Source organism: Paenibacillus sp. FSL H7-0331 (genome assembly GCF_001956045.1).
In genome coordinates, this window is record NZ_MRTH01000009.1 from 57,672 (window position 1) to 115,342 (window position 57,671).

General features: G+C 46.3%; 51 protein-coding genes and 2 other annotated features (2 of these 53 cut by a window edge). Of the genes, 46 read left to right on the forward strand and 5 right to left on the reverse strand.

Features of this window, described 5'->3' with window-relative positions; genetic code table 11:
- Nucleotides 1-204: a binding site (T-box leader), on the forward strand; it begins 100 nt to the left of the window's first position.
- Between the two features lie 111 nt (nucleotides 205-315).
- The 6 genes from BK127_RS15075 to BK127_RS15100 all read left to right on the forward strand — a co-directional run bounded on the left by BK127_RS15075 (nucleotide 316) and on the right by BK127_RS15100 (nucleotide 8,417).
- Nucleotides 316-2,973, forward strand: coding sequence for a valine--tRNA ligase (locus BK127_RS15075; protein WP_144026466.1), 2,658 nt, complete (start codon nucleotides 316-318; stop codon nucleotides 2,971-2,973).
- A 5-nt stretch (nucleotides 2,974-2,978) separates the two neighbouring features.
- A complete protein-coding gene (locus tag BK127_RS15080) occupies nucleotides 2,979-4,367 on the forward strand; it encodes a bifunctional folylpolyglutamate synthase/dihydrofolate synthase (protein WP_076231517.1) in 1,389 nt (462 codons plus the stop codon).
- Nucleotides 4,368-4,374: 7 nt separating this feature from the next.
- Nucleotides 4,375-5,760: a UDP-N-acetylmuramate--L-alanine ligase gene (gene murC / locus BK127_RS15085; RefSeq protein ID WP_076231520.1), complete on the forward strand. Its 1,386-nt coding sequence runs from the start codon at nucleotides 4,375-4,377 to the stop codon at nucleotides 5,758-5,760.
- Between the two features lie 165 nt (nucleotides 5,761-5,925).
- Nucleotides 5,926-6,150 (forward strand): DUF1450 domain-containing protein, encoded by a 225-nt coding sequence (locus tag BK127_RS15090; RefSeq protein ID WP_091163585.1) that lies wholly within the window; start codon nucleotides 5,926-5,928, stop codon nucleotides 6,148-6,150.
- Nucleotides 6,151-6,294: 144 nt separating this feature from the next.
- Nucleotides 6,295-6,801 carry a ferritin gene (locus BK127_RS15095; protein WP_076231525.1) on the forward strand — a complete coding sequence of 169 codons (507 nt, stop codon included), beginning with the start codon at nucleotides 6,295-6,297 and terminating at the stop codon, nucleotides 6,799-6,801.
- A 170-nt stretch (nucleotides 6,802-6,971) separates the two neighbouring features.
- A complete protein-coding gene (locus tag BK127_RS15100) occupies nucleotides 6,972-8,417 on the forward strand; it encodes an SPOR domain-containing protein (RefSeq protein ID WP_076231528.1) in 1,446 nt (481 codons plus the stop codon).
- A gap of 43 nt (nucleotides 8,418-8,460) precedes the next feature.
- Here BK127_RS15100 and BK127_RS15105 read toward each other — a convergent pair whose 3' ends face one another.
- The gene (locus BK127_RS15105; RefSeq protein ID WP_076231531.1) at nucleotides 8,461-9,783 is read right to left on the reverse strand and encodes an N-acetylmuramoyl-L-alanine amidase; all 1,323 of its coding nucleotides are present in this window, start codon (nucleotides 9,781-9,783) and stop codon (nucleotides 8,461-8,463) included.
- Nucleotides 9,784-10,047: 264 nt separating this feature from the next.
- Here BK127_RS15105 and BK127_RS15110 point away from each other — a divergent pair, with 264 nt between their 5' ends.
- The 15 genes from BK127_RS15110 (at nucleotide 10,048) to BK127_RS15180 (ending at nucleotide 26,599) form a co-directional block, all read left to right on the forward strand.
- Nucleotides 10,048-10,290: a DUF4321 domain-containing protein gene (locus BK127_RS15110; protein ID WP_076231533.1), complete on the forward strand. Its 243-nt coding sequence runs from the start codon at nucleotides 10,048-10,050 to the stop codon at nucleotides 10,288-10,290.
- A gap of 45 nt (nucleotides 10,291-10,335) precedes the next feature.
- Nucleotides 10,336-10,941 carry a Maf family protein gene (locus tag BK127_RS15115; RefSeq protein ID WP_076231535.1) on the forward strand — a complete coding sequence of 202 codons (606 nt, stop codon included), beginning with the start codon at nucleotides 10,336-10,338 and terminating at the stop codon, nucleotides 10,939-10,941.
- 56 nt (nucleotides 10,942-10,997) lie between these two features.
- Entirely contained in the window at nucleotides 10,998-11,687 is a 690-nt protein-coding gene (gene radC / locus BK127_RS15120; protein WP_076231538.1) for a RadC family protein, read from the forward strand.
- A gap of 33 nt (nucleotides 11,688-11,720) precedes the next feature.
- Complete coding sequence (locus BK127_RS15125) at nucleotides 11,721-12,755, forward strand: rod shape-determining protein (protein WP_076231540.1); 1,035 nt, start codon at nucleotides 11,721-11,723, stop codon at nucleotides 12,753-12,755.
- A 32-nt stretch (nucleotides 12,756-12,787) separates the two neighbouring features.
- Nucleotides 12,788-13,648, forward strand: a complete 861-nt coding sequence (mreC, locus tag BK127_RS15130; protein WP_076231543.1) for a rod shape-determining protein MreC — start codon at nucleotides 12,788-12,790, stop codon at nucleotides 13,646-13,648.
- A gap of 7 nt (nucleotides 13,649-13,655) precedes the next feature.
- Entirely contained in the window at nucleotides 13,656-14,180 is a 525-nt protein-coding gene (gene mreD, locus BK127_RS15135) for a rod shape-determining protein MreD (protein ID WP_076231545.1), read from the forward strand.
- A gap of 73 nt (nucleotides 14,181-14,253) precedes the next feature.
- Nucleotides 14,254-14,904: a septum site-determining protein MinC gene (locus BK127_RS15140; RefSeq protein WP_076231547.1), complete on the forward strand. Its 651-nt coding sequence runs from the start codon at nucleotides 14,254-14,256 to the stop codon at nucleotides 14,902-14,904.
- A 19-nt stretch (nucleotides 14,905-14,923) separates the two neighbouring features.
- Complete coding sequence (gene minD / locus BK127_RS15145; RefSeq protein WP_076231549.1) at nucleotides 14,924-15,718, forward strand: septum site-determining protein MinD; 795 nt, start codon at nucleotides 14,924-14,926, stop codon at nucleotides 15,716-15,718.
- 7 nt (nucleotides 15,719-15,725) lie between these two features.
- Entirely contained in the window at nucleotides 15,726-16,877 is a 1,152-nt protein-coding gene (locus BK127_RS15150; protein WP_076231551.1) for an FtsW/RodA/SpoVE family cell cycle protein, read from the forward strand.
- A 149-nt stretch (nucleotides 16,878-17,026) separates the two neighbouring features.
- On the forward strand, nucleotides 17,027-19,312 hold the full coding sequence (locus BK127_RS15155) for a helix-turn-helix domain-containing protein (RefSeq protein WP_179097492.1): 2,286 nt from the start codon (nucleotides 17,027-17,029) through the stop codon (nucleotides 19,310-19,312).
- Nucleotides 19,313-19,550: 238 nt separating this feature from the next.
- Nucleotides 19,551-20,408: an ABC transporter permease gene (locus tag BK127_RS15160; RefSeq protein ID WP_083689352.1), complete on the forward strand. Its 858-nt coding sequence runs from the start codon at nucleotides 19,551-19,553 to the stop codon at nucleotides 20,406-20,408.
- A 3-nt stretch (nucleotides 20,409-20,411) separates the two neighbouring features.
- Nucleotides 20,412-21,332 (forward strand): carbohydrate ABC transporter permease, encoded by a 921-nt coding sequence (locus tag BK127_RS15165; RefSeq protein WP_372237356.1) that lies wholly within the window; start codon nucleotides 20,412-20,414, stop codon nucleotides 21,330-21,332.
- A gap of 45 nt (nucleotides 21,333-21,377) precedes the next feature.
- On the forward strand, nucleotides 21,378-22,952 hold the full coding sequence (locus BK127_RS15170; RefSeq protein ID WP_076231557.1) for an extracellular solute-binding protein: 1,575 nt from the start codon (nucleotides 21,378-21,380) through the stop codon (nucleotides 22,950-22,952).
- 92 nt (nucleotides 22,953-23,044) lie between these two features.
- Nucleotides 23,045-24,508 (forward strand): sulfatase family protein, encoded by a 1,464-nt coding sequence (locus BK127_RS15175; protein ID WP_076231559.1) that lies wholly within the window; start codon nucleotides 23,045-23,047, stop codon nucleotides 24,506-24,508.
- A gap of 54 nt (nucleotides 24,509-24,562) precedes the next feature.
- The gene (locus tag BK127_RS15180) at nucleotides 24,563-26,599 is read left to right on the forward strand and encodes an alpha-amylase family protein (RefSeq protein WP_144026467.1); all 2,037 of its coding nucleotides are present in this window, start codon (nucleotides 24,563-24,565) and stop codon (nucleotides 26,597-26,599) included.
- 104 nt (nucleotides 26,600-26,703) lie between these two features.
- Here BK127_RS15180 and BK127_RS15185 read toward each other — a convergent pair whose 3' ends face one another.
- From BK127_RS15185 to BK127_RS15195, 3 genes are all read right to left on the reverse strand, one after another.
- A complete protein-coding gene (locus BK127_RS15185; protein ID WP_076231563.1) occupies nucleotides 26,704-27,543 on the reverse strand; it encodes a carbohydrate ABC transporter permease in 840 nt (279 codons plus the stop codon).
- On the reverse strand, nucleotides 27,540-28,457 hold the full coding sequence (locus BK127_RS15190) for a carbohydrate ABC transporter permease (RefSeq protein WP_076231565.1): 918 nt from the start codon (nucleotides 28,455-28,457) through the stop codon (nucleotides 27,540-27,542). Before BK127_RS15190 ends, BK127_RS15185 begins: the two co-directional genes overlap by 4 nt.
- 92 nt (nucleotides 28,458-28,549) lie before the next feature.
- Nucleotides 28,550-29,884, reverse strand: a complete 1,335-nt coding sequence (locus BK127_RS15195; protein ID WP_076231568.1) for an ABC transporter substrate-binding protein — start codon at nucleotides 29,882-29,884, stop codon at nucleotides 28,550-28,552.
- 261 nt (nucleotides 29,885-30,145) lie between these two features.
- Between BK127_RS15195 and BK127_RS15200 the strand changes: the two genes are divergently transcribed.
- The 13 genes from BK127_RS15200 (at nucleotide 30,146) to BK127_RS15260 (ending at nucleotide 43,798) form a co-directional block, all read left to right on the forward strand.
- The gene (locus tag BK127_RS15200; protein WP_076231569.1) at nucleotides 30,146-30,937 is read left to right on the forward strand and encodes a response regulator transcription factor; all 792 of its coding nucleotides are present in this window, start codon (nucleotides 30,146-30,148) and stop codon (nucleotides 30,935-30,937) included.
- A 55-nt stretch (nucleotides 30,938-30,992) separates the two neighbouring features.
- Nucleotides 30,993-32,777: a cache domain-containing sensor histidine kinase gene (locus tag BK127_RS15205; protein ID WP_076231572.1), complete on the forward strand. Its 1,785-nt coding sequence runs from the start codon at nucleotides 30,993-30,995 to the stop codon at nucleotides 32,775-32,777.
- A 140-nt stretch (nucleotides 32,778-32,917) separates the two neighbouring features.
- Nucleotides 32,918-33,688: a M23 family metallopeptidase gene (locus BK127_RS15210; protein ID WP_076231574.1), complete on the forward strand. Its 771-nt coding sequence runs from the start codon at nucleotides 32,918-32,920 to the stop codon at nucleotides 33,686-33,688.
- Nucleotides 33,681-34,568, forward strand: a complete 888-nt coding sequence (locus tag BK127_RS15215) for a site-2 protease family protein (RefSeq protein WP_305954299.1) — start codon at nucleotides 33,681-33,683, stop codon at nucleotides 34,566-34,568. The genes BK127_RS15210 and BK127_RS15215 overlap by 8 nt, the downstream gene beginning before the upstream one ends.
- A 22-nt stretch (nucleotides 34,569-34,590) precedes the next feature.
- Complete coding sequence (locus tag BK127_RS15220) at nucleotides 34,591-35,832, forward strand: Rne/Rng family ribonuclease (RefSeq protein WP_076231578.1); 1,242 nt, start codon at nucleotides 34,591-34,593, stop codon at nucleotides 35,830-35,832.
- Between the two features lie 73 nt (nucleotides 35,833-35,905).
- Nucleotides 35,906-35,992 (forward strand) — a sequence feature (ribosomal protein L21 leader region).
- A gap of 14 nt (nucleotides 35,993-36,006) precedes the next feature.
- The gene (gene rplU / locus BK127_RS15225) at nucleotides 36,007-36,318 is read left to right on the forward strand and encodes a 50S ribosomal protein L21 (protein WP_076231580.1); all 312 of its coding nucleotides are present in this window, start codon (nucleotides 36,007-36,009) and stop codon (nucleotides 36,316-36,318) included.
- 10 nt (nucleotides 36,319-36,328) lie between these two features.
- Nucleotides 36,329-36,661 (forward strand): ribosomal-processing cysteine protease Prp, encoded by a 333-nt coding sequence (locus BK127_RS15230; protein WP_076231583.1) that lies wholly within the window; start codon nucleotides 36,329-36,331, stop codon nucleotides 36,659-36,661.
- Nucleotides 36,662-36,675: 14 nt separating this feature from the next.
- Nucleotides 36,676-36,987, forward strand: a complete 312-nt coding sequence (gene rpmA / locus BK127_RS15235; RefSeq protein ID WP_076231585.1) for a 50S ribosomal protein L27 — start codon at nucleotides 36,676-36,678, stop codon at nucleotides 36,985-36,987.
- Nucleotides 36,988-37,068: 81 nt separating this feature from the next.
- Entirely contained in the window at nucleotides 37,069-37,713 is a 645-nt protein-coding gene (locus BK127_RS15240; RefSeq protein WP_076231587.1) for a Spo0B domain-containing protein, read from the forward strand.
- Between the two features lie 12 nt (nucleotides 37,714-37,725).
- Complete coding sequence (gene obgE / locus BK127_RS15245) at nucleotides 37,726-39,027, forward strand: GTPase ObgE (protein ID WP_076231590.1); 1,302 nt, start codon at nucleotides 37,726-37,728, stop codon at nucleotides 39,025-39,027.
- Between the two features lie 253 nt (nucleotides 39,028-39,280).
- Nucleotides 39,281-40,513 (forward strand): MFS transporter, encoded by a 1,233-nt coding sequence (locus tag BK127_RS15250; RefSeq protein WP_076231592.1) that lies wholly within the window; start codon nucleotides 39,281-39,283, stop codon nucleotides 40,511-40,513.
- Between the two features lie 30 nt (nucleotides 40,514-40,543).
- Complete coding sequence (gene nasC, locus BK127_RS15255; RefSeq protein ID WP_076231594.1) at nucleotides 40,544-42,673, forward strand: assimilatory nitrate reductase catalytic subunit NasC; 2,130 nt, start codon at nucleotides 40,544-40,546, stop codon at nucleotides 42,671-42,673.
- Nucleotides 42,674-42,754: 81 nt separating this feature from the next.
- A complete protein-coding gene (locus tag BK127_RS15260) occupies nucleotides 42,755-43,798 on the forward strand; it encodes an anthranilate phosphoribosyltransferase (protein ID WP_076231596.1) in 1,044 nt (347 codons plus the stop codon).
- 115 nt (nucleotides 43,799-43,913) lie between these two features.
- On the opposite strand, the gene BK127_RS15265 is transcribed toward BK127_RS15260, so the two are convergent.
- The gene (locus tag BK127_RS15265; protein ID WP_076231598.1) at nucleotides 43,914-44,417 is read right to left on the reverse strand and encodes an NUDIX domain-containing protein; all 504 of its coding nucleotides are present in this window, start codon (nucleotides 44,415-44,417) and stop codon (nucleotides 43,914-43,916) included.
- Between the two features lie 240 nt (nucleotides 44,418-44,657).
- Here BK127_RS15265 and BK127_RS15270 point away from each other — a divergent pair, with 240 nt between their 5' ends.
- The 12 genes from BK127_RS15270 to queA all read left to right on the forward strand — a co-directional run.
- Nucleotides 44,658-45,149 carry an ACT domain-containing protein gene (locus tag BK127_RS15270; protein ID WP_076231601.1) on the forward strand — a complete coding sequence of 164 codons (492 nt, stop codon included), beginning with the start codon at nucleotides 44,658-44,660 and terminating at the stop codon, nucleotides 45,147-45,149.
- A gap of 46 nt (nucleotides 45,150-45,195) precedes the next feature.
- Nucleotides 45,196-46,482, forward strand: a complete 1,287-nt coding sequence (locus BK127_RS15275) for a homoserine dehydrogenase (RefSeq protein WP_076231603.1) — start codon at nucleotides 45,196-45,198, stop codon at nucleotides 46,480-46,482.
- Between the two features lie 41 nt (nucleotides 46,483-46,523).
- A complete protein-coding gene (gene thrB / locus BK127_RS15280; protein WP_076231605.1) occupies nucleotides 46,524-47,498 on the forward strand; it encodes a homoserine kinase in 975 nt (324 codons plus the stop codon).
- A complete protein-coding gene (pheA, locus tag BK127_RS15285; protein WP_076231607.1) occupies nucleotides 47,495-48,373 on the forward strand; it encodes a prephenate dehydratase in 879 nt (292 codons plus the stop codon). The genes thrB and pheA overlap by 4 nt, the downstream gene beginning before the upstream one ends.
- A gap of 8 nt (nucleotides 48,374-48,381) precedes the next feature.
- Nucleotides 48,382-49,260, forward strand: coding sequence for a branched-chain-amino-acid transaminase (ilvE, locus tag BK127_RS15290; RefSeq protein WP_076231610.1), 879 nt, complete (start codon nucleotides 48,382-48,384; stop codon nucleotides 49,258-49,260).
- A 247-nt stretch (nucleotides 49,261-49,507) separates the two neighbouring features.
- On the forward strand, nucleotides 49,508-51,562 hold the full coding sequence (locus BK127_RS15295; RefSeq protein ID WP_076231612.1) for a LysM peptidoglycan-binding domain-containing protein: 2,055 nt from the start codon (nucleotides 49,508-49,510) through the stop codon (nucleotides 51,560-51,562).
- Between the two features lie 254 nt (nucleotides 51,563-51,816).
- On the forward strand, nucleotides 51,817-52,443 hold the full coding sequence (locus tag BK127_RS15300; RefSeq protein WP_256711326.1) for a BofC C-terminal domain-containing protein: 627 nt from the start codon (nucleotides 51,817-51,819) through the stop codon (nucleotides 52,441-52,443).
- A 152-nt stretch (nucleotides 52,444-52,595) separates the two neighbouring features.
- Nucleotides 52,596-53,099: a crossover junction endodeoxyribonuclease RuvC gene (gene ruvC, locus BK127_RS15305; protein WP_076231617.1), complete on the forward strand. Its 504-nt coding sequence runs from the start codon at nucleotides 52,596-52,598 to the stop codon at nucleotides 53,097-53,099.
- A complete protein-coding gene (gene ruvA, locus BK127_RS15310) occupies nucleotides 53,096-53,731 on the forward strand; it encodes a Holliday junction branch migration protein RuvA (protein WP_076231620.1) in 636 nt (211 codons plus the stop codon). The genes ruvC and ruvA overlap by 4 nt, the downstream gene beginning before the upstream one ends.
- A gap of 30 nt (nucleotides 53,732-53,761) precedes the next feature.
- On the forward strand, nucleotides 53,762-54,772 hold the full coding sequence (ruvB, locus tag BK127_RS15315; RefSeq protein WP_076231622.1) for a Holliday junction branch migration DNA helicase RuvB: 1,011 nt from the start codon (nucleotides 53,762-53,764) through the stop codon (nucleotides 54,770-54,772).
- An 18-nt stretch (nucleotides 54,773-54,790) separates the two neighbouring features.
- Nucleotides 54,791-56,950 (forward strand): SpoIID/LytB domain-containing protein, encoded by a 2,160-nt coding sequence (locus tag BK127_RS15320; protein ID WP_256711327.1) that lies wholly within the window; start codon nucleotides 54,791-54,793, stop codon nucleotides 56,948-56,950.
- Nucleotides 56,951-56,957: 7 nt separating this feature from the next.
- A protein-coding gene (queA, locus tag BK127_RS15325) for a tRNA preQ1(34) S-adenosylmethionine ribosyltransferase-isomerase QueA (RefSeq protein ID WP_076231625.1) crosses the window boundary here: on the forward strand, nucleotides 56,958-57,671 show its 5' portion. 339 nt of this gene lie beyond the right edge of the window; the window shows 714 of its 1,053 coding nt (coding positions 1-714); its start codon is at nucleotides 56,958-56,960; its stop codon lies beyond the right edge, outside the window.

A 57,671-nucleotide genomic window follows, 5' to 3' on the forward strand; every position in this document is an offset into this window, starting at 1 on the left:
GAGTTGCAGTATTAAAGGCAAGTCTAAGAGTTCAACAGTACCATTTCGTATGGTTCCTTGAATGCTTGGTTTGCGGATAGATGCTGCCGGTATCAGCCGTTATCTGTTGAAGTGCCGCATAGTGGGCAGTAATTTGTCAGCCCAAGCCTTTTTCATATGCGGAATAAAGGTGGTACCACGGAAGCAGATCCTTTCGTCCTTTGCGGCGAAGGGATTTTTTTGTTGCCTATGAAAGTGGATGGGTAGAAGGTAAATACTGGCCCAGTCCAGCCTGCAAGTAATGGATGAATAGTATGGATAATGGAGGAACCCGCGATGGAAGAAATAAAAACAACGGAAATGCCGACGACCTACGATCCGAAGGAAGCGGAAAGGAAATGGTACGAGTACTGGTTGAAGGGCGAATACTTTAAAGCTGGTCAGCGCAAGGACGCCGAGACGTATACGATCGTTATTCCCCCACCGAACGTAACAGGTATGCTGCATATTGGGCATGCGCTGGATTGCACACTGCAGGATATTATGATTCGTACCAAGAGAATGCAAGGCTATGATACACTCTGGCTGCCTGGATCTGACCATGCCGGGATAGCGACACAAACCAGAGTCGAGCAGAAGCTTCGTGAGGAAGGTATTACCCGCTACGATCTGGGTCGTGAAAAGTTTCTGGAAAAGGTGTGGGAGTGGAAGGAGCATTACGCGGATTCGATTCACCAGCAGTGGGCTAAGATGGGCTTCTCGCTGGATTATTCCCGTGAGCGGTTTACTCTGGATGAAGGGCTGTCTAAGGCAGTTCGTGAAGTATTCGTCAAGCTGTACGAAAAGGGCCTTATTTATCGCGGCAACTATATTATTAACTGGGATCCGGCAGCACGAACCGCTTTATCGGATATTGAAGTTGAACACAAGGAAGTACAGGGTCACCTGTACCATTTGAAATATACAGTTAAGGATAGCGATGAGTTTATTGTCGTTGCCACAACACGTCCTGAAACAATGCTGGGTGATTCTGCTGTTGCCGTGCATCCAGAGGACGAGCGGTATCAGCATTTGATTGGCAAGGTACTCGTCCTACCGTTCGTCGGTCGCGAAATTCCGATTATTGGCGATGAATATGTGGATAAGGATTTTGGAAGCGGAGCTGTAAAGATTACGCCTGCTCATGATCCGAATGACTTTGAAGTGGGCAAGCGCCATGATTTGCCGCAAATATTGGTTATGGATATCACAGGTACAATGAACGATAAGGCTGGACCTTATGAAGGTTTGGACCGTTTTGAATGCCGTAAGCAAATTGTTGCCGATATGAAGGAATCCGGGGTTTTGGTGAAGATTGAAGATCACGTGCATCAAGTCGGCCACAGTGAGCGCAGCGGAGCTATTGTTGAGCCATACTTGTCCACACAATGGTTTGTGAAAATGAAGCCGTTGGCTGAGCAGGCGATTGCCGCGCAAAATTCGAAAACAGGCGCTAATTTTGTTCCGGAACGCTTCGAAAAAAGTTATTTGCAATGGATCGAAAATGTTCGTGACTGGTGTATTTCCCGTCAGCTGTGGTGGGGCCATCGAATTCCGGCATGGTACAACGACGAAACAGGAGAAATATTCGTATCCCACAGTGAAGCTGAAGCTTCCGTCCGTGCGGGCGGCGGCACGATCCGTCAGGATGAGGATGTGCTGGATACCTGGTTCAGCTCTGCGCTGTGGCCTTTCTCTACATTGGGCTGGCCGGATGAAACGGAAGATTTGAGCCGCTTTTACCCTACGAGCTTGCTGGTTACGGGTTATGATATTATTCCATTCTGGGTGTCTAGAATGATCTTTACCGCGCTTGAATTTACGGATCAAATTCCGTTCAAGGACGTGCTTATCCACGGCTTGGTTCGTGCTGAGGATGGCCAAAAAATGTCCAAATCTTTGGGCAACGGCGTAGACCCGCAGGAAGTAATCGAGAAATACGGCGCTGACGCGATGCGCTTTATGCTGTCAACAGGTTCCACAGCGGGACAGGATATGCGTTTCCGTTGGGAGAAGGTCGAGCAGGCGCGTAACTTTGCCAATAAAATTTGGAATGCTTCACGTTTTGTACTGATGAATTTGACCGGCTTCACGGTGAAGGATATTGATCTGAGCGGTCAATTAGGAACGGCTGATCGTTGGATTCTACACCGCTTGAACGAAACCGTACGTGATGTAACCCGATTAATTGACACCTACGAATTTGGTGAAACCGGGCGTCTGTTAACTAGTTTTATATGGGATGACCTGTGCGATTGGTACATTGAATTCAGTAAGCTGTCCTTATACGGAACTGATGCTGAAGCCAAGAAAAAGACGCAATCCGTGCTTGCTTATGTATTGGATCAGACACAGCGCCTGATTCATCCGTTTATGCCTTTCATTTCTGAGGAAATATGGCAGCATCTTCCGCATGAAGGAGAGACTATTACACTAGCTGCATGGCCGCTTTATAATGCTGATTGGGAAGCCGCTGATGCGGTTCAGGAAATGAATTTGCTTATGGATGTGATCCGTACGGTTCGTAATATTCGAGCTGAGGTTAACGTGCCGATGAGCAAAAAAATCGAATTGCTGATCAAACCGGCTAACGAAGAAGCTTTGATTATCCTGCAGCGTAATGAGGAATATATTCGCAGATTCAGCAACACCTCGCTGTTGGAGATTAGTCTCACTCTGGTGAATCCGGATAAGGCAATGACTGGAATTCTTACAGGTGCCGAGCTGTATCTGCCGCTTGCTGGATTAATCGACATTTCACAGGAACTGGCACGTTTGGAAAAAGAGCTTCAATCCCTGCATGGCGAAGTGGAGCGGATCGAGAAAAAGCTTGGAAATGAAGGCTTTGTAGCGAAAGCTCCTGCCAAGGTAATTGATGAAGAAAAAGCAAAGCTGGCCGATTATGCAGATAAGCGGGATAAAGTGATTGCCCGTTTAGCAGAGCTAAGGGGATGACTTCGATGAGCAGTACGACGAATGATTCGCAGGTACAATCATCTAATGGTTTTCAGAGTGCGGAAGAAGCTATAGATTGGATCGTCAATTTGGTCAAGTTCGGTGTCAGACCCGGGCTCAAACGGATGGAAAAACTGATGGAACTGCTTGAGCACCCTGAACGTCGCTTGAAATTCATTCATATCGCTGGCACAAATGGAAAAGGTTCAGTTTGTGCTTATCTGACAGAGGTTCTGAAGCAGAGCGGTTACGGAGTGGGTACCTTTACCTCTCCGTATATCGAGAAATATACAGACCGCATTCGCTATAACGGAGTCAACATCGCTGATGAGGATTTGCTGCTAGCCGTTAACAAGCTGAAGCCTCTTGTCGATCAGGTAGCTGCTTCCGAGCTGGGGCAGCCAACTATGTTCGAAGTATCAACTGCCGTGGCGATTTATTATTATGCTCGAATATCTTGTCCGGATTATGTGGTTTGGGAAACCGGATTAGGGGGAAGACTGGATTCTACCAATATCGTAAAGTCTATATTGACGGTAATTACGAATGTTGGCCATGATCATATGGACATTTTGGGAGATTCCCTGGAGCTTGTAGCTGCTGAGAAAGCTGCGATTATCAAGGCAGGTGTTCCCGTAGTCAGCGCGGTGGATCAACCGAGTGTGATTGAGGTAGTTGAGCAGGAGGCCACAGCCAAGAATTGCACGCTGTATTTAAGCGGACGCAAGTTTCGCTATGAAACTGTCTCAACCAAGGAAAACGAACAGATCTTCAACTTCGATGGGCCATTTCGCACGATAGAACAGGTTACGATTTCTATGAATGGCGTTCACCAGCTGCAAAATGCTTCATTAGCGCTGATGACCCTTGAACTGCTGCGTCAATACTACGCGCTGATCATCGAGGATGAAGTGCTGTTACGCGCAATGAAGGAGACAAGCTGGGCAGGCCGCATGGAAATGGTGTCTACGGAGCCTCGTATTTTAATAGACGGTGCTCACAACCCTGAGGGTGGTGCCGTATTGGCACAAGCGCTCCGCGACACATACAGCTACAACAAATTGCATTTTGTGATGGGGATGCTGTCCACCAAGAATCATTCCGGTTATTTGCGGCATATACTACCAATGGTGAACACATTAATACTTACGGAACCGGTGTGGCATAAGAAGGAAGAGGCTGCTAAGCTGGCGGAGCTGGCTGCTTCACTTACTCAAGAAATGGGCCTTCCCGATATCGAAATCATTGTAGAGCCTGACTGGAAGGCAGCACTGGAGCTGGTGAAAAGCAAAACGGCAGAGAATGATCTGGCCGTTGTGTCCGGCACCTTATATTTAATAGGGGACGTCCGATCCTGGATCCTACATCAAACCGATTCTGAAAAAGGCTGGTGAGAGCTGCGTGAATACATCTGAGCACATCCATTTTATCGGTATTGGCGGATATGGCATGAGTGCTATTGCCAAGGTCATGCTTGAAATGGGCTACCGTATATCGGGATCTGACCTTGCTTCCCAGGAGCTAACGGAAAAGCTCGTTGCCAAGGGAGCAACCGTGTTTATCGGGCATGAGGCAGAGAATGTCAAAGGAGCCGACGTTGTCGTCTATTCGACAGCCCTGTCTAAAGATAATGTGGAGATGGCGGCTGCTGAGGAATGGAATATTCCGATTCTGCATCGTTCGCAAATGCTTGCACGTTTAATGAACGCGAAGAAAGGGATTGCAGTCGCTGGTGCCCATGGCAAAACCACAACCTCCTCGATGATTGCGCTCGTGCTGGAGGAGTGCAAAATGGACCCTACCTTCATCATTGGCGGCGAAATCATGAACGTTGGCAGCAATGCCAAGGCCGGCAAGGGAGAATGGGTCGTTGCGGAAGCCGATGAAAGTGATGGTTCCTTTTTGCAATACAATCCATTGATAGCGCTCGTCAATAACATTGAAGCGGATCATCTGGAAAATTACAATGGTGATTTTGAGAACCTGAAAAAGGCTTATGCGCAGTTTTTGAGTCAGGTGAGCGACGAAGGCAAAGCTATCGTTTGTAAAGATGATACGTATCTTCAAGAGCTGATACCTGATATTAAAAGTGAAGTCATTACTTACGGTATTGAAACCGATGCCGATTATACAGCCCGCAACATAGTGCTTGGTGATCGCAAGGTAAGCTTTGAAGTCGAACATCAGGGCAGCAGTCTTGGATTCATCCAATTGTCTGTACCGGGCAAACATAATGTTTATAATGCAATGGCAACATTGATTACCTGCATGGAAGCAGGTTTGAGCTTTAGTCAAATTGCGGAAGCTATTACGGATTTTCGTGGTGCGAAGCGTCGTTTTCAAGTGCTTGGCGAGGTGAATGATATTCTGATCATTGATGATTATGCTCATCACCCTACGGAGATTGAAGCTACAATCAGCGCGGCCAAGGCAACTGGCAAAAGAATAGTCGCTGTATTTCAACCCCAAAGATATACGCGTACGTACTTCTTGTTTGATCAATTCAGTCGTGCATTCTCTGAAGCGGATGAAGTCATTATCACCGATATATATTCACCTGCGGGCGAGCAGCAGATTGAAGGCATAACTTCATCCAAGCTGGTTGAATTGATTCGACAGAACAGCAATCAGCATGTCCGTTATATTCCGAGTAAAGAGGAAGTACAGGCTTTTTTACTTGAGCACGTCAAGAGCGGTGATCTGGTACTTACGATGGGTGCCGGGGATATATGGAAGGCAGCATCAGGGTTAGCCCGTACACTGAATCAACAAGCAGAATCCAAATAAAATACAGCTAAAGAGAAACAAACCGAAGACGTCTGTAACTAGCGTTAAGGTTTGTTTTTTTAATTTGCTTGAATAAGCTGTAATAAATAAATTAACATTGACATTGATAATGATAACTATTATCATCAGATACAAATGCATACTTGTGAGATAAAGGAGCAGGATATGAAAAAAATCAAATACTGCTGTAAAAACTTGAAGCTTGGTTCCAAAAAAGTATATAAATCCATTAAGGAACGTTTTCCCGAAATCAAGCAAAAAAAGCAGGATTGTCTCGGAAACTGCAAGCTATGCTCCAAGCAATGCTTTGTTATGTTAGGTAAATCCAACGTTATTTATGCTTCAAGTCCTCGTAAATTGTATAAAGAGCTGAAGCAGGTTATAGGTTAAAAATTTACATACGAAAGGATAATTTAACGATGAGCTTGAGCCTATTGTGGATTCTTTCTCCTATTTTGTGTATAGTGGTTGTACTACTCCCACTCTACATGTGGGGTTTACAACAAAAATAATCCATGGAAGGTGCGTGTTCGTATGTTGAATGATTCCTTAAGTACAGCTCTGAACGATCAAATGAATTTCGAATTTTACTCCTCACATGTGTACCTGGCCATGGCTGCTTATTGTTCTGCTGAAAGCTTGGATGGGTTTGCTAATTTCTATATTGTGCAGGCTGAAGAAGAACGATTTCACGCAATGAAAATCTATAAGTTCTTAAATGACCGCGGTAGAAGAGCGGTTGTGATTGGTATGGATAATCCCAAAAATGATTATGTATCCATGCTGGACGTATTTGAGCGTGCTTATGAGCACGAACAGATCGTTACCAAGCGAATTTATGATTTGTCGGATATTGCAATGAATGAACGTGAGCATGCGACGATTCAGTTTTTGAAATGGTTTATTGATGAGCAGGTTGAAGAAGAAGCGATGTTTGATTCGATCATTAATAAATTGAAGCGTATTGATAAAGACAGTAATGCATTTTTTATGATGGATACAGAGTTTGCAGGTCGGGTGTTTACGCCGCCTGCACCTTAAACAATAATTTTGTATGTACACCAACAGGCAGCTGATTCCCGGACGATAGATTCGTTCAGGAGCCAGCTGTTTTTTTATGCCGTGCTATCGAAAGTCTAGTGTTATTGTTCTATTCATCTTTTCTCTTTCATAGTCTAATAATACGAATTTGGACAAGGGAGCGAAGTATAATGAGCAAAGCCAAAATGACCTTTCGGTTTGATCAGGAATATAGAAACAATGTTGGCGTTCCTGAGAGGAAAGCGAAAGAGCAGCAGGTAATCCCACTGCGCCCGGAAGAATACAAGGTCACCCCCGTGGATACGCAGACATTAAATCCATATCCAAATGATTTTGGAGGCTGGGAAAGTTCGTTTGATATGGAAACACAGCGAGTGGAGAAGTTGATCCGTGAGTCAGGTCATAGTACTCAGCAGGAGAACAGAAATGAGACTCGATTTGACCCCAGGTATAATACCGGTCGCGACCCCAGACATGAGCCCAGACATGACTCAATAAAAGCTTCTAATGAACTGAATGTTGAACCGAAAATTGACGCTATTCGAGAAACGGGAGCTCCGAATCACAGACAGTTGGAAAATGAGGAGCTATTTTTCTCGAACGACCCTATACGGGGCGAACCTATAGATCCAATTCGTGATCATCGTTGGTATGTGCCAGAGGAGACATTTTATCGGAGGAGGAAAACGGCAGCCTCGTGGTTTAAGGTTGCTGCATCGGTTGCTGGAGCTGTCGCTACGGGTGCAGCCTTCGGTTTTCTTGTACTATCGATGTTTTCTCAGGATTCTGGGACCAATAAAACAAACGTCACGGCCCCAACAGCTACCAATGTCACAGCTAATGCCTCGGCACCAGCCAAATCAGCACCTACAGATCAAGCCATCGCGGTCTCAGGCTCAGTGACTCCGGCCAATACTGCTGGCAAAGCTGCAGATCCAACTGGTTCCATTGCCGTCTCGGCATCTGTCAGCAGCGGGGCAATAGCTGCTGTGAACGTGCCTGCAAGAACATTGACCTTCCTGCAAAGCGGTGTATTCTCGACATCACAAGGCGCAGCTGCTGCGCAATCAGAGCTGAAGAAAAAAGGTCTTGCTGCGGTAAGCGATGTGGGTGAAAAATTTCCTGTTTATGTGGGGATGGCATCCAATCGAGATGAAGCCTCACGGCTTGCCCAGCAATTTCAACAAAAACAGATCGATGTTATCATAAAGAGTGTGGATATGCCTGCGCTTTCGAAAATCAAATGGACAGGCAAGTCAACGGATAATGTGTCGGCCTTTATCACACAAGGTGATAATCTCGTCCAGCAAATAGCTCCGCTTACCGTTTCGCATTTAACTGAAGCTAAACTGACGGGAATGGATGCTTCGCAGGTGCAATCCGTCAAAACTGCTCATCAAGCCTGGCTAGGGATGACTTCAGGAGTGAATGAGGGGCTTTCCGAGGAAGGTAAAGCAGCCGTCCTTAAAATCAGCAGCGCAATGAATGCAGCCGTTGCATCATTGGATGAGTATCGCAAAAGCCCATCTGCTTCCACGTTATGGCAAACACAAAATGCGATTTTGCAGACTGCACTTGCTCAAAAGGAATTCAGGCGGGTAATCACGACACCATAAAAGTGGGATGATGAAGTTTCAGAAAAAACGCCGACCGGCTCAGCTATGGCTGCTGAGGGGTTGGCGTTTTTGGTGTGCTTTGAACATACCGATCAAGTAAGGAGGCTGCTTCGGCACGCGTCATGCCACGGTTCGGCATAAATTGATCTGGCGCTATGCCGTCGATCCAGCCGGCATGTTGTAAACTGTAGATCGATTTGGCTGCCCAATGATCAGCAGGTACGTCTGTAAACGACGCTGTACCTAACGGGCCGAGGGTGGCAGGAAGAGCAAGCCGTTGAAACGTAGCAGCAACTTCTGCACGAGTAATCGGTTGATCGGGACGTAAGGTAGCGTCATCGTAGCCGTTAAGAACATCTGCCATTATGGCTTTGTTCAAGGCGGCATTTGCCCAGTGACCAGTAATATCCATGAACAACGGCATGGGAGGTTTTATAGGTGTTACACAGCTCTCACCATTCTTATAAACCACACCAGAAACCGTATTGTTGTTACTGCCGTTTGTGCAAACGGGAGGGTTGGCTGAAGGCTTCTTGATTATAGATAAATCGAAAACCCGATCCAGCAAGGTCATCCATTCCGCTCGGGTCAGCTCACGGTTAGGTTTATACAGTCGGCCTACGCCGTCAACAATTCCCTGACTTTTTAAGCGAAGTACAGCATCCCGTGCCCAATGTACACGCATATCGGTGAATACCTCGCTCGGTGTATTCGGTGGCATATAAGCTTCAATGCCTTGCTCTATAGCCTGAGCCATAGTCGTTCTGACTTCATCACTGGCCAGTAATGCTGCATCCTGTCGATTCGAGAGAAAAGCAGTTTCTACGAGTATGCTTGGAATGGTACCCATACGTACTACATAAACAGCGCTCGCTACAAGACCACGATTTTCTAATCCGGTAGCATCAACGAAATTGTTCAGAACTACCTTCGCTAACTCCCGGCTCTGCGGGGTGAGCTCCGCCATTTCCGGGCTTGCCGGATAGTCTTCCTGTGGATAATTATTATCGTGGTACAGTATCAAAGCGCCGCGTGTTTTGGCATTTCCCGGCATGGCGTTGGCGTGGATCGAGACAAACAAATCAGCCTGCTGCGCGTTTGTAAAGTCAACACGTTCTTTAAGTGAAAGAAAAGTATCATCTTCTCTCGATATTGCGGTTTCATAGCCGCGATCTGCCAGCATCTTTGTTAATTTGGTGGCAATATCCAGGTTAACGTTTTTCTCCAGCAGTCCATTGACTCCGACAGCTCCTGAATCCGATCCCCCATGACCAGGGTCGACAACAATCTTTATTGCCCATGACGAGGATGGAGCAGCTAACAAGCATACAAGGATAAAAATAATAAGGGTATAAGACCGAAGCATCAAACAAGGTTCCTCCTTAAAGTTTTCGCCAGAAAACTGGCATCGTAAGCATAAACTTAAAGTTTTCGCCAGAAAACTGGCATCGTAAGCATGGGTTAAAAGCTTTCGTCAGAGTGCTTTTAGCTCTTCCAGGGTATGTTTTTTAGTAAGTAGGTAAGAGGCTATATTTACAGGATAAAGGCTTGTGCTATAATACGGTGAGCGCAGTAGCGGCAGCGATTTGACAGCTTCATTTTTTAATATGTAAAGGAAGTGTAGCTATTTATGAAAAAGAATACCTTTACCTTCATCTTGCTGCTCGTCATAGGATTAGTAGCGGGAAGCCTTGTGGGTCAACTGCTGGTTTCTGTCCCTGCACTGGCTTTTCTTACAAAATCGGTTGATCTTACCTGGCAGCCAAAAGCGGATTTGTTGGTGATCAAATATGACCTCCAATTTCAAATGAAGCTTAATTTGATCAGTTTGGTGGGGCTTGTTGCGGCTTTTTGGATTTTTCGCAGATTATAATGAACTTACTTAAACTTTAACCTATTCGAGACAAGGAGTCTATATATGTCGATATTTGGCGCAAAAAAAATCATTTTGGCATCCTCCTCACCACGCAGGCAGGAATTAATTCAAACTTTAGGTCTTCCCTATGAAATTCGGGTTAGCGATGTTCAGGAGGATACAGAACCGGGAATGAGCCCATCTGAAATCGTCGAGCAGCTCTCGGGTCGTAAAGCCGCAGCTGTCTGCGAAATGTTTAAAGCCGAGCAGCGGACAGAAGGGATCGTGATTGGTTCCGATACGATTGTTGTGCTGGATGATCAGGTGCTGGGCAAGCCGCAAGACCGTAAAGATGCCGCACGCATGCTGGAGGCTCTGCAAGGAAAGGTCCATCATGTTTACAGTGGAGTTGCTTGTATGGATCTGGGTACGGGACGTGAATTGTATGCCCATCGGGTTACAGCCGTCTATATGAAGCCAATGAGTTCTTTACAGATTGAAAGGTATATCGATACGAATGAACCGATGGATAAAGCGGGATCCTATGCGATACAGGGGATCGGTGCGACCTTGATTGAACGGATCGAAGGCGACTATTTCAATGTTGTGGGGTTACCATTATGCCTGCTTGGTGAAATGCTTGGTGAATTGGGCGTAACTGTTCTTTAATCCGGCATCATGCTATAATAAAACTTCTACAAACCTAGAATGTCAGGGGGGAATGAATGGAATCGCACAATTTAACATTGCGCGATGTCCCAAACGAAGAACGTCCTAGAGAGCGCATGATGCAGGTTGGGGCTCAAGCATTAAGCAACGCGGAACTTCTGGCGATTTTACTGAGGACTGGTACTTATCAGGAGTCGGCTGTCCATTTGGCACAGCGCATGTTAAGTCATTCCGGTGGATTGCGCAGTCTGGTTGATATGAGCTTGGAGCAGTTAACCGAAATCAAAGGCATTGGTTCGGCTAAAGGACTGCAGATTCAAGCCAGCATTGAATTGGGTCGTAGATTGGCACGCAGTGTGTTGAATGATACCATAATGGTTCGTTCCCCTAAGGACGTAGCTGATTTGATGATGGAAGAACTGCGTTATTTACAAAAGGAGCATTTTGTATGCTTGTTTTTAAATACTAAAAATCATGTCGTGGGTCAGGAAACACTTTCCATGGGCAGCTTGAATGCAGCAATTGTTCATCCAAGGGAAGTATTTCGTGCGGCGATTAAACGAAGCAGCGCTTCGATTATATGTGTACATAACCATCCGAGCGGGGATCCAACTCCGAGCTCAGAAGATATTCAATTGACACAGCGGCTGGTAGAAGCGGGCGAAATTATCGGCATTGATGTACTGGATCATATTGTTATCGGCGACCAAGCTTTCATCAGCTTGAAAGAGCAGGGGTTGATGTAACAGAAATTGAAACAAACGAAGGGAGTATCAAGCATGTTTGGTGGTTTTACGAAAGATTTGGGCATTGATTTGGGAACTGCTAATACACTCGTCTATGTAAAAGGAAAAGGTATCGTGGTCAGGGAGCCATCGGTAGTGGCAATAAGGACAGATACCAAAACCATCGAGGCCGTAGGAAATGACGCAAGAAATATGATTGGCCGGACTCCAGGTAATATACGTGCCATCAGACCGATGAAAGACGGCGTAATTGCCGATTTCGATACTACCTCGACCATGATCAAATATTTTATCAGACAAGCGCAAAAGCAGCGTTGGTTATTTCCACATCGTCCAAGCGTGATGGTATGTGTTCCTTCTGGTATAACAGCCGTCGAGAAGAGAGCAGTCGAGGATGCAACACGCCAAGCAGGCGCGCGCGACGCTTATACGATTGAAGAGCCATTTGCAGCGGCTATTGGCGCCGATTTGCCGGTTTGGGAACCGACGGGCAGTATGGTCGTTGATATTGGCGGAGGCACTACAGAGGTTGCCGTTATTTCATTGGGCGGCATTGTAACGAGCCGTTCGGTTCGTGTTGCGGGAGATGAGATGGACGAAGCCATCACGCAATACATTAAGCGTACCTACAATTTGATGATCGGCGAACGTACGTCTGAGCAAATCAAGATCGAGATCGGCTCGGCATTGACGATGGACCCTCCGGTTCGTTTTGAAATTCGTGGACGGGATCTGGTTAGCGGTTTACCCAAAACAATGGCGATCACGTCAACTGAAATTACAGATGCCCTTACCGATACTGTGAATAGTATTGTTGAAGCTGTGAAAGTGACATTGGAGAAATGTCCTCCTGAGCTTGCGGCTGATATTATGGATCGTGGCATTGTGCTTACAGGTGGAGGCGGATTGCTGCTTAATCTGGACAAGCTGTTAGCAAGAGAAACAGGGATGCCTGTGCTTGTTGCCGAGAATCCACTTGACTGTGTAGCTATTGGAACAGGCAGAGCACTAGAGCACCTCCATTTATTCAAAATGAGATCGGGCCCAACAAGTAAATCCAGACGTTAAATCCATAAGCGTAAGATTAGAAGGTGGTTATTTTGAAATTACTGGGAAATAAACGATTATTAATACTGCTGCTGGGTTTCATTTGCTTTATTGCCTTGATGGGATTGACGCTTGGAAAGCGTGAGCGAATGAGTTGGCCTGAAAAATTTGTTACGGATACGATCTCCTGGACGCAAGGAATTATTTATAAGCCCGCTGGCTATATAGCGGGTTTCTTTGAGGATATTCGGCAGGTGCGTACGATCTTTGAAGAGAACAAAGTACTGAAGCAAACCTTGACGAAATACGCGCGCGACACGACCAAATTAAATGATCTCGAACAGACGAACAAACGGCTGCAGGAAGCTTTAAACTTTACAGAACGTCAAAAGCAGGCAGGTAATTACACCTTTCGTATCGCGGAGGTCGTGGCTGTTAACCCTGATTTACTCAACAATACAGTGAGTATCAATCTGGGTGAGCAGGACGGCGTCAAGCCGAATATGGCTGTAATGTCTGTGGATGGACTGGTAGGACGCGTTAAGAAGGTATCTTCCTTTTATTCTACGGTTCAGACGCTCAAAGGTATTGATGATACGGCCAATGAATCCAAAGCGATTTCAGTAACCGTCAAGAATAAGGAAAATGAAAGCTTTGGTGTCATTGTATCCTATGATCCTGGGGAACAGCTTCTCGTCATGACCATGATAGATCCTAATGACAAGCTGGAAGTTGGGGATACCGTGATTACTTCCGGATTGGGACAGGTTTTCCCTAAAGGGATCGAGATTGGCAAGGTAGTCTCCAGAAAGCAGGGCAACTTCGGCATCTCGCATGAGGCGCTGATTCAGCCTTTTGCTTCTTTTGACCACCTTCGTGAGGTGTTTGTCGTTATCGTCCCGGAGCAGGGGTGAGCTGATCATGCGTAAATGGCTGTGGTTGATCCTGTTGGCTTTGTTTATTTTGGAGGGTACCATACTGCAATGGATCATACCATCTGTATGGCAATCCAAAATCTATGTGGCGCCTCATTTTATCGTTGTGATCGTGATTTATATCGGTCTTTATGTAAATCGGCATACGGCGTTGGTTTACGGTCTTATTTTTGGATTATTGCAGGACTTTATTTATTATTCACCGATGCTTGGACCGATTTCATTTGCAATGGGCTTGACTGGCTATTTGGCTGGCTTGATGCATCGCCGTCTTCATTCCAATATTATCGTGAGTATGCTCGTTATGGCACTCGGAAATTTATTTTTCGATTCCATTATCTATGGGCTGTACAGACTGTTCCAAATCAACCATCTTGATCTGCAGTGGGTATTTTTCCACCAGATGCTTCCGAGTATGCTGATTAACCTCCTATTCGCACTTATGGTCTACGTTCCTGTCCGAAAGTTGTTCGAAAGCATGCAGGCTGCAAAGACTGACGCAGAGGAATAATTTTTCACTGAACAAGCAGGAGTTACGTCGAAAAAGGCCGAATTGTATTAGGTGTAGGGAGGTAGGGACGGGGATGGCGGCTACAAAACATCATGTGATGATTAAAGGTGTAAAAGAAGGTCTTGTATTTCTTCTGGATGATAACTGCGCATTCGAGGAAATTATCGAGGAACTGCACCATAAACTGGAAAAAACACACCAAAAAATATTGACGGGGCCGATCATTCATGTTCACGTCAAATTGGGTACCCGTACTGCCTCAGCCGAGCAAAAGGATCAAATTCGCAGCATCATAGGTCAAAAGGGCAATCTGTTGATTCAGTCCATCGAGTCTCAGGCGGTGGATCCGGTAGCGATTTTATCTAATACAGGTGATGTGCATTTGGTTAAAGGTATTGTGCGTTCGGGCCAAACGATGGTAAAAGAAGGCAATATCCTATTTCTGGGTGACGTGAATCCGGGAGGGGAGCTCATTAGTACGGGCAGTATTTATGTAATGGGCTCGCTCCGCGGAATGGCTCATGCCGGTGTGAATGGTAACGATAAATCGATTATCGCAGCTTCTCATTTGAGACCTACCCAGCTGCGGATATCCGCTATTATTAGTCGACCTCCGGACGAATGGGGCATGAACGAAGCTTTTATGGAATTTGCTTATGTCAAAGATGGCAAAATGGAAATCGACAAAATTCACCATTTGCATAGATTGGTTATGGAACCGTAACATGAAGGAGCTGAGCACTATGGGTGAAGCAATTGTCATAACCTCGGGAAAAGGCGGGGTCGGTAAAACGACTACCTCTGCTAATATCGGAACGGCGCTGGCGCTCAATGGCAAGAAGGTTTGTATGGTCGATACCGACATTGGCTTGCGTAATCTGGATGTGGTCATGGGGCTGGAAAATCGGATTATTTATAATTTGATCGATGTTGCTGAGGGACGCTGTCGACTGGCGCAAGCACTGGTCAAGGACAAACGTTTCGATGAGCTGTATATGCTGCCTGCTGCGCAAACTCAGGACAAGAGTGCGATTTCTCCCGAAGCAGTCAGAGAAATTATTTTGGAGCTCAAACGTGATTTTGAGTATGTTATTATCGACTGTCCTGCAGGTATAGAACAAGGTTTTAAAAATGCGGTTGCAGGTGCGGACAAGGCTATTGTGGTGACAACACCGGAAAACGCTGCGGTTCGTGATGCTGACAGAATCATTGGTCTTCTGGAAAATGAGAAAATATTTTCGCCCAAGCTGGTTATTAACCGTATTCGACAAAGTATGGTGAAAAAGGGTGAAATGCTAAGTATTGACGAAATCACGTCCGTTCTGGCGATAGATCTGCTCGGTATCGTCCCGGATGATGAGTATGTCATCAAAGCGGCTAATATAGGGGAACCTACAGTAATGAATCCTAATTCTGCGGCAGCGATTGCTTATCGTAACATTGCTCGTCGCATTCTGGGAGATACGGTTCCACTCATGCCAATGGAGGAAAAGTCAGGGGTATTGACTAAATTCAAGAAGTTTATCGGGATGGGATGAGCATGTTTTGCTGCAAAAACTAAAAAATATCGATTTGTTGATCGTAGCCATTCTTCTGTCATTCATGGTTATTAGCACGCTGCTTGTTTATAGCGCAACGCTCGATGATCCCAATATCGTGTTCGATATGAAAAAAACGATAACGATTTATGTTATTTGCATACTGGCCTTTCTCGGAGTGGCCTTGGTTGATTATCGTGTTTTATTAAAAATCTCTCCCTATTTTTATGGGGCTGGGTTGATATTATTAATTCTTGTCTATAAATTCGGTTTGGAAATTAATAGTGCCAAAAGCTGGTTTCAGCTGCCGGGTAACTTGCTGTTCCAGCCTGCAGAATTTATGAAGCTCATGCTCATTCTTGCCCTAGCCGCGTTCATGGCTAGAAGGCAAGGAGAAAAGCTGCTTTTTTTGACGGACATAGTGCCTATAGGATTTATCGTACTCATTCCTTTTGTCCTTGTACTGATTCAGCCAGATTTGGGAAATGCTGTTATTTTTCTGGTAGTTTTGGTAGGGATGCTGTGGATTGGTAACATCAAGTATACGCACTTTTTAATAGGTTTTTTATTGGTGATAGCGGGACTGTTTCTATTTTATTATTTATTCACTCATTTTCACGACCCGATTCAGCAATATTTGAAGCTGCAAGGTAAAGGTCACTGGGTTACCCGGATTGATACCTTTATAGATCCAGATAATGCTTCTAAGGATCACAGCTTCCAGGTTGTCAATTCAATCAAAGCGATTGGTTCCGGTGGCTTGTCTGGGGAACGGTATTTGCAAGGAACCTCGGTCCACCGTAATTTCATTCCCTATGCGTATTCCGATTCGATATTTGTCGTGCTGGCGGAAGAATTCGGATTTGTCGGGTCATCGGTGCTGCTGCTGCTGTATTTTGTGCTTATTTATCGGATGATTCTTATCTCGATTCAATGCCATGATAAAGGCGGGGCCTACGTTATTGTTGGCGTGGTATCGATGTTCGTGTTTCAAATTTTTGAAAATGTGGGGATGCTGCTTGGCATCATGCCTTTGACAGGGATTACGCTTCCTTTTATCAGCTACGGGGGAACGTCGTTACTATTAAATATGATGAGTATTGCCGTTGTGGTCAGCATACGGATCCATCAGGAAAAAGAACCCACATTTCGAGCGTAGAAAAAAGCACCTATAAAGGTGCTTTTTTTTTGTGCGAACGCAACAATTATGTTCAATTCACTTGGAGTTTCTTGCTATAATAAATGCAGGTAAACTATGGAGCGTAGAAGTAGTTGCGAAAGGTTGGGATTCACATCAGGCATATCTTGTTGTCCAAATATTTTTCGCGATTGTTCTGGTACAGCGTATTCATTGTCATATTTCCTGTCATAGTACTTGGTGGCTTTTCCTATTATAAATCCTCGGGTATTGCGCTTCAAAAGGTGAATGAAGGCAATGCGCAGGTTACACTGCAAACCAAGCTGCGGATCGAGCAATTCTTAAAAACCGTTGATGCGGCCTCCTTGCAGTTGGTTAGCTCGCCGCTGGTCAACAATGCCATGGATCGTGAACTTTCCTACAAAGAGTTTCAACTGATTCAGGATCTGCGTGAACAAATACAACGTATTCAATCGTACGAGCTGGGCATTCAGGATATACAGCTCATCAATATGTCGAAAAGATGGGTTTTGGAAAATAGCGGTGTATACCGGTTTGACGATTATGCCGTAAATATGGACCTGATCTATATCAAGAACACGAAAAACTCTTTCTGGACCGGCTCTTTTTCCAACAACCCTTTAACTACAACGATTGGAAAGGGACAAAGTCTGCAATTGATCCGCAGGCTGCCGCTGAATTCGCAAGCTCCACAGATGGTGGTCGTTATCAAAATTAATCCGGGGGAGATCAGCAAACTGGTCGAAAATATCCCGGGGATTGGCAAAACATTCGTTTTGGATGAAACAAATAACGTTCTAGCTAGTCATGACGGTTCTCTTAACGGTCGGTTATTTCCGATGAAAGAGCCGCTTCGCGAAATGTTGAGCAGCGATCATCCTCCTGAGACGTTCCAATCCGAGTGGATGGAGCAAATGGTATCGATCAACCTTATTCAATCTACCTATAATGATTGGAAGTATGTAACTCTGATCCCGATCGCTGAGGTTACCCGTGAGTCGAGATCGATCGGCTGGATTACTTTTCTCATTTGTCTCGGTATTATGGCGGTTGCCAGTGCTCTAGTTTACCTGCAATCCCGCAACATGTACAGTCCGATACGTAAGCTCTATGAGGCTGTCCGGGGAGCATCCGGCACCGCCTCCAGTTCTGTGAATGATCTGAGCAGCCAGGATGAATTCCAGTATATTAGTGAGCGGTTCCAGACGATGAGGCTGACCCAGAATGAAATGGAAACACAAATGCAAAGACAGACTCAGCAGTTAAAGGATTACTTTGTGCTGAAGCTGCTCCAAGGTCATGTGAATACAGTGGATATCACAGGGGAATGGAAATGGTCGCAATTTCCGTCCGAATGGCATATGAAAGCGGTGCTGGTTACACAGATCGATACCTTTGAAGGTGTACGTTTTCGTGAAGGTGATAAAGATTTACTGCTGTTCGCGATCAATAATATCGTAAGTGAGTTAGTACCCGCCGATAGCAGACTGAATCCCATACTGATTCATCCTTCCCAGGTAACGGTAGTCGGGAGTAATACGGAAGACCGTGAGGATTTTAAAAACAAGTTGTATACAGCTGCAGAAAAGATTCAGGCTGCCGTCAGCAGCTTTCTCGGTCTCCAAATCAGTATCGGCATCAGCCGTCCTTATTCCGAGTGGAGCGACATGCCCAAAGCCTTCCATGAAGGCCAGGAAGCGTTGAAATACCGCATCAAGGCAGGGCAGGCAGCCGTCATTTTTATTGAGGATCAACAGCCTGTTCATCATGTTAAGCCTTACTATCTAGAAGCTGTTGCCGGCGATATGCTGGATGCAATTAAGCTGCTTGAAATCGGGCGGGTGCATGAGCTGCTCGGACAGTTCATGAAGGAAGTATTTTCGCGGGAATGCACGCACCAGGAGTATCAGGTGTCGTTAATACGGCTGCTCATCGAATTCATAGATTTGGCTAACCAAATGGGGGTATCGTGGGATTGGACTGACAACCGCAATCCATCCTTTTTTGAGAGACTGTTGGAGCTGAATTCATCTGCTGATATCGAGCGTTGGTTTCGTGAAGATATTATCGGCAGGATTCTTGAAGCTGTTGAGCAATCAAGAACTGTACAGGACACGTCGATCACTGAGCAGGTATTAAGAATGATCCACGAGCAGCAGGAAACGGATTTGACGCTTGAAGCCTGTGCGGCCCGATTGCATTTTCACCCCAGTCATGTCAAAAGAGTGTTTAGGCGTGACGTGGGGGTCAGTTTTAGTGAATACGTTTCCACACACAGGCTGCAGACGGCCAAGAAATGGCTGACCCACTCGTCAATGAAAATAAGTGAAATAGCTGAACGACTGCAATATAACAATGCCCAAAATTTTATTCGTTATTTCCGCAAAATGGAAGGGATGACTCCTGGGCAATACCGGGAGCAGTACAAAGCTTGACAATGTTCATGACAACAACGGAAAGGCCTCCCTGCGGGAGGTTTTTTTCAATTGATTACTAGATCCCAAATGATTATCACGACCTCCAAGCGGCGGAATGATCCCAAAAGATTGTAGACGTTATGATCGGTAGCTTCTATATTGAGGGCAAGCGGCTTATAAACACAGAAAAGGAGGTTAAACGTTGGCTTACTCTTATTTATGGACTTATGTAACTAAACATCGCTGGTTGTATCTCATGCTGGCGCCCGGATTTTTTTACTTTGTTATCTTCAAGTATATTCCGATGTGGGGTGTATTGATCGCCTTTCAGGATTATCAGGTATTCCAAGGTTTTTTGGCAAGTCCTTGGGTAGGCGTGAAACATTTTGATCGATTTTTTGGTGATCCGGCTTTTTGGTTGTTGTTCCGTAATACATTTGTACTTGCTTTTTACAATTTGTTTTTCTTTTTCCCATTACCGATCCTCATTGCCCTGATGCTGAATGAAGTACGACAAGAACTGTTTAAGCGTGCGGTGCAAACACTCATCTATATTCCACATTTTATTTCGTGGGTCGTGGTGGTCGGGATTGCGTACATTTTTTTTACAACAGAGGGTGGAATCGTTAACGAATGGATCGCGTCACTCGGCTGGGAGAAGCTGAACTTTCTTGTCAGTGAAAAATGGTTCCGGGTGATGGTTGTTTCTGAATTGATGTGGAAAGAGACAGGGTGGGGTACGATCATTTTTCTGGCAGCACTGGCTGGAGTCGACCCACAGCTGTATGAAGCCGCTCGTATGGATGGGGCCAATCGACTCAGACAGCTTTACCACATTACGCTGCCAGCTATTCGAAGCACGATTGTGATCCTGTTGATTCTACGTTTAGGCAGCTTTCTGGATACCGGCTTCGAGCAAATTTTTCTGATGCTCAATCCGCTGAACCGTCAGGTGGGCGAAGTGTTTGACACCTATGTATACAGCATAGGCATCCAGCAGGGGCTTTTTAGCTATAGCACCTCCGTCGGATTGTTCAAATCTGTGATCGGGCTTGTTTTGGTATTGGGAGCGAATTACACAGCCAAAAGGTTCGGGGAGGAAGGGGTTTACTAACACGTGGATTCGATACAAAAACAGACCGTGCAGCGGCGCACGGCGGTAAAACGAACAATCGGAAAATCAGCGGGCAGCATCCTGTTAGAAGGCGTCAATTATACACTGTTAACGTTGTTTGCACTGGCAACCGTCATTCCGTTCGTGTATATCATCGTAGGTTCCTTAACCCCTGCGGACGAATTAACGAAGCAAGGCTTTACGCTCATTCCTACCCGAATCACTTTCGATGCTTATAGCTATTTACTGGCATCTGAGGCGGTCATTCGTGGGTTAGGAGCTTCCTTATATATTACGGTGGTAGGTACTTTCATTAATATTTCATTTACCGTACTGATGGCCTATGCGTTGGCTCGCAAAGAACTGAAAGGAAGGCAGCCTGTCCTGCTGATGGTCATTTTCTCCATGCTGTTCAGCGGTGGCATGATTCCGACCTTCCTGATTGTCAAATCGTTGGGACTCCTGGACAGTTACTGGTCGCTCATGCTTCCTGGTGCGATCAATGCCTTTAACCTGATCGTGATGAAAAGCTTTTTCCAGCAGCTGCCCGAGGGCTTGGAGGAATCGGCCAAAATCGACGGCTGCAACGATCTCGGCATTTTGTTTCGCATTGTGATACCGCTTTCTATGCCTGCTATTCTCACCTTTGTGATGTTTTATGCGGTGACTCATTGGAACAGCTATTTCACAGCTATATTGTACATCAATGATACCGAGAAATGGCCACTTCAGGTACTGGTTAGGCAGTTGATTATATTGTCGCAGGGCGGATTAGGTGAGTCCGGTCAGGACAGCTTTAATATTCCTGCACAAACCGTCAACATGGCGATGATTGTTTTGTCGACACTTCCGATCTTACTTGTGTATCCGTTCGTACAAAAGCATTTTACAAAAGGGGTCATGATAGGCTCCGTTAAAGGCTGAGTTTTTGTAAAGCATTACAATCAAATTATTGGAGGGGACAACGTAATGAACAAACGGCAATGGTATACAAGCTTAAAGAGTGTCGGCCCTGTTCTCGTGGCAACAAGCTTGTTAGTCGGATGCAGCGGAGGGAATGCAGCAAGCAGCAAAGGAACAGAGACAACTCCGGCAGCCAAGAGCACACAGCAGACGAGTACTCCACCGAAGGAGCAGCCCAAAGAACCGAAAAAGATCAGTTTGATGATGGTCTATTATTTTGCTGAGCCTCCGAAAAAAGACAATATTATGGTGCAGAAGATTGAAGAAATGACAAACACCAAGCTGGATATAACCTGGGTTCCCAATTCCGCTTACGATAATAAAGTGAATGCAACGATTGCTTCGGGTTCACTTCCAATGGTGATGAATGTTCAGAATAACAAGCTCTCCACCATCTTATCGGGGGTGCGATCCGGGATGTTTTGGGAAGTTGGCCCTCTTTTAAAGGATTATCCGAATTTAAAAGGCTTGTACAATGAGCAAACGACTTACAACGCGTCTATAGACGGCAAGCTGTATGGTATGCCGCATCAGCGCCCGCTTGGTTTACAAATGCTTCTCTATCGTAAGGACTGGCTCGATAATTTGGGGATGAAGCCGCCAGAAACCATAGATGATGTGTATCAGATGGCCAAAGCCTTTACGGAGAAGGATCCGGATAAAAACGGCAAAAAGGATACGTACGGACTGGTAGAATTCATGCCCAAGCTGCTCAGTCAGCAAGGTTTTGGCAATGCACTTGCCTGGTTTGGAGCTCCTAACGGTTATGGGGTGAAGGATGGGAAGCTGTTCCCTGACTTTACAACAGACGAATATTTGGAAGCGATGAAATTTTACCGCAAAATGTTCAGTGAAAAGCTGATGAATCAGGACTTCGCAGCAATTCAGCAGGGGCAGGCATGGGATGGAATCGCAAAAGAAAAAGCGGGAATGTACCCGGCTGTTGTCGCTCATGCTACCATTCCAAACTGGACTGCATTGTATCAGGCGAATCCGAATGCCAAGCTTGATTTCGTTACACGAATCAAAGGGCCGAAGGGGGAGAGAGTGTTCGCCTCCAATGGGTTTAATGGCATGTATATGTTCCCCAAATCCAGTATCAAAACGGAAGCTGAATTAAAGGATACGCTTGAATTTATTAATAAGCTATCCGATCCAAAGCTGGAGCAGTTGCTAGTTAATGGTATTGAAGGACGGCATTATAAAATGGAAACCGGCAAGCCAGTACGCTTGGATCAAAAATTGTACGACGATGAAGTGACGTCTGTTATTGAGCTTCTGATTACAGACTGGAAGCCCAAGCTGATGACCGGTTCGCCGATGGATGAAAAAGTAAATAAAACGTATGTTGAAAATTCGTCTATAGCCGTAGCTAATCCGACACTGCCGCTCGTTTCGAATACACAGATCGAAAAGGGCAGCGAGCTGGACAAATTAGTCAATGACGCGCGTGTAAAGTATATTTACGGCGAGGTGGACGACGCCGGCTGGAAAAAGGCGATCGATCAATGGAGGAGCAACGGCGGAGACAAGGTCATTGAGGAATATAACGCGGAATATGCCAAATTTACGAAAAAATGATCTATCAGCTGGATGGCAATGTCAGATGAATAAACGGCATGGAGGCTGCATATTCATCTGACTCGTCAATCCAGCGAGAAAGGAGCAGTAGGATGGAAACCGGTAAGGTAACAGGGAAGAAACCCAATGTGATCCTGATTACTTCGGATCATCATCGTTGGGATTACATGGGCTGCGCAGGAGCAGTGGGCGTTAAGACTCCGAATTTGGACCTTCTGGCGGCACGCGGTACCCTCATTACACGGACTTATTGCAATGCACCGCTCTGTGTACCATCAAGAATAGCTATAACATCAGGGAGGTACCCGATGAATACCGGCTGCTTTACGAACCGGCATCCGATACATCCCCATACACCTACATTTCTACACGCATTACGTGGAAATGGCTATCATACAGCGATGATAGGCAAGCTGCATCATCATGTTCATGTATGGGATGGTGATTTTATCGCCCATGAAGCAGATATTCATCAGCTCGGATTTGAGCATGTACATGAAACATCGGGCAAAATGGGCAGCGGCAGCATCGGATGCGAATGCCAGTATACCCGTTTTTTGAGAGAACAGGGCTTGCTGGAAGCTTACCGGAGCTGGACCGGTCGGTTTCGGCAAGGGAATGCAACGATGCTGCCTAATGAAGCATGGCCTTGGGATCAGAAATATACCCAGGATGCCTATATCGCTCGAAAAGCCAGTGAATTTCTCTTGCAGGTGTCGCCGGACAAACCTTTTTACCTGCATCTTGGATTCGTGGGACCCCATGATCCTTATGATGCACCACAGTCCTACAGGAATTTGTATGACAATGAGAAAGCAGGAATGCCGGAGGAACACATTCCAGCAGCGCCATTGACGAATGTTCAGCGTATGGAGTATAACAAGCTGCTTGCTTATAAGGCTTGCATTACAGAAGTAGACAGCCAGATCGGACGTGTGTTGGATACCCTCAAAGCGAGCGGATTGCAAGACGATACGGTCATCCTGTATACATCAGACCATGGAGATAATGCAGGGGATCATGGGATGTGGGGGAAAATCAATTTGTATGAAGGTTCTGTTCATGTGCCTTTTATTGCTGCTGGTCCTGGAATCGGGCAAGGTGTAGTCAGTGATGCGATTGTTGAGCTTATCGATATTGGTCAAACCGTGTGCAATTTTACCGGTTGTGAGAGCCATCATTACGATCAAGGCAAAAGTATGATGCCACTGCTGCTTGGGACTACACAGCAGCACCGTAAGGATGCTTTCTGTGAGATGGGCAGCGATAAGATGCTATATGACGGCAGATACAAGCTGATGTATGGCGATTTAACACGAGATACTCGTACAGAGCTGCAGGCAGCCCCCTATCATGGGCCAGCCTTTGGTAGGCCTGTAAACCTGCCGCCTGACCGGATCTCTCTATATGATTTATTGAAAGATCCGTACGAACAGCACAATCTGGCAGATGATCCCGTTTATCACGAGATATTGGCGGAGATGAAGGAGAAGCTGCTGATCAGACTGCTCTGCAATATGCAGGCAGTTCCCGATGATGTCGGGAGTGTCCTATAAAGCTTGTTCAAAAAGTAGACTTGTGAGCATACACTATTAGGTTATTAAGGAGAGGTGAACATACAATTGAAGGATAATTGGTTCAGCAGTCATATACGACAAGTGCATGTCGATTTTCATATGCCGGAATTTCCTTACGACGCCATTAACGATTTTGATGCTGAATCCTTTGTGGCTGAATTTGTCCGGGCAAAAGTCAATGTCGTCGGCATTTTCACGAAATGCCATTTCGGCAATGCTTTCTATGACAATACGGTAGGTCACAAGCATAGCGGGCTTAAGCAAGACTTTTTCGGAGAAGTCCTGGAGGAGGCCCACAAGCACGGTATTAAAGTGATCGCTTATTATTCATTAGGTACGGATGCTTACACAGTAGAGCACAATCCAGATTGGTACCAGATTGATAAGGATGGCAGCAAACGCGGAGGTAAAGGAACGGTGTGGGAGCTTCCTTGCATCAACAGTCCTTACCGCGAAGAGCTTGTGATCCCACAGCTGAAGGAAATTACAGCCAAATATGCGATGGACGGTTATTTGCTCGATATTCCATATTTATGGGACCATCATTGCTTCTGCCGCTACTGCAAAAGCAGATTTGTACAGGAATACAAATTAGAGCTGACACCTGAACTGCTTGCATCCAATCCCAAATTGGTCAATGGGTTTGCGAAGCAGTCCGCCGCTCGCTGCATGCAGGAAATTTATGATGTTGTGAAGTCGATACGTCCGGAAGTCCTCGTTAACTGTAACGGGGCCTGGAAAATGGGTGAGCCAGCGGAAATTAATGCAACAAGCGATTATGGCCTCTGGGAATCCCAGCCTGCCTCAGGAACGTTTCTATGCCATTCCATTCGTTCCCGCTTTGTACGCAACCTTCCAGTACCTGTACAAGTGATGACAGTGCGTTTTACCGAGGGATGGGGGCTGATGAGCTGCAAAACAGCCGAGCAGCTGAAATATGAGTTTGCTGCAATCATGGCTAACGGCGGTGTTATCAACGTTGGTGATCAGGTGCTGCCAAGCGGAAGGCTGCAGAGTGGTGTATACGATATTATCGGGGAAGCATTCTCATTCGTTGAGGAGAGAGAGCACCTGTGCATAGGTTCCAGCGCCCATAAACATATAGCCCTCATCGGTAATTTTACAGAGAACTGGTATTTCGAACAGGGAGAAGCGGCTACGATGGGTGCAGCCAAAATGCTGATCGAAGGCCATCACCAGTTTGATATCTACTTCAATAACGATTTTCCGGATTTATCGGATTATCAAGTCGTTGTCCTTCCCGAAACAGTGCGACTGAATGAGCTATCGGCAGCTAAAATAGCTGAATTCGTTCGTAACGGAGGGCTGCTGCTGGCAGCTGGGGAAGCTAGCTTGACCGGAGGGGAAACCACGCCCAACTTCATGATGGCAGAAGTGCTTGGAGTGGACTATTTGGACAGAACACCTTATCCATTTGCTTATATGACCCAGAATGATGAGCTGTGGGCAGGTACCGCATCGATTCCCCAGCTAGTGGAAGAACCGTTTCTCAAGGTGAAGCTATCCACGGCAGAAGCTTTAAGCTACGTACAGTGGCCATTAACCGTTCCGGCACCTCAAAGAGCGTTTCGGCACCCGATTCCGCCTGCGGGCAGGGTCAGCGATTTTCCGGCGATTACCGCTAACCGTTTTGGACAGGGAACGGCTTTGTATGTAGCTGCTCCGATTTTTAAAGCGTATTGGAACAACAACCATTTTTGGCTGCGGCGAATTATGAATAACTTGTTGAACAAATATGATAGATCTAAACCTTTTAGGGTAGAAGCGCCGACCACCGTGGAAGCTAATATGATGGAGAAGGATGGGGTCCGCTATCTTCATTTGATCAATTTTCATAACGGTCACACAGGCAACCGCAAGCAAGCTTTGTATGATCCTATTGAATCCATTACTCCTGTGCATGATATTAAAGTCACGTTCCACAGCTCTGGAATTACAGAAGTTGTGCAGCAGCCGGAAGGGCACGTGTTGGTATTGAGAACAGCAGATAAGGGATATGAAGTGACAGTTCCCAGGCTGCATATTCACAGTGTGTTGGAAATCCGCTGATCAGCTTATCAAAGACATAACAAAAAGGCAGCTTTTGCAGAGATGGTGATCTGCAAAAGCTGCCTTTTGGTATATTAATTCGTTCCAATCTCAGCCTATCCGTATTAACCTTTGATGCCCGTAGTGGAGATGCCCTCGACAAAATATTTTTGCGCGAAGAAGAATACGAGTATACAAGGGACCACAGCGACTACTGACATCGCGAGCACCTGATTCCAGGCTACACTGGTCGAATTATCAAGGGCCATACGCAGGCCGAGGGCCACGGTGAAATTTTTCACACTGGTAATATAGATCAGGGAGTTGAAGAAATCGTTCCACGTCCATATAAACTGAAAGATCGCCGCAGAAATCAAAGCAGGCATCGCCAGAGGGAGCAGAATACGAACCAGAATGACGAAGGAATTACAACCATCCATTTTGGCCGATTCATCCAGCTCCCTTGGCAGTCCGCGGAAAAATTGAATGATCATAAAGATGAAAAACGCACTGGTCGCCAGCATCGCTGGAACAATAAAAGGCAGGTAGCTGTTCAGCCAGCCAAGGTTTTTGAACAAAATATATTTGGGAATAATCACGACAGCATTTGGCAGCATGAGCGTAGAAATCATCAAGGAAAACAGTAGCTTCTTCAATGGAAAGTTAAATCTGGCAAAGCCGTAAGCAACGATGGTGCTGGAAATTACCGTAAAGATTACAGTTGGAATCACAAGCTTGAACGTGTTCATGAAGAACAGGCTGAACGAATATTGTCCAGAGCCTACCCAACCCTTTGTATAGCCGTCCCACAGGAACTGATTGGGCCAAAGGCTCAGCGAGCCGAATATTTCTTCGTTGGATTTAAAGGAAGCCGTGAACAGCCATATCAATGGATAAATCATAATGAGTCCGAATATGCACATCAACAGGAACGTAATCGAATTTCTAACCGATTCTGATTTCATCGTTTATCGCCTCCGTCTTCATAATGAGCCCATTGGGAGGACGATTTGAACACTAGTGCGGTGAAGAGCATAATGATGGCGAACAATACCCAGGAAAGGGAAGAGGCATAACCCATTTTCAAAAATTTGAAGCCTTCATCGTACAGCTTCATTCCGAACAGATAGGTCGATTTTAAAGGGCCACCATCCGGTAAAATGACAAAGGCACCGGTAAACTCCTGAAAAGCATTGACGATTTGCATGATCATGTTAAACAACAGGATCGGCGTTAGCAAGGGCAGGGTGACGGAAAAAAACATCCTTACTTTGGAAGCTCCATCGACGCGGCCAACCTCATACAGCTCGCTTGGAACCTGTTTTAAACCGGCCAGGAACAGAACCATCGATGAGCCAAACTGCCATACATTCAGCATGGAGATCGTGTACAGCGCGATATTCGGGTTACCTAGCCAATCTACACCAGGGATGTGGACCGTAGCCAGCATTTGGTTAACGATACCTTCCTTCATGAACAGGAATCTCCACAGAACGGCGATGGCCACGCTTCCCCCAAGAATCGAAGGTAAATAATAAACCGTTCGGAATATATTGACGCTTCGCAGCTTCGCAGTCAAAACCACTGCAACAAACAAAGCGAATGCCAGCTTAGCAGGAACGGCAATCAACGCGTAGATAAGTGTTACTTTTAAGGATTGGTAAAACATGTCATCTTTGGTAAACATGTCAATGTAATTTTTCAGGCCAATAAATTTGGGCGGATTGATAAGATCAAACGATGTAAAGGAGTAATAAAAGGACATCATGAATGGATATAGCTCCAGGCATAGAAAGCCCAGCAACCATGGACTGATGTAAAGCAGGCCGATATATTGGTATTTTCTCTTTATATGAACAGTAGGTTTCGTTGCTGCCATTTCCTCACCCCGTACATGGTCTATTTGAAGTAGAAATGCCGCTGGTTGTCAGCGGCACTCTCTAAATGTGACATTGAAGCTGTATGTGACAGTTACTTTTTCAATTCTTTCAATTTGTCCGTATACCGCTTGATCAGCTCATCGGCTGCTTGAGCGGGTGTTATTTTGTCAAAAGCGACTTTTTGGATAATATCTTTGCCAATATCTCCAAGCTGTGAATTTTGCGTGATAGCATTATCGGGAACAGCCTGATTTTTAGCGGCAAGATCAACAGCGTCAGCTACATTTTTGTCCAGCTTATTGGCTTCGACAATGGCTTTTTTGGCTGGTTCCAGTGCAGGCACAGCTCGAACATCGCCAAGAATTTTGGCAGCCTCGGTATCGCTCAACAGCCAGTTTGCGAACTTAAGAGCTTCTTCCTGACTCTTTGATTGCTTATTCACACTCAACACCATGGAAGGACGGATCACGGCAGCACCGGTTTTGGAATCCTTGAAGGCTGCTGGCAGTACGGATTGGATTTCTGTACCTTTTGGCAGTGTATCTTTGAATTTGATAACCTCACTGCTCCAACCTTCGATAGCTACCATCTCCTGGTTAATCCATTTTGGATTCTGGTCGGTTTTACCGGAAAACAACTGGCTTTCGCCAAGCGGCTGGAATACGCCTGTTTTATACGCTTTTTGAATCCAATCAAAGGCTTCGGCTGCCTGTTCCTTGGTGAAGGCTAGGGTATAGTCATCCTTGACCATTGGACTATTGGTTCTTTGTCTGAGCATGGATGAGAACATAACCTGTACGACACCAAGATCGGAGTTCATCAGATACATTTTGCTATCCTTTTCGTGAAGCTTCTTACCTTCCTCCAGCACGCTATCCCAGGTCCAGGCTTGATCGGCTTTAATGCCGAGCTTATCTGCCAGTGTTTTGTTGAAAACTAAGGTTCGCCCGTTCGTACCCATAGGCAAGCCGATGATTTTGTTATTGTAGGTTGTGAAGTTTTTCAGGTAAGTAGCATCGAAGCCTTTGAGATCGAACGACTTTTGATTCGTTAAATCAAGCAGAAGCTCGCTGCCGCTGCCAAGCTCTGACAGCCAGGGTTGATCCAATTGGATCAGATCGGGTGCGGTGCCACCGGCCAACTGGGTTTTCATTTTTTGCTCGTAGCCGTCAAAACCGCCATATTCGGCTTCAATGGTCACATTCGGATTTTTCGTTTTGTACAAATTAATCGCTTCCAATGTTGCCTTGTGACGGGAATCGCTTCCCCACCATGCAAATCTTAAAGTAATCGGTTTGCTGCTGTCGGTTTGACCTGCATCCTTGCCTTGAGATGAACTTGCTGTATCTGGTGTACAACCCACCATGCTAGCTGAGAGCAAGGATATAGCAACAGCCGAGCCCCATAATTTCTTCATATGATTCATTTTCTGATCCCCTTTGTGTTCGATTATTCAGCTTCAAGTAGTTACAGGTCCTATTATAGCAATGAGCTTGCCCGCTTTAAATCCATCTGATTTGATAAAAGGTTTGAATATTTGTCTATAATGTTGACGGAGGCAATTGGATTTGGGGTGCCTGATTTGCTATTAGTTTTCATTATTTGTTATCGTATTGTTTGCAGTTCATCGTTCCTCTATAATAAACCCATCACAATTACCTATTAGAAAAGCACCGAGGAGGATCACATGTACACACTGCTGGTCGTTGATGACGAGACGAAGATTCGTAATGGCATATGCAACTATTTCCCGTGGAATGAGATCGGCTTCGAAATCATCGGGGAAGCGAAAAATGGACGACAAGCGCTGGATACGATCCTCAAGCAGCAAGTGGATGTGGTGCTGAGCGATATCAAAATGCCTGTCATGTCAGGCATAGAGCTGGCCCAGGAATTGTACAGCAGAGAGATCAGTACCAAAATTGTCTTTTTGACGGGCTACAAGGAATTTGATTATGCGCAGAAAGCTCTTATGTATGGCGTCAAAAGCTATATTATCAAGCCGACCAAATATGAGGAGCTGCTGGCGACCTTCAGTAAAATTAAGGATGAGCTGGATCGGGAAAGACAGCAGGAGTTGGCTATTCCCGTAACCTTCGCAGCGGATGCAACGGTTCAGCTTCCTGAGGCACCAGAAGATCCGATAGAGGAACAGGGTTATCATGAAAAGAAGATTGCTGCTATCAAAGCACACATCATGGAATGCTACAAGGATGTGACCTTAGAGGAAGTGGCGGGCTTGTTTCATATGAATCTGTACTATCTCAGTAAATATTTCAAAAAATGGTCGGGACAAAATTTCTCGGAGTACGTGATTTCCGTTAAAATGGAGAAGGCCGCGGAGCTTTTAAGGGATTTTTCCTACAAATCCTACGAAATCGGCAGTGCTGTTGGCTACGATAACGCGAAAAATTTTTCCAGAGCCTTTAAGCTCTACTTCGGTAAAAGCCCCCGTGAGTTCCGAGATTCCCCTCCATGATGCTATCCATTACATGCCCAGAGCAAATGAACCGTAAAGAATGGAAGGCGAACACATGAAAAACAAGTTTTTTATTAAGCATTTGTCCATGTTCCTGCTTCCTTTGCTTATCCCGCTTACGATTTTGGGAACCCTTTCGATTCTCATTACGCAAAATTACATTAAGGAAGACATCAATAAAAATTCGGTTAACGTGCTCAAGCAGACGAAAGAAAATATAGAATTGATTTTAAGTGAAACCGACCCGATGAGTCTTGTATATGGTAATGATTTGAAGGTCATTGAAGCGTTAAGCTCGATTATGAAAAATAGCTCTTTGACGCATGAGGAGCTGATTTCCTTTGATATATTGAAAAGCTTTCTGAGTGCCCCTGCTAACGCGCGGCCCTATATCGATTCCTTTTATATCTATATGCCTAATTCCACAGGCCGTTTTATTTCCTCCAAGCAGGGGTTATCCGATTTGCAAACCTATAATGACAAGGAATGGTACTCGCGTTTTATCGAGAAGGACGAGAAGGTCAAGCTGTGGATTGAGCCGCGCAAGGTCAAACAGTTCGAGTTTGAATCGACGAATACGCCCCTTGTAACCATTTATCAACGAATTGAGTCGACGAACGGGGTTATTGTACTGAATATTCGCCCGATCTACATTGAAAATATTTTGAAGTCCTTGTCCACCTTCCCGGAGCAGTGCATTCTGGTGGTGAATGAGAACAATCAAATCATTTTTAGCGACCGTCAACCTGAATACCTGAAGGATCTGAATATGGAAAGCATCAACAAGTCGAATGAGGCCTTTTATACAATCAATGTTGCCAATGAATCCTATATTGTTTCCCAGCTGAATTCAGCCCGCTACGGCTGGAAATATATTTCGATTGTTCCTCAGCGGGCGTTGTATGAGGTACCGTTCCGAATTATTCAAATCACAATGCTGTTGCTGCTTATTTCGTTCATGCTTGGTCTCGTTCTTGCCTTTTATTTAACTAGAAATCGATACAAGCAAATTGCTAATATTATCGATATTATTGATTCTGCTGAAAAAGGAAATCCGCTGCCATCATTACCGGAACGCGTGCAGGATGAGTACGGGTATATTGTGCAAAATATCGTAAAAACGTTTATAGAACAAAGCTATCTGAAGGTCCAGCTCTCCGAGCGCAGATACAAGCTGCAGGTAGCCCAGTTCACTGCTTTACAATCGCAAATCAATCCGCATTTTTTATTTAACACGCTGGAGGCTGTAAACTGGGAAACGATCGCATTAACAGGAAAGCCGAATCAGGTTACGAAAATTATTGATAATTTATCCGAGATACTCCGCTACTCCTTAACCAATCCGGAAGAACGGGTATCCTTGCAAACCGAAATTAAAAATGTGAAAAGCTATCTGGAAATCCAGAAATACCGGTACGAGGATAAATTTGATCTTGAATGGGACTATGACCCCAAGGTGATCGGCTTTCGGGTAATGAAGCTTTTGCTGCAGCCTTTAATTGAAAATAGTATTTATCATGGGATTAAAGAAAAGGAAGGGCACGGCTTGATCCGGATTAAAATCAAGCTAGTGGAATCAGCGCTGCAAATAGCTATTGTGGACAATGGTTTAGGGATGAATAAAGATACGCTTCAGATGCTACGAAATAATGTCGAGACTCAGCACGAATTTTCGGAGCATATTGGACTTTTCAACACCAACAAAAGGTTAAAGCTGGCCTATGGGGAGGCATACGGCATTACCATACGCAGTAAAGAAGGGTGGGGCACAGCCGTTTATTTGAAAATTCCAATGACTCAGGCCAACACGGATTCTGTTGAAAGCGATGGCCGTCTTTAACATGATGAAGTCTGCACTTTGGCTCTGTATCTCAGATACAGGGCTTATTTGTTGAGGATCCTGCTTGCTTGTTATATTCGAGTGTACATGCTCATAGGATGAAATATACAAGCCCTATCTGATGCAGGAGGATTATCTACATGGAAACAAGGGATAAAATGAGCCATCGACAAATGGAGCAGCTGCGAGAGAGTGCGGAGCGTTGGAATGATCCTGAATATGTATGGAAACGTAAATGGATGCAGGAATATTCGGAGCAAGCAAAAGAGGATCCTGAAGATGGGGGCGGCTGGCCGTTTCGTCCTAATGCCAATTCGATTCGAATCAAGCTGGTGATTAGCTGTGCGTTGTTTGCAGCCGTGTGGGGATTGTTTCAAATAAATCATCCGTGGGCCAATATTGCCAAATCGCATATTGAAGCGTCGCTGAATGAATCTTTTGATTTTCATATGGTTACTTTATGGTATGAAAGGCAATGGGGAGGGAATCCGTCACTGCTTCCCGCCTGGATGCCTGGCAAGCAGCAGGAGGCGCAGAAGGTGACGGCGCTTAAAAAGCAATATTTTACCCCGGTGAAAGGAATGGTCATAGCTCCTTATGAATCGAGTCGATTAGGGGTAACGCTCGAAACGAAGGTGGATGCGACAGTAGCGGCCCTGGATACAGGCCTAGTTATTTACAAAGGTAATAAGGATGAGACGGGCTTCACCGTTGTCATACGCCATGCGAATGGCCTGGAGTCTGTGTATGGCTGGATTGAAGCAAAGGTCGAGCTTAATGATTGGATAAAGGGAGGGGAAACGATAGGTAAAGTTTCTGCCAACACCTCCAAGCAGGCCGGCTATCTGTATTTTGCCATTTCTAAGGATAATCGGTATTTGAATCCGATGGATGTGGTTGCTTTTGATTAGGTGGAATCGTTGGATCGGTGTGCCTGTTCGCATTCATCCGCTGTTTTCAATTGTCATGCTGCTGTCCGTAGCTGGTGGCTATTTTATAGAAATAGCTACTTTGTTCGGAATTGTGCTAGTTCATGAAATGGGTCATGTTGTAGCCGCCAAAGGGTTTGGCTGGCGCATCAAGGAGATACTGCTGCTGCCCTATGGCGGTGAGGCTGTGGTCGAGGAGCTTGGCAGTGTCCCGGTCTGGCAAGAAGTGATCGTCATTATTGCAGGCCCATTGCAAAATATATGGATGATGCTGATTGCTTATTTACTGCAATGGATGGGCCTGGTTTCCGAGCAGTGGAGCGCCTATTTCATTGAAGCGAATCTCTTCATTGCCTTGTTTAATCTGCTGCCCATTTCGCCGCTAGACGGAGGGAAGCTGCTGGAATCGTTGATGAGTCTATGGATACCTTACCATCGTGTAATATCGCTTTGCAATGTGTTAAGCCTTGTGCTTAGCCTGCTGGTTACAATAGTTTCCATCTTGCATGTGATCCGTGGAGGCGGTATACAGCTGAATTTGCTTATGATTGGCTTATTTCTGCTCTATTCCAATTGGTATAGCTATAAAGGGAGAGCGTACCATTTCATGCGTTTTTTGCTGCATCGCGAAACGGCGTTGGTTCGGTTAATGGGGGCAGGGACACTGGCTCAACCAATCGTAGTCAATGGGAGTAGGCGCATCAAGGATGTCGTTCGTTTATTCATGCGTGAACGATACCATTTGGTTTATGTACTTGACGAATATGGATCGATAAGAGCCGTTGTATCGGAACAGCCGCTGCTGTATTCCTATTTTAATGAGTCCAAGCGGGGATGTGCGATTTCTGAGCTTTTCATGTAAAATGGAAGGCGAGGTGGAAAAGATGAAGCAAATTCTGGTTCAATGCGGACAAGATCAAATTGAAGTAGCTGTGTTAGAAAATGGCAAGCTGGCTGAGTATGACAACGAGTCTCGTGGAACCGAGCAATTGGCTGGCAATATGTATTTAGGGCGTGTCATGCGTGTGCTGCAAGGAATGCAGGCCGCATTTTTGGATATAGGACTTGAGAAAAATGCTTTTTTGTACATCGATGATATGCTTCCTGCTCATCTGGATAAACAGCCTCAGCAAAAGCCGCTGGTTACCGACCTCGTTCAGGAGGGACAAACCTTGCTTGTTCAGGTGGTGAAGGAGCCGGTTGGAACCAAAGGCGCGCGTGTGACGACTCATCATTCGATTCCGGGCAGATGGGGAGTTTATATGCCGGAGGCAGATTATATTGGCGTGTCCCGGAAAATTGCCAATGAAGAGGAGCGGCTGCGGCTGAAACGGGCTGCGGAAAGCAAGGTGCTCCAAGGAGAAGGCTTTATTGTACGAACAGCGGCACAAGGAGTTTCGGAGGCGACGATTGCGGCCGATTTGGAAGAGCTTCGACAACGTTGGCTGGCGGTAGAAAAATTGGTCGAACAACCGGGTGCCGTGCCGCGGAAGGTGTATAGCGATTTTGGGCTTCTGTCCAGATGGATTCGGGACGGGTTTAGTGAAGACATCAAAGAGCTCTGGATCGACGATAAAGAAATTCACCAATCCGTCGTATCACTGCTGCGCACCTCGGCGCCTTCGTTATCCGAGCATGTCCGTTTGTACGAGAGTCGACCGATATCGCTATTTGCGACATATCATGTGGATGAGCAGCTGCAAAGCGGCTTTAAACGTAAGGTATGGCTCGATAACGGCGGTTATCTGATTGTTGATTACACAGAGGCACTGACGGTCTTTGATGTTAACACGGGCAAATACACGGGCAGTGTCAGCTTGGAGCAGACGGTGTACGATACGAATTTAATGGCGGCCAAGGATATTGCAAGGCTGTTGAGATTGCGAGATATTGGTGGACTGATCGTCATCGATTTTATTGATATGGGCCTGGAATCGAATCGACAGCAGGTTTTGGAGCTGCTTGTTGATGAAACACGTAAGGACCGAACCAAGACGGTCGTTGTTGGTTGGACGAAGCTGGGACTTATGGAATTGACTCGTAAAAAAATAAAAACGGGCACAGATAAGCTTCCGGTGACCCGCTGCAAGACTTGCGACGGGAATGGCTGGATATGGTCCAAATAACCGTTATTTGAATCAATGAAGTAAATGTTGCTTTGTTAAGTTCACTGTGATAAAATATTCGAGTATGTTGCAAAACATGCTGTAACCGCGCGAAACAGGTCTAAGTATGTGTGGGAGTTACGACACATCACCTGATGTATAGGCGAGTCTGAGACATGAGGGAGGTGCAACAATATGTACGCAATTATTGAAACAGGTGGTAAGCAATACAAGGTTCAAGCTGGCGATGTTCTTTACATCGAGAAATTGAATGCTGGTGAAGGCGATTCCGTTACTTTTGACAAAGTTTTGGCTGTGTCTAAAGAATCTGGTTTGGTTCTTGGAGCTCCATTAGTTTCCGGAGCTGCTGTTTCCGCGAAAGTGGAAAAGCATGGTAAAGGTGAGAAAATCATCGTTTACAAATACAAAGCCAAGAAAAACTACCGTCGTAAACAAGGTCATCGTCAACCTTACACTAAAGTTGTGATCGAAGCTATCAAAGCTTAAGGATCAGCAGATGATTCGTGTGAAGATTAAGCGCAAGCCTGACGGTCGGATCTATTCGTTTCAAGTAAAAGGTCATGCCATGTATGATGAGCCTGGCAAAGATATTGTCTGTGCAGGTGTATCTGCTGTTACGGTAGGTACGGTCAATTCGGTCGAAGTATTGCTCGGAATTCAATTGAAGACGAAAGCAAAACATGGCTTTTTGGATGTTGAACTTACTGAGCTTGCAGATAACGTCTTGAATGAAAAGGTACAGATGCTGCTTGAGTCGATGGTTGTCATGCTGCAAACTATTAAACAATCGTACAGTACGTATATAGATTTGCAAGAAAATACGAAATGAAGGAGGTTGACACCATGTTACAATTAAATCTTCAGATGTTTGCATCCAAGAAGGGTGTAGGTTCCACAAAAAACGGTCGTGACAGTATCGGTAAGCGTCTTGGCGCTAAACGTGCTGACGGACAAGGAGTTAGTGCTGGAAGCATCTTGTACCGCCAACGCGGAACTAAGATTCATCCGGGAAATAACGTAGGTATCGGTTCCGATGATACGTTGTTTGCTCTAATCGAAGGCGTTGTGAAGTTCGAGCGTTATGGTCGTACTCGCAAAAAAGTAAGTGTTTATCCATTTGAAGTCGCTCCGGTGGCTGCAGCTGTAGAAGTATAATACGTCATCGACGATAGCCCCGGCGATTCAGTGTCGCCGGGGATTTTTCTATATTTGGACTAGTGGATCGGAGAGGTTGACATGGGTTCGAATCGACCGTTCAACGAAGAATGCTTCAGTAATCAGAGTGAAAATGGAGCCTTTTTAATGGGTGACGAGAGAGAATCTGATCAGGATCTCCGATTGATTCGCTTGTTTAACCACTATCGGCACGATTGGATGAATGAGATTCAATTAATATTCGGTTATGTCAAGTTACGCAAGTATGATAAGCTGGAGAGTTTGATGCAAAACATCAAAGTGAAGGTTCAGCGAGAAAGTAACGTTTCGAAGCTGGGAGTTCCTGAACTCATTATGTATGTATTCTCGGTACAGGCCGAGGTGAAGGAATTAAAGCTGGAAGTCGAAATGGAGCACGAAATCCATTTAAATGAACTTTTGATCGATTGTAAAGAATTGACTCGATTGCTGATTGCAGTCATTGAAGTTTTTAAAGAGCATGCGGTTGTTCACCATGAACATGAGTATGGTTTACAGCTAAAGTTGACACAAACGGTTGGCAAACTGACAATTGATGGTCATTATCAATGTGATAAGACCGGTAATCAGCTGCTGCCTGCTCTTGAACGAGTCAGGCTCCAATCGGATATGAATATGACATGGAAAACAAATCAATGGGATGGACATTCTATAGGAGTGAGCATCGAATTACCGTTGAATATATAAAGAGGTGTAGGCATGTTTATCGATAAAGCGAAGATTTATGTTAAAGGCGGCGATGGAGGCGATGGTCTCGTTGCATTCCGCAGAGAAAAGTATGTACCTGATGGAGGTCCGGGCGGAGGCGATGGAGGTAATGGAGGCAACGTTATTTTCCGTGTGGACGAGGGCCTTCGCACATTGGTTGATTTCAGATACCAAAAGCATTTTAAAGCGGATCGTGGAATTAAGGGTCGGAACAAGACACAGCATGGCGCTAATGCTGAGGACCTAATCGTAAGAGTACCTCCGGGAACGGTCGTCATTAATGATGATACTCACGAAATTATGGCAGATTTAACGCGACATGATCAGGAAGTTATCGTAGCCAAGGGTGGTCGCGGTGGTCGCGGTAACGCAAAGTTTGCAACAGCGAACAATCCCGCTCCGGAGATAGCCGAGAATGGTGAAGAAGGCCAGGAGCGTTGGCTTGTGCTTGAGCTTAAGGTGATGGCGGATGTGGGCCTGGTAGGTTTTCCGAGTGTAGGGAAATCAACACTGCTGTCTGTTGTATCTGCAGCCCAGCCTAAGATCGCTGCTTATCATTTTACTACACTGACTCCGAACCTGGGGGTTGTTGATGTAGGGGATGGTCGAAGCTTTGTGATGGCCGATTTGCCTGGATTAATTGAAGGAGCTCATGAGGGCGTAGGTCTCGGTCATGAATTTTTGCGGCATGTAGAAAGGACACGAGTTGTTGTTCATATTATCGATATGGCGGCTACGGATGGTCGTGATCCTTTTGATGATTGGCAAAAAATCAACAATGAGCTAACACTTTATAGTGCCAAGCTCGGTGAACGGCCGCAAATTGTTGTCGCTAACAAAATGGACATGCCGGACGCAGAAGTATATCTGGACGAATTTACACGGCAGCTTGCTGAAGTGGATCCGTCAATCCGTGTGATGCCTGTATCGGCAGTCACCAAAAATGGTGTTCAGGAGCTTCTGTACAAAGTAGCGGACCTGCTGGAAACCATTCCAGATATGCCGCTCTTGGAGGACCTGGTTGATCTGTCTGAGCGCAAGGTGTTCAAGTTTGAAGCACAGGATGACGAGGAATTCACCATCCGACGTGAGAATGATACATTTGTTATAGAGAGTCCAAGTATTGAAAAGCTGATCAAAAGAACGAACTTCAGTACACAGGAAGCCGTTGAACGATTTGCACGGATTTTACGTAAAAAAGGTATTGATCAAGCACTTAGAACTCGTGGTGCTGTAGATGGACAGACGATTCAGATTGGTGATTTTGAATTTGAGTTTGTTGAAAAAGAATAGTAAGCTCAAAAAGAGAAGTGCAAACCTTGCGTTAGTTTCATGTGAGGTTGGCACTCCTCTTTTTTGTGCAAACGATTTAAACACGAATAAAAATTGTGATTATTAACTTTAAAGTTCGAGTATAATATGAATTTTTTACATAAATAGTATTGAAATTTTCGGATAACGCATGTATATTATTTAAATGTAAACAAATATAACATTTAAATGACTCCGATGCTTGAAAAGAGACTGCTAGGGGAGGTGTTTTAGAATGGAAATTAAAAATTTTAAGAAATCAGGTCATTTTCCAAGTTTGATGTCAGCATTCCTATATTTTGATGTAAGTTTTATGATTTGGGTATTATGTGGTGCGCTGGCCTTATACGTTACCAAGGACTTTGGATTAACCGATGCGCAAAAAGCGACGATGGTGGCGATTCCTACATTAGGTGGTTCCATATTCCGGATCCCAATGGGGATTCTGGCAGATCGAATCGGATCGCGGAAAGCTGGAATTATCGGTATGCTGCTGACCATCCTTCCGTTATTGTGGGGTTGGCTTGGCGGAACTACTTTTAATCAGGTGCTGGCACTCGGATTTTTACTGGGGATTGCAGGCGCAAGCTTTGCGGTTTCCCTCTCCTTGGCAAGTCGCTGGTACCCGCCGCAGTATCAAGGATTAGCAATGGGCATTGCAGGCGCGGGAAATAGCGGAACTGCACTTGCAACCTTCTTTGGTCCACAGCTGGCTGCAAGTATGGGTTGGCACAATGTATTTGGACTTGCGATTATTCCGTTGGTGCTTGTATTGATCGCATACATCATGATGGCGAAGGATAGTCCGAATCAACCAGCCCCCAAAGGAATTATTGATTATTTGTCGGCATTTAAACACAAGGATACCTGGTGGTTCAGTATCTTTTATGCAATTACGTTCGGAGGCTTCGTCGGATTTTCCAGTTACTTCAGTATTTTCTTCTATGATGTGTATGGAGACAAAACGATTCCAGACGGTTTATCCAAAATTCAAATCGGTTATCTGGTTACGATCACCGTCATTGCGGGCAGCTTTTTCAGACCTATAGGCGGTTACATTGCAGATAAAATCGGTGGTATGCGTTTCATGCTGGTACTTTACACGGTCGTCTGTGTTTGTGCGTTTCTCGTGTCGACGATGCCAAGCTCCTTTATGGTGATGCTGCTGATCACGAGTGTGATGATGGCTTGTCTGGGAATGGGCAATGGATCGATTTTTCAATTGGTACCACAGCGTTTCTCCAAAGAAATCGGAGTTGTAACAGGTATTGTAGGTGCGGCAGGCGGGTTTGGCGGATTTTTACTTCCTAATAATATTCTTGGACCCTTAAAACAAGCTACAGGGACTCATGTTACCGGATTTATTGTGGTGGCCTCGATCGTTCTAGTCGTGACGTTAGCCTTCTATGCGGTATCACGCAGCTGGAGAAAAGAATGGGCGAAGGCAGGCAATGGCGTGAACTATTAAACTAATAGGGCAATAAGGTGAGTGAGCAGAATGAACGAATTTCTTAAGCATTTTCAGAAGCAGCAGGCTGTAACCACTACGAGAGAGATAACGACCACAACGGAATGTCCTTATTGTAGTGTCCAATGCACGATGAATCTACATGAGGAAAAGTCGATCATGGTTAGTCGGTTTTCGGTCTCGGCGAATAAAGAGGATCCGGTTACGGATGGCAGGCTCTGTGTAAAAGGATTGAATGCTCACTCGCATGCTATTGATGATCGCAGATTGCGCAATCCAATGATCAGGATAAAAGGCAAACTCTCTAATGTATCCTGGGAAGCGGCCATGGAAAGATTTCGGATTCAAGTGCAGGCTTTGCAAACCAAATATGGCAAGGATTCGGTTGGCGTATATGGCGGTGGATCTCTGACAAACGAAGAATGCTACTTGCTTGGGAAATTTGCGCGGGTCGCTTTGCAAACCAAATATATCGATTACAATGGCCGTTTCTGTATGTCTGCTGCTGCGGGTGCAGCGAATTTGACATTAGGTGTGGATCGCGGATTGACCAATCCGCTGGAAGAGGTACCGTTTGCCAAGTGTATCATTTTGGCGGGAACCAATATTGCGGAGTGCCAGCCAACAATTATGGCTTATTTTCGCAAAGCCCGCCAAAACGGCTGCAAAATTATCGTCATTGATCCAAGGGAAACTGCGACTTGCTCAATAGCGGATCTGCATTTGAAGGTAAAGCCAGGGTATGACGCCGCGCTGGTGAACGGAATGATCAAGGTCATAATCGAAGAAGGCTTTGTTGATCAAAGCTTTATCGAGCAGCGGACGAATGGCTATGACGAGCTTGTCGAGCATGTAAAGCAGGTCTCCTTATCGGAAGTCGCCGCTTTGACGGGAATACCACCCCAGCAAATTGTAGAAGCTGCACGGATGTACGGAGAAGCCGAGACCGGTATGGTATTTACAGCACGGGGTGTAGAACAGCATGCAAGCGGTGTGGCCAATGTAAGGAACTTTCTCAATATGGTGCTGCTTACAGGTAAAATAGGCAAGCAGGGTTGTGGCTACGGAGCGATTACGGGTCAGGCTAACGGACAGGGCGGACGCGAGCATGGTCAGAAGGCCGATCAGCTGCCTGGCTATCGACTGATTGAAAATTTGGATCATCGTGCTTATATGGCTAAAGTTTGGGGTGTTAATGAAGAAGACCTTCCCCGAAAAGGAATTTCGGCTTATGAAATGATGGAAGCTATTGACCGCAAAGAAATTAAATGCCTGATTGTTCTGGGTTCGAATCCTGTCGTGTCCAACCCGAATAGCCACATGGTAGAAAAAGCATTAAAAAAGCTGGAGTTCCTCGTCGTTATCGATTTATTCGAATCGGAGACAGCTCGTTTGGCTCATATGGTGCTTCCCGGCTCAGCTTATTTGGAGGACGAAGGAACGATGACCCAGTTAGAGGGACGCGTTCTGGTGCGCAGAGCGCTCAAAGCACTCCCGGGGAAGGCAAAGCTTGATTGGAAAATAGTTTGCGAAATGGCGGCTGTTCTGGATAAAGGGGCTTATTTTAATTATCAAAATGCGGAAGAAATCTTTAATGAACTAAGACTGGCGAGCAAAGGGGGGAAAGCTGATTACTTCGGAATGACTTACGCCAGTCTTGAGGCACAGCATGGGATGTTCTGGCCATGCCCGGAGGAGGGCCATCCCGGAACGCCACGTATGTTTGAGAAGCAATTCGACCATGAGGATGGACGTGCGAGGCTGGCACCGATTGAACATCAGAATCCGAAGGAAGTGGCGAATCGGAAATATCCGTATATATTAACGACCGGAAGAGTGCTGCAGCATTATTTATCGGGCGTTCAGACAAGGAATACTTCGGAGTTGAATTCCAAATATCCGGAACCGCTGCTTGAGATTCATCCGGATTCGGCGGGAATCATTGGTCTTGTCAATGGAGGTCATGCCAAGGTATCCTCCAAGCGAGGAACGATTCGTTTGAAGGTGAAGTTTTCGCAAAAAATTCGGCCGGATACGGTATTTGTCGCTTTTCACTGGGGCGATGATTTCTGTATTAATCGGTTAACTAACCCGGCCCTGGACCCCACGTGCCGAATGCCGGAATTTAAAGTGTGCGCTGTGCAGATCAATCCGGCGTAATCTCACAGCTGCAGATGATTCGTAAGCAGTTTTTCTGCTTACGAATTTGCCATTTTAGTCATTTATGAGGGAGTTGACACCATGAAGCAATGGATTAAAGCGGTAGGAACCGGACGAACAGGGTCGCGTGATTTGACTTATGATGAGGCGGTAGCTGTGGCTCATGCCATTGCTCGCGGCGAATCTACGGATGCACAAACAGCGGCGTTTTTAATGGCGATGCGGATGAAGGGGGAAGCAGACGAAGAAATGATGGGCTTTGTCGATGTATTTCGCAAGTACTCGCTGCCTTACCGTTCCTTCTCCAATTCTTTGAATTGTGCCGGCCCTTATGATGGCAGACAGTATTTTCCGGTTACGATTCCGGTCAGCCTGCTAATCGCTTCCGTTGGATTTCCACAGGTGCTCCATGGAAGTCAATCGTTGCCTCCAATGTTGGGTATTTCTTTGAAGGAGCTTCTGGAGGGCATAGGTATCCAGGTGGAGCTGGAAGCCAGAGATTGGGAAAACATCTTCATGAGCTTGCATATCGGATTCATATGGACAGATCTGATTTGTCCACCCTTTGGACGAGTGAGGCAGGTCCGAGAGCAGATAGGATTGCGAACCTTCTTTAATACCGTAGAAAAAGTAATCAATCCTGTCCATTCACAAAATTTAATGATCGGTGTACACCACAAAACGGCGATGGAACATCTGATACATCTCTTACCGAGGTCGGGTTTTGAAACAGCCTATATTGTACAAGGTATTGAGGGCTCTGAGGATTTACCGATTCATAAAAGCAGTGTTATTCGTAAGGTGACACCTTGGGGTGACGAATCGAATATTATTGACCCTTTAACATTCGGATTTCGTGGTGACCCTTTAGAGAAATGCGGGAAAGACGAACAAATTGGACTTTTAAATAGGGTTATTCAAGGGGATGATTCCGATGATATCCGTAATGAACGGGAGCATGTTGTGTTTAATGCAGGATTGCGCCTGTACTGGTTTGACAAGGTAGGTTCGTATGAAGAAGGCTTTCAGCTGGCTCGTTCCCTGCTGCAGCGCAAAGAGGCATTTAAAATTCTAGATAAATGGCGGGATCTCAGTAATAAAAGCGAGTTTCGTTCGCATGGCTGAGGTTGAGGTTGTTCTGGACGAAGTGTCAATAAAAAACCGTATGGATAGTCAAGTCCAGACGGTTTTTTGTCGTTGTAAAGCTTGTTTGTTATATTTGTACATCTTTATAAGTTTGTCAGTTCATCTCGGGATCGACCAAGGCTGTCCAATGTACCTCTGGAGCGGAATATTGATCAAATCCAGCGGTGCCAACCCAGATGTGATCAGTTGGACCATGCTCGAAGTAGTGCTCCAGCAGTCGGTGGAAAATAAACGGGATTTCTCGATCAAGTACCTGCTCACGTGGAATCCAGTGCAGTACCCCTTCCTCAGTCTGGATGACATCCCGGCGGGTGGTATGAGCTGTGTAAATAAATTGCTGGCGAATTTCCTGCTGATTGAGTCGGATCAAAATGTACTGCAGCTTTAGATCGATAATCTCTTCTTCCTGTAAGCCGGTTTCCTCGCATACTTCACGTAAGCAGGCATTACGCGGAGAGCTAATCTCTCCCGGATCGAGATGGCCGCCTACGGCTGCCCACATTCCCGGATTTAATGTACGTGTCGGGGACCTTTTCATCATCAAAAGATCGTTGTCATGAAACAACATGGCAGTTGCCATTATACGTGCACGAATCATCAATCTGCTCCTTTATGGGGTCGTTTCAAAAGTTGTCTTTTTGAACTCCATTATTTTAGATATACGAGAGGCCCAGCGTCATGCTTGTTTATTGATTTTACCAACTTTACCATGAATGCACTTGTTTAGGAAGGCGACAGATGTGGAGACTTTATGAAAAAGACTGGCTATTTGCAAAAGCCTATTGCCTCAACCCGTTGTTTTCGATATAATGTCCACTAGGTAGAAACATTCGTCTTTATGGAGAGGATTTTTACGCTGTCGGATAAAAAAAAGGGTGACACGAAGCCAAATGAACATGAGCGTTACTATTTGGTCAGGGAAGACATTTTACCTGAGGCCTTGCTCAAAACCGTGCAAGCCAAGGAACTGCTGGCCCGTGGGAAGGTAAGAACGATTCATGAGGCTGTGGAACAGGTCGAATTAAGCAGAAGCGCCTTTTATAAGTATAAGGACGGAATATTTCCGCTCAGCAAGCTGGATCGGGAGCGAATCGTGACGATTTCGATGGATCTGGAACATCGTTCAGGCATTTTATCCAAAGTGTTAGCGATGATAGCCGGACTTGAGGGTAACGTGCTAACGATACATCAAACGATTCCGCTGCAAGGGATTGCCAATGTGGTGATTTCAGTGGAGACTTCATTAATGGAAGAAAATGTAGCTTTTGTGCTGGAGATGCTGCGAGCACAGGAAGGCGTCAGTCGTGCTGCTCTGGTTGGGCAGGGGTAGTAGCTGAAGGCTGAAGGATCGGTTGCAAATATAAGGAGGATAACATATGAAATCTATTCAAGTAGGGCTGCTCGGTCTTGGGACTGTAGGAACAGGTGTTGTCCGTATCATCAAGGGACACCAACAGGATTTGATGAGCCAAACCGGTGCCTCCATCGAGATATCCAAGATTTTGGTTCAGGATAAAAGCAAACTGCGTGACATCGAGGTCAGTTCTGAGCTATTGACGGAAGATCCACGTGACGTTATTGAAAATCCGGAAATTGATATCGTCATTGAGGTTATGGGCGGTATTGAGCTGGCCAAAGGCTATATTCTTGAGGCGCTGGACAGAGGCAAGCACGTTGTTACAGCCAATAAGGATTTAATGGCGCTGCATGGACAGGAGATTTTGGCGAAAGCATCTGAAAAAGGCTGCGACGTCTTGTATGAAGCAAGTGTGGCCGGTGGTATTCCGATCATTCGGACATTGGTTGAGGGCTTCTCTTCTGACCGCATTACGAAGATTATGGGAATCGTCAACGGTACGACCAACTATATCCTGTCAAAGATGAGTCAGGAAGGCGCTGCTTATCATGATGTGCTGAAGGAAGCGCAAGATCTCGGCTATGCGGAGTCTGACCCTACCTCAGATGTAGAAGGTTTCGATGCAGCACGCAAAATGACGATTCTTGGCACACTCGGTTTCCATGCTCATGTTTCTTTGAGTGATGTCAAGGTTCGTGGTATCAGTCAAGTTACGAAGGAAGATATCGCTTACGGAAAGCGTCTTGGGTATGAAGTGAAGCTGCTTGGGATCGCCGAGCGCCAGGACGATTATATCAGCATTAGCGTGCAACCGACCATGGTGAAGAAATCGCACCCGTTGGCATCGGTGAATGGAGTGTTCAATGCGGTGTATGTACACGGTGAAGCCGTAGGGGAAACCATGTTCTATGGTCCTGGAGCGGGCGGTATGCCTACAGCAACCTCCATTGTCGCCGATCTTGTGGCGGTAGTTCGCAATTTGAAGCTGGGGATTAATGGTCAGCGTGCTTTGGCTCCATTTAAAGAAAAGAAGCTGAAGACCGATGAGCAGATTGCCTCCAAAAATTTCATTTTGCTGCACGTCGAAGACAAGGCGGGTGTGCTTGCCCAAATTACGCAGGTGTTCGCCCAGCATGAAGTCAGCCTTGAGTCCGTATTGCAGCATCCGAACGAAACGAATCCGAAAGCGGAAATTATCATTATTACTCATGATGCGAATCAGGCGGCAATGAAAAAAGTGTTAAAGCAGTTCGAAGGTATGGACGTGGTTCACTCGATCAAAAGCGTTTATCGGGTGGAAGGCTAATAAATCAATCGAGAAGCTTAAACGGAAAAAGGAGTCGTACGATGGGTATACAAGGCGGTAAGGTACGCGTAAAAGTGCCGGGAAGTACGGCGAATCTGGGCCCTGGATTTGACACGCTCGGTATGGCGCTTGATCTATATACATGGATAGAAATGAGTACAGCAGCACAAACCCGTATCCATCTGCTCGGGAGTGGAATGGGAGGAATTCCTACAGATAAATCAAACCTGATCTATAAGGTAGCGCAGATGGTTTTTGACAAAGCCGGAGTTACGCACCCGGAGCTGGAAATTTCGATGTACAGCGATATCCCGCTCACTCGTGGTCTTGGCAGCAGTGCAGCTGCGATTGTAGGCGCGCTGGCATGTGCCAATGCGCTGATTGGCAGTCCGCTGTCGGATGACACCTTGTTCCAGATGTCGACGGCACTGGAGCATCATCCTGACAATGTAGGTGCATCGCTGTTCGGCGGTCTTGTCGTCGCCTTCTGGGACGGCGAGCGCGCGGAGTATATCCGCGTCGAGCCGAATGAGCAGCTGGAAGTGCTGGTGGCCATTCCACACTTCCAGCTGTCGACAGAGAAAGCGCGGCATGTCCTGCCGCGCGAACAAAGCCTGACGAATGCCGTGTTCAACGTCGGCCATTCGTCCGTGCTCGTAGCCGCCCTCTGCACCGGGCGGCTTGACATGATCCCGCGCGCGATGAAAGACGCGCTGCATCAACCATATCGAGCCCCTCTTGTGCCGGGGCTCGCGCACATCCTCGCCGAGGCGACCAACCATGGCGCCCTTGGCGTTGCTTTAAGCGGTGCTGGTCCGACGATGCTCACGCTCGTCGACCGGAGCAGCTCCCGCAAGGCGGAGCTGGAGCAGTTCCTGCAGGGCACGCTGCGGGGCGAAGGGATCGAGGCCACCTTGATGTGGCTGAACCCTGCGTCACATGGCGTGCAGGTGTTGACACACTTTGATGAAGGGTGTACATTATTTGAAAACATCAAAGGAGACGTTCGCACATGAAGCGAATTGCACTTTTGGGTCCCGGTACATACACCGAGGAATCGGCACGCCATTTTTTGGACAGTGCTGTCTGTGAGTACGTTCCTTGCAAGCTGATTGACGATGTGTTTATGTCAACGGTAAACGGAATAACGGACTATAGTGTCATTCCGATCGAGAACACCTTCGACGGCTCGGTCAGCCTTCATCTGGATTGGCTGGTACACGAAGTGAATCTGCCGATGCAGGCCGAGTGGATTTACCCGATTTCTATACAGTTAATGGCTGTGGGGGCTCCGGGAGATACGTTGGAAGCAAGCTGCAGCGGCCTGAAGAAAATCGTTTCGCACAGTGTGACGTTAACCCAATGCCGCCAGTTTTTGCGGAAGTATTTGCCTCATGTGGAGCTGGAGCAGGTAAGCAGCAATGGTGAAGCCGCAAGACTCGTACAGGAGCTTGGCAGTCCGGAGGTAGCGGCACTTGCTCCTCGTTCGGCTGGAGCACTGTATGGACTCCAGATATGGGCACAGGATGTCCAGGATCATCAGAAAAATTTTACCCGATTCGTTCTGGTTGGACAAGCTCCCATTGAATTGATGGATAACTACCGGTCTCACAAAACGACAATTCTCGTCACGCTGCCGGAGGATTATCCGGGTGCCCTGCATCAGGTGCTTTCAGCTTTTGCCTGGCGCAGGATCAATCTGTCCAAGATCGAATCCCGGCCAACGAAGAAAAAGCTGGGCAATTACTACTTCTACATCGATATTGATGCATCACTTGATTCGGTATTGCTCCCGTCAGCCCTTCAGGAAATTGAAGCGATAGGCTGCCAGGTTCGCATATTGGGTTGTTATCCCACCTATTCTTATAAACCTACACACTCGGAGGTGTAATTGTTATTATGGCACAAGTGATTTATTTAAACGGCAAGTATGTGAGCAAGGAAGAGGCAACAGTTTCTGTATACGATCATGGATTTTTATACGGAGACGGTATCTTTGAGGGTATCCGAATTTATAATGGAAATATTTTTAAATGCAAAGAGCATTTGGATCGCTTGTACGATTCGGCCAAATCCATCATGCTTGACATCCCGCTTCCTCAGGAAGAAATGCAGCAGGTGCTGATCGAAACCATTCGCAAAAACGAGCTGCAAAACGGATACATTCGTCTTGTTGTTTCCCGTGGTCCCGGTGATCTTGGCTTAGACCCGCGACGTTCGCCGAAAGCGAATGTAATTATTATCGTAGAGCAGCTGTCGATTTACCCGGAAGAGGCTTATGTGAATGGATTAAAAACCGTTTCAGTATCCACACGCCGCAATGTGCCTGATGCTTTGAATCCAAAAATCAAATCGCTAAATTACCTGAACAATATTTTGGTTAAAATTCAAGCCAATCTGGCTGGCGTAGGCGAGGCCATCATGCTGAATTCCCAAGGCTATGTGGCTGAGGGCTCGTCCGACAATATTTTTATTATTAAAAGAGGGGTTGTTTTCACGCCGCCTTGCTACTGCGGGGCGCTTGAAGGCATTACCCGTGCTGCGATTATCGAAATTTGCGAGAAGCTGGGCTATAAGGTCAAAGAAGAGCCATTCACCCTGCATGATGTTTATGTGGCGGATGAAGTGTTCTTTACCGGAACAGCAGCAGAGGTTATTGCCGTTCGCGAGGTGGATGCAAGAACAATTGGTGAAGGCAAAGCAGGCCCTATCACTACGCATCTGCTTAAAGAATTCCGTAAGCTCGTTGATATCGACGGTGTGAAGGTATACGAATAACTCGTCTTGGAGCAGCCCTCTGTTTCCACTTCTAAAGTGGAGATGGGGGGCTTTTTGTGTTGTTCTGCAAGGCAATAAGTCGAACACCAGTAGGTAAAGGTGACAAGCCCTCGATTTTTCTTGCGTTTAATCTTAGTTTTTTTCCTTTAATGATGGTCAAATGCCTACTTCGGTGCATAAACTGTAAGGTCATTTTGTTTTGGCACGTGCAGGTGGTTTTCAGGATAACGCCAAGGAGGTTTGTGAAGTGAAAATTCATATGGTGAAGAAAGGCGACACGCTCTACGAAATCGCCAAGAAGTACAATGTAGATCTCGACAAGCTGATTGCCAGCAATCCGCAAATTGCGGACCCGAATGTGATTGAGGTGGGAATGAAGGTGAAAATCCCCAATGCGCCAATGCCGGTCATTCCGCCAACCGATTATTTGCATAAGCATGTGGTTGTGCAAGGGGATACGTTGTGGAAGCTGGGAAAATCATGGAATGTCCCCCTGCAAATGTTGATTACCGCAAATCCGCAGCTGAAAAATCCGAATATTTTGATGACAGGCGAGGTTGTGTACATTCCCAAGGTCAAGCCGCATCATGAATCCCAAGATCACGAAAATGATCATCCGCATCAGCCAGAAAATGAGGCGAAGCACCATCATACCCACCCCTCCCATCATCATAACAAACCAAATACGGCCCCCATCCCAGTCCCAGTTCCAATACCTGCACCTGAGCCAATCGCGGTTGCACCCGCTCCCGTAGTTGAGCAGCCAGAGGTAGTAAAACCGCCTGTCAAGCCTATTGCGATGCCTGAACCGCTCCCTAATATTGAGTTTCAAATGCCGTTAAAGCCACCAGCTCCATACCCGGAATACTTACAACCTGAAGCCCAAGTGCCACCTGTAAAGCCAATGAAGCCGATGCAGCAAGAACAGCCACAGTTTCTACAGCCTGAAGCTCAGGTGCCAAATGTGAAGCCCATGCAGCCCATGCAGCAAGAACAACCGCAGTTCCTACAGCCTGCAGCTCAAGCGCCAGCTGCAAAGCCGATACAAACTAATCCGTGGACAGAGCCGATGCAGTCCAATCCATGGACAGAACCGATGCACTCTAATCTATGGACAGAGCCGATGCACTCTAATCCGTGGACAGAACCGATGCACTCTAATCCATGGACAGAGCCGATGCACTCCAATCCTTGGACAGAACCGATGCAGTCTAATCCGTGGACAGAGTCGATGCACTCTAATCCATGGACAGAACCGATGCAGTCTAATCCGTGGACAGAGCCGATGCACTCTAATCCATGGACAGAACCAATGCAGTCTAATCCGTGGATGCATCCGATGGTCGAATCCACAAACGCCTATCCATGCGTCGACAATTACCCGAGTTATGTACAGGGCGCACAAACACAAACACCGATGTGGGGGCATCACCCTCATGATATGAATTTGTTTCAGCAATATCAGGAGCCAGCTGCAGAAGTATTTACTCACGATAACATGAATGCTCCCATGCAGCCCATGTGGTCGGCACCTATGGTTTCTCCAATGGCAGTAGCGCCTAATGTGGCACCTATGGTTTCTCCAATGGCAGTAGCGCCTAATGTGGCACCTATGGTTTCTCCAAGCGCAGTAGCGCCTAATGCGGCGCCTATGGTTTCCCCTATGGCTGCAGCACCTTATTCGCCAAACATGCCTATGGAAGCTGGATTTGCCGGCATGCCGAACTATCCCTTCTACCAACAACCGCAGTCGTCTGCAGGTGGTTGTGGTTGCGGCTGCGGAGGTCCTGTGGCCAACACTCAGCATCATCAAGTAATGCCTTATGCATACGGGATGCCGAATGCGCAAATGCCTTACGAAACTTGGCCTAATGCTCAATACCCGGCAGCTTATGGAGAAATGCCAGGCTACTCTCACGGGTATGAACCTATGAATGTAAATACTGCTGCTGCTAACTCTGCATATCCGGGCTCCGTGTATCCAATGTCTATGCAGCCACAGATGGTTCACCCGTACGGATGGTCCCCATATGGAGCTGGCGTGCCTGATTGCGGCTGCAACAGCAAATATGAACTTGAGCAGCTGCTCAGACAGCAAAGTGAAGCCGAAGCGAGAGCAAAGGCCGAAATCTCTACACAAACGGATTCTTTAGAAGCTAATAAAGTGACTATTCAAAACACAAATAACAATAAGAAAAAAGCTTCTATCTCCACAAGAGCCGCCAAGCCGTCGCAAAGAAACCGCAGATCGACGAACAAAACCAGTAAAGCTACATCGAATTCTCCATGGCTGGTCAGATAACGAGTAAATCTATTTTTCGAAACTGCTGCTTGTCACCTAATGAGTGATAAGCGCAGTTTTTTTGTTATTTTCATAAAGAGTAAAACGGAATCAGGCGGTTGTGTATAAAGAAAGGAACGGAGGGGAAAATAGGTAATAAAAACCTCACAGGTTCGGATATTGTACAGAAGGGGTGGGTACATATGGTTATCCTTGCATTCCTCAAAAAACTTAAAAAACGATTGCAGAAAAGCTTGCGCTGGAAGCGTCGTTGGATGAATTTAACGATATTTTGGTTCGTTGTCAGCGCTTCCGCCGCTGCTTACATGTGGCATTATTCCTCACAATCTACGGTGACCTTACAACCCGACGAGCAGACGCAGATGGTAATGAGCCATAACAGCAGGCAGCCTGAGAAGGAAGTGATGGAGATGATCAGCCAAATCAAAGCTCAACGGGAAGCTTTTACCCAAAAATTATACGTGTGCGGCGAAGAGCTGCAGCCGATAGGTATGATGAGTGCAGACGAGATATTGGCCTACCATAGGAGCAGTCCTGATGCAACGGTTAGTATGGATGCGAATGGACGCGTTTATTTCAGGGAAACCATTGAGGACCTTTCGCCACGCTGTAAAGAAAATGCGTATTTCGGAATGGATAGCGGAGGGAACCTATCATTATTTGAAGGTGTTCCAGGGGTAGGGGGCGGCAGTGTGATCCAAACCTTCTTTCAATTAAATATTGAACATCTTAAAAGCAGCCTGCCGAACAGTGCAATCAAAGAGTTGTATCGGGGCATTCAGGTGAGAGATTTATCGGAGTACAACAGTGTCTTGTCAACGTTCAGTGATTACGCGGTCGATGCACCTGGACAAACCTTAAAGATTTCACCAGCCCCATAGACAAGCAGGAAAATCACAGTGTTGATAGAAAAACCGTACAGTCTGTTCAGTTGTTTTAAGCTGAATGGACTTTTTGGCGTGTTCATTGGAAGCGATATCTGCTATAATGGAACACATATGTTCGCTTTTGGTAGGCTAGGAGTGGGTAAGTAATGCGAATTATGGGAATTGACCCGGGAATTGCGATTGTTGGATTCGGTGTTATTGATAAACAGGGAAGTCGTCTTGTTCCCGTTCAATACGGCTGTATTCAGACAGAAGCTCATACGGATGGTGCTCTTCGTCTAAAGACCGTTTATGACTCGATGGTCCAGCTGATCGATAAATATAAGCCGGATGCTGTGGCCATCGAAAAATTGTTTTTTAATCGTAATGTCACCACTGCGATGACAGTCTCACAGGCTCGGGGTGTGCTCATTTTGGCAGCGGTCCAACAAGGGCTGGAAATTGGCGAATACACACCGCTTCAGGTGAAGCAAGCTGTAGTCGGTTACGGTAAGGCCGAAAAGAAACAGGTGCAGGAGATGGTTAAGCTGTTTCTTCATTTGTCGGCTGTACCCAAGCCTGATGATGTGGCGGATGCTTTGGCGATTGCGATTTGTCATGCACATTCGGCTGTTCTTTTACAAAAGATAAATGAGGTACGTAAACCATGATCGATTTTTTAAGAGGTATAGTTGTACATAGAGAACCGGATTATTTGGTACTGGATGTCAAAGGCGTAGGCTATCGGGTATTCTGCACGAATCCTTATGCCGTACAGACGAAGGATGGAGAAGAAACGACTCTGTTTATTCATTATCAGGTCCGCGAGGATGCGCATCTGCTATTTGGCTTCCCCACTCGTGAGGAGCAATCGTTGTTTCGTTTGCTTTTGGAGGTTAATGGTATTGGGCCCAAGGTGGCGATCGGGGTACTTGCCGGAGGGAGACCTGAAGTTATCGCGGCTATGATTCAACAAGAAAATATTAGCTTTCTGATGAAGCTGCCCGGGATCGGACGTAAAACCGCTCAAAGGATGATCCTCGATTTGAAGGATAAGCTTGGAGTTATTTCAGCTGGCGATGATTCGATGCTGGCCATCACAGGTACAGGTCATCTCGCAGTGCCGTCCCAAGGAGCCAGCGTGTGGAATGAGGCCAAGACGGCTTTACTTGGGCTGGGCTACACGGAAGCAGAGGCAGACCGGACAGGTCAGCTTATCAAGGCTAAGCTCAAGGGTGATGAAACCGTTGATATCGTGATCAAGCTTGCGCTGCAGGCTCTGTTCCAGCAGTCATTGCGGTAAAGTTTTTTGGCGATGAAAGGAGACACCATGATGGACGACCGGATTATCTCGGCCAATCTGATGATGGAAGAAGAACAAGTGATGGAGTACAGCCTGCGTCCGCGCTATTTGGCTGAATACATCGGGCAGACTCAAGCCAAAAACAATCTGAAGATTTACATAGATGCTGCCAAAATGCGTAAAGAAGCGCTGGATCATGTATTGCTGTACGGTCCTCCCGGACTCGGTAAAACCACGTTATCGAACATTATCGCCAATGAGTTGGGCGTAAATATTCGTACGACATCAGGACCGGCAATCGAACGTCCCGGGGATCTGGCAGCGATATTGTCGAATCTGCAGGAAGGCGATGTGCTATTTATCGACGAAATTCACCGTTTGAACCGAACCGTCGAAGAGGTGCTTTACCCTGCGATGGAGGATTACGCGCTTGATATTATAATCGGTAAAGGACCCAGCGCTCGCACCGTCAGACTGGATTTGCCCGCCTTTACTCTAATCGGCGCTACCACAAGAGCGGGATTATTGTCTGCTCCTTTGCGCGACCGATTTGGAGTTATTAGCAGATTGGAATACTACACGATTGAAGAGCTGACTTTTATCGTGAGTCGGACAGCTGATATCCTGCAGGTGCAGATTATTGGCGAAGCCGCGCGCGAGATTGGGATGCGGTCCCGAGGAACGCCGCGGATTGCAAATCGTTTGTTGAAGCGTGTACGTGATTTTGCCCAGGTTAAGGGAGATGGCATCATTACAATGGATATCGTAAATGATGCATTGATCAGTATTCAGGTAGATCATCTTGGATTGGATGAAATCGATCATAAGATGCTGCGTGCCATCATTCTCAGCTTTAAGGGCGGACCTGTGGGATTGGATACGATTGCAGCAACAATAGGTGAAGAAAGTCAAACGATTGAGGATGTGTATGAGCCATATCTTTTACAGATTGGGTTCCTGCAGCGCACGCCGCGTGGTCGGATGGCGACACATACCGCTTATCAGCATTTAGGATTGCCTATTCCAAAAAGCTCACCGTAAAAAGGGGGAAACACGGTAATGGGAAAGCATCGGTACCAACTGCATTTGGGCGGTTGGGGGAAATCGACACAAAAGGTCGGGTACAAAACAAGCCTGCTCATGCTAGTGGGTTGTACTTTGTGGATGCTGGCAGGTCATATAGCTCCTGCTTATGCAGCCGCCGTACCCAAATTGGATTTGATTAGAATTGCCTTATTTATCGATACAGGAAAATATAGCGCACCAACGCCAGATGTAACTTTATCGGCAGATAAAGGGCTTGATGTCAGTTTAAGAAATGCTGCAGGTTTGAAGCCGCTATTTGCAACCTCAGATAAAAGCCTGCTGCGTGTGGAGCTTGATTCTTACAGTGTGATGGTTCTGGAAACGCCGGATGCGAATCAAGCTCGAGCACTCACCAAAAAGCTGACCGATTTAAAGCTGGATGCAAGTATCAGTGTTCGCACAAAGCTTGGGAAACCAGCATACCAATTGGAGCTGGGTCCATATACAACCAAGGAGCTGGCAGCCTCTGCCCTAACCAAAGCCAAGACGATTGCTGATTTGACTGCAGCAAGCAAAGGCTTTACAGCTGCGGTAAATGGGCCTCTGCACTGGAGTGCAGGCAGCTACTCAACGGAAGCTGAGGCACAGGCGCAGGCGGCAGTCCTTGGGCAAGCCGGATTGGATGCCGATGTAGCATACCTGGACGCAGTTGCAGGTGCACCTGCCTTTGCAGTTCTGGTAGCCGCAGGATCGGATACAGCGGAGCTGAATGCTGCCAAGCAGCAGCTGGGTTCCATTGTACCAGGTATTTCCTTACAGCCTGTTGACGCTGGTCTCACCTATGTGATCAAACGTACGCTTGCCGATCCTTCATCCACTACAGGCGGAACGATTCAGCAGCTCCTTTTGGGGGGGACAGGCGTTAAGCTTGCCGTAACGTCCAAATCTGCCGAAACGGTTACCGTCCTGGAAAGATCGGAGCGGGCTTACCGAGGGCTGATTGAATTGTCACGTCTCAACAACAAGCTTGCTGTTATTAATGAATTGCCTTTCGAGCAATATCTGGTATCGGTTGTGAGCTCCGAGCTCAGCAAAGAGTGGCCGCTTGAAGCTCTGAAAGCACAGGCGGTAGCTGCGCGAACCTTTGCATTAAAACAGGGTGTCAAATATCAGATTGCCCATCTCACGGATACGACTCTGGACCAAGCTTATAAAGGTGCAGGTGCCGAATTCGCCACTGCCTCGCAAGCTGTCATGGCAACTCAAGGAGAAGTCATCATGGAGCAGGCGGGTTTGATTTCACCTTTGTTTTATTCGAATGCAGGTGGAATGACAGCTGAATCTACCGAGGTATGGGGTAATAAGGTCAACTATTTGAAAAGCGTGGCTACTCCCGATGAAGGAGCAGAGAAAGGCAAGGCGGTTTGGTATCGGATCGTATTGCCAAATGGGAACAATGGTTATATCCATTCTTCCTATGCAAGGGATACGGGGCAAAAAAATCCGGCTGGTCTCCCTTACTATGAGTCCACGGGTACGGATATTGCCGTACGTCCCGCTCCTTATGTCGATAATACAGCTAATCCTGCCGCCTTCAAGGTTAATATTGGAGACCGTTTCGTTGTGTTTGATCAAGCTGTGGAATCCAATGCCTACTCATGGATTAGAGGTCCCTATGATGCTGACAAGATTAAGGAAAAAGTGAATACCGTGATGAAAAAACCGATTACGGGTGCTCTGGACCGATTGGAAGTGAAGGGACGCGGAGCATCGGGTCGTGTCATTGAGATGACAGCCAATGGTCAGCTTTTGGAACCTGATTACCCGGATGCATTGCGCACTCTATTTAATGGTCTGCCCAGCACCCGGTTTGAAATTGAGGAAACAGGAAGGTATACTGTATTGGGAGCGGATAGTACTGTGCGCAACCAATCGGCGTCTATGCCGAATGTGACCGTTATCGGAGGGACTGGCACAGCGAAGCCAGCTGCTGAATCTCAGCTGTTTGTGCTCAGTGGCGATAACAAAGTGCGTTTGACGAATAAAACATCCCAGTATGTATTTAAAGGAACCGGCAATGGTCATGGCCTTGGCATGTCCCAATGGGGAGCCAAAGGTTATGCTGAGCTTGGCTATGATTACAAAAAAATATTGCAGACCTACTATGTAGGAGTCTCGATAATCAAGGAATGAAGCGAATATGCAAGTAGATTGGTTCGATTATGATTTACCCGATTCATTAATAGCACAGACCCCTTTGAAGGATCGTACAGCTTCGCGTTTGTTGACGTTGAATAAAACAACAGGCGTAGTGGATCACAAAGCTTTTCCAGCATTGATTGATTATATGGAAGCCGGGGATGTACTCGTGTTGAACGATACACGGGTGCTGCCTGCACGGCTTTTTGGTGTGAAATCCGGTACGGGTTCAAAAGCAGAGCTGCTGCTCCTGAAGCAACTGGAGGGTGACCGGTGGGAAGCTTTGGTACGTCCAGGCAAAAGGCTGAAAACAGGGGCTGTTATTTTGTTTGGTGAAGCAGAAGCAGATGGCAAGCCATTGCTTACGGCTACCATTGAGGAAGAATCAGACATGGGCGGACGTGTGGTACGTTTTAGCTATGAAGGGATTTTTCCGGAGCTGCTGGACCGGTTAGGTCAAATGCCGCTTCCGCCCTACATCAAAGAACAGCTTCCGGAGAAAGAGCGCTATCAAACTGTATATGCCCGAAATGAGGGCTCGGCCGCTGCGCCAACAGCGGGGCTGCATTTTACGGAAGCTTACTTGAATAGGCTGGAACAAAAAGGTATACAATTAGCCTATATCACACTACATGTAGGACTCGGAACCTTCAGACCCGTATCTGTGGATGATGTGGAGACACATGAGATGCACGAGGAGTTCTATGAGGTGAGT

Coding starts and splice junctions, on each gene's coding strand:
- BK127_RS15075 (WP_144026466.1), top strand. CDS start 316: ATGGAAGAAATAAAAACAACGGAAATGCCGACGACCTACGATCCGAAG.
- BK127_RS15080 (WP_076231517.1), top strand. CDS start 2,979: ATGAGCAGTACGACGAATGATTCGCAGGTACAATCATCTAATGGTTTT.
- BK127_RS15090 (WP_091163585.1), top strand. CDS start 5,926: ATGAAAAAAATCAAATACTGCTGTAAAAACTTGAAGCTTGGTTCCAAA.
- BK127_RS15095 (WP_076231525.1), top strand. CDS start 6,295: ATGTTGAATGATTCCTTAAGTACAGCTCTGAACGATCAAATGAATTTC.
- BK127_RS15100 (WP_076231528.1), top strand. CDS start 6,972: ATGAGCAAAGCCAAAATGACCTTTCGGTTTGATCAGGAATATAGAAAC.
- BK127_RS15105 (WP_076231531.1), bottom strand. CDS start 9,783: ATGCTTCGGTCTTATACCCTTATTATTTTTATCCTTGTATGCTTGTTA.
- BK127_RS15110 (WP_076231533.1), top strand. CDS start 10,048: ATGAAAAAGAATACCTTTACCTTCATCTTGCTGCTCGTCATAGGATTA.
- BK127_RS15115 (WP_076231535.1), top strand. CDS start 10,336: ATGTCGATATTTGGCGCAAAAAAAATCATTTTGGCATCCTCCTCACCA.
- radC (WP_076231538.1), top strand. CDS start 10,998: ATGGAATCGCACAATTTAACATTGCGCGATGTCCCAAACGAAGAACGT.
- BK127_RS15125 (WP_076231540.1), top strand. CDS start 11,721: ATGTTTGGTGGTTTTACGAAAGATTTGGGCATTGATTTGGGAACTGCT.
- mreD (WP_076231545.1), top strand. CDS start 13,656: ATGCGTAAATGGCTGTGGTTGATCCTGTTGGCTTTGTTTATTTTGGAG.
- BK127_RS15140 (WP_076231547.1), top strand. CDS start 14,254: ATGGCGGCTACAAAACATCATGTGATGATTAAAGGTGTAAAAGAAGGT.
- minD (WP_076231549.1), top strand. CDS start 14,924: ATGGGTGAAGCAATTGTCATAACCTCGGGAAAAGGCGGGGTCGGTAAA.
- BK127_RS15160 (WP_083689352.1), top strand. CDS start 19,551: ATGCTGGCGCCCGGATTTTTTTACTTTGTTATCTTCAAGTATATTCCG.
- BK127_RS15170 (WP_076231557.1), top strand. CDS start 21,378: ATGAACAAACGGCAATGGTATACAAGCTTAAAGAGTGTCGGCCCTGTT.
- BK127_RS15175 (WP_076231559.1), top strand. CDS start 23,045: ATGGAAACCGGTAAGGTAACAGGGAAGAAACCCAATGTGATCCTGATT.
- BK127_RS15185 (WP_076231563.1), bottom strand. CDS start 27,543: ATGAAATCAGAATCGGTTAGAAATTCGATTACGTTCCTGTTGATGTGC.
- BK127_RS15190 (WP_076231565.1), bottom strand. CDS start 28,457: ATGGCAGCAACGAAACCTACTGTTCATATAAAGAGAAAATACCAATAT.
- BK127_RS15195 (WP_076231568.1), bottom strand. CDS start 29,884: ATGAATCATATGAAGAAATTATGGGGCTCGGCTGTTGCTATATCCTTG.
- BK127_RS15200 (WP_076231569.1), top strand. CDS start 30,146: ATGTACACACTGCTGGTCGTTGATGACGAGACGAAGATTCGTAATGGC.
- BK127_RS15205 (WP_076231572.1), top strand. CDS start 30,993: ATGAAAAACAAGTTTTTTATTAAGCATTTGTCCATGTTCCTGCTTCCT.
- BK127_RS15210 (WP_076231574.1), top strand. CDS start 32,918: ATGGAAACAAGGGATAAAATGAGCCATCGACAAATGGAGCAGCTGCGA.
- BK127_RS15220 (WP_076231578.1), top strand. CDS start 34,591: ATGAAGCAAATTCTGGTTCAATGCGGACAAGATCAAATTGAAGTAGCT.
- rplU (WP_076231580.1), top strand. CDS start 36,007: ATGTACGCAATTATTGAAACAGGTGGTAAGCAATACAAGGTTCAAGCT.
- BK127_RS15230 (WP_076231583.1), top strand. CDS start 36,329: ATGATTCGTGTGAAGATTAAGCGCAAGCCTGACGGTCGGATCTATTCG.
- rpmA (WP_076231585.1), top strand. CDS start 36,676: ATGTTACAATTAAATCTTCAGATGTTTGCATCCAAGAAGGGTGTAGGT.
- BK127_RS15240 (WP_076231587.1), top strand. CDS start 37,069: ATGGGTTCGAATCGACCGTTCAACGAAGAATGCTTCAGTAATCAGAGT.
- obgE (WP_076231590.1), top strand. CDS start 37,726: ATGTTTATCGATAAAGCGAAGATTTATGTTAAAGGCGGCGATGGAGGC.
- BK127_RS15250 (WP_076231592.1), top strand. CDS start 39,281: ATGGAAATTAAAAATTTTAAGAAATCAGGTCATTTTCCAAGTTTGATG.
- nasC (WP_076231594.1), top strand. CDS start 40,544: ATGAACGAATTTCTTAAGCATTTTCAGAAGCAGCAGGCTGTAACCACT.
- BK127_RS15260 (WP_076231596.1), top strand. CDS start 42,755: ATGAAGCAATGGATTAAAGCGGTAGGAACCGGACGAACAGGGTCGCGT.
- BK127_RS15265 (WP_076231598.1), bottom strand. CDS start 44,417: ATGATTCGTGCACGTATAATGGCAACTGCCATGTTGTTTCATGACAAC.
- BK127_RS15270 (WP_076231601.1), top strand. CDS start 44,658: ATGGAGAGGATTTTTACGCTGTCGGATAAAAAAAAGGGTGACACGAAG.
- BK127_RS15275 (WP_076231603.1), top strand. CDS start 45,196: ATGAAATCTATTCAAGTAGGGCTGCTCGGTCTTGGGACTGTAGGAACA.
- thrB (WP_076231605.1), top strand. CDS start 46,524: ATGGGTATACAAGGCGGTAAGGTACGCGTAAAAGTGCCGGGAAGTACG.
- pheA (WP_076231607.1), top strand. CDS start 47,495: ATGAAGCGAATTGCACTTTTGGGTCCCGGTACATACACCGAGGAATCG.
- ilvE (WP_076231610.1), top strand. CDS start 48,382: ATGGCACAAGTGATTTATTTAAACGGCAAGTATGTGAGCAAGGAAGAG.
- BK127_RS15300 (WP_256711326.1), top strand. CDS start 51,817: ATGAATTTAACGATATTTTGGTTCGTTGTCAGCGCTTCCGCCGCTGCT.
- ruvC (WP_076231617.1), top strand. CDS start 52,596: ATGCGAATTATGGGAATTGACCCGGGAATTGCGATTGTTGGATTCGGT.
- ruvA (WP_076231620.1), top strand. CDS start 53,096: ATGATCGATTTTTTAAGAGGTATAGTTGTACATAGAGAACCGGATTAT.
- ruvB (WP_076231622.1), top strand. CDS start 53,762: ATGGACGACCGGATTATCTCGGCCAATCTGATGATGGAAGAAGAACAA.
- BK127_RS15320 (WP_256711327.1), top strand. CDS start 54,791: ATGGGAAAGCATCGGTACCAACTGCATTTGGGCGGTTGGGGGAAATCG.